Raw genomic sequence first — 56,536 nt, 5'->3', positions numbered from 1 at the left:
CCGTATTTGGCGACGAAATCGGCGGTCGCTACCGTATAGACCCGGAAGTCGGAGAGCTTTCGGGCGATCAGCCCGGAATCCTCGAGCTTGGTGATTCGGATCGCGAGGTCGAAATTTTCCTCGATCAGGTCGACGAACCGGTCCTCGGCGACGATTTCCAGCGAGACTTCCGTGTGGCTCTTGGCGAAATCGATCAGCGACTGCCCGACCTCGGCATCGATGAAGGTCCGCGGCACGGAAACGCGCAGGCGTCCCTTCAGGTCGGCATTGTTCTCGCGCACCAGGTCGGCGAGATTGTCGATCTCTTTCAGGATGTCGGCGGCGGTCCGGTAATAGGTGTGGCCGGCCTCGGTCATTGAGAACTGGCGGGTGGTGCGATTGAGCAGCAGCGCGCCGAGATCGTCTTCCAGTTCGCGCACGTATTTGGAAAGCAGAGCCTTCGACCGACCGGTCCGCCGGGCTGCGGCTGAAAAGCCTTCTGCTTCAACCACATCGATGAAGGCCCGCATGCGCGTTAGAGTGTCCAAATGTCGCCCCTTTTAGTCTGGTCGATCCTAGTTGGGATTTAGCATGGAATTGTGCAATGCGAAATTTCGGTGACGGGCAAAAAAACTCTTGATTATGACCGCGAATATTCTTATCTCCCGGTCAGCCCAAAGTCGCACGTGCCCGTGGGTGTCCGCCGACCCTCTATTTGGTGAGGTCATCGGTAAGGTACCTGGAACTAACCCCTCCAGTCGCTATTCCGGCCATCCGGGAAATGCGAGGACATCTGAAGCAACGACGGTGCGGGCCTTTTTGTTCTCTCCCTGCTTTCCATCAGCGGGGGTTACTGAAGAGGCACACCATCATTGCCGGAAGTGCGGTAGGGACCTCCCTCCAATCCATGGCAGACAAAGCCGGATCATTGTTCGTGGCAGAGCGTTGATCCACTTATCGCGCGTTTGAGCGTGTTCACGGTACCGGTGTCTCCACCAACCGGGCTGAACGCATTCTCATCCGTCCTTTGTCCTCCGGTTCACAGCCGGAGCTTTGAGATTTTGAAGGGACTGATCGATGACCACTGCTCGCATCCTTGACTTCATCAAGACCCAGCGTCCCGAAGGACCGTTTCTTGTTGTCGATCTCGACGTCGTGCGCGACAATTTCACCGCCTTCCGTCATGCACTGCCGGACAGCGCGATCTATTACGCGGTCAAGGCCAACCCGGAACCGGCAATCCTGAAGCTGCTTGCTTCGATGGGTTCCAACTTCGACTGCGCCTCGGTCGCCGAAATCCAGATGGCGCTCGACGCCGGCGCGTCCGCCGACCGCATCTCCTTCGGCAACACAATCAAGAAGGAACGCGACATCGCTCGCGCCTTCGCGCTCGGCGTCGGCCTCTATGCCGTCGACAGCCATGAGGAAGTCGAGAAGATCTCCCGCGCGGCTCCCGGCGCAAAGGTATTCTGCCGCGTGCTGACCGATGGCGAAGGCGCCGAATGGCCGCTGTCGCGCAAGTTCGGCTGCGTGCCGCAGATGGCCGTCGACGTGCTCGTCTACGCGCACCAGATGGGCCTCGAGTCCTACGGCGTGTCCTTTCATGTCGGCTCGCAGATGACCAAGGTCGATGCCTGGGATGCGGCTCTTGCCGATGCCAAGCGCGTCTTCGGTTCGCTTGCAAAGCAGGGCATCGTGCTGCAGATGGTCAACATGGGCGGCGGTTTCCCGACCAAGTACCTGCGCGACGTGCCGAAGGCCGAGGAATACGGCAAGGCGATCTTCGCTTCGCTGCGCAAGTATTTCGGCAACAACCTGCCGAAGACGATCATCGAGCCGGGTCGCGGCATGGTCGGCAATGCGGGCGTCATCAAGGCTGAAGTCGTCCTCGTGTCGAAGAAGTCGGACAACGACAATCACCGATGGGTCTTCCTCGACATCGGCAAGTTCGGCGGTCTCGCCGAAACCATGGACGAGGCCATCCGTTACCCGATCCGCACCGAGCGGGACGGCGACGAGATGGAACCCTGCGTTCTCGCCGGCCCGACCTGCGACAGCGCCGACGTGATGTACGAGAAGAACATGTATCCGCTGCCGGTGACGCTCACCATCGGCGACGAGGTTCTGATCGAAGGCACCGGCGCCTATACGACGACCTACTCGGCCGTCGCCTTCAACGGTTTCGACCCCCTGAAGGCCTACGTCATCTAAGGGGCGGCTTGCCGCTCTCTATGGCGTCATCTAATACCGCCGGCCCCGTAACCAGTCGGGGCGGCAAATTCACAATTCCTCTTCATCGCCGCTCATAACGGTATTGGGTACGGGAGGCCACGATGGCCGCTGTTCTTGATTCTGTACGCGCATTCTTTGCGCCTAACTCCACTTTCACCATCGGCGCCGAAACGCCGGCCGACGTGGTCGCCCGCGAGACCCTGCTCGACCGTGCCATGGGCCCGGATCGTCGCCGGAAGTCGTCGGAAAAGATCCGCCGCAACCGCGTGCCGGCCGAAGGGCTCGCCATCGTTGCCCGCGACGGCGCCGGCCACGTGATCGGCACTGTGCGTCTTTGGAACGTAGAGGCCGGCATTTCGTCCGAAGGCCAGGCCATCGATGCGCTGCTGCTCGGCCCGCTCGCGGTCGACTCGGCTCATGAAGGCAAGGGTATCGGAGCGGCGCTGATGCGTGCAGCGATCACCGAGGCCCACAAGCGCGGCCACGGTGCTGTCCTGCTGGTCGGCGATGCGGCCTATTACGAACGGTTCGGCTTTTTCGCCGACAAGACCCGGCATCTCGTCATGCCCGGCCCCTTCGAGCGCTCTCGTTTCCTGGCGCTCGAACTCAAGGCCGGATGGCTGGAAGGTGCCGCTGGCATGATCGTCGCCAACGGGCGCAAGCTGGCCTGACAAAGGTCGAGTTTTCGGCTCAAGGCATTCAGCACTCAAGGCCTCGCGCCCCGACGATCTGCCCAGACCCCGCCTCTCCGGTGGAGCGTTCCTGCTGGAGCGCCCGCGGCGAGGCGGGGTTTTTCGTGCGACAAATTCTCCGTTTCGGGCCGCCGCCGCGCATCCGCCGGCAGCGGTTGATCCGGATCAATCCGACTCTCGCCGCCCGCGCCTAAGCCTTTCCCTGCAAGATCAAAACGCAAGCAGGAGAGCTTACATGGACACGAGCGGGGCACGGCATCTGAGATGGATCGCGGGCGCGGGTGCGGCTTTTTTCGCATTCGGGGCAGCGGCGGCGGATCTGACGCCCGTTTCCGTTGCCCCTCCGGCGGAGGAACCCGTGGCGGCATCGAGCCCCTGGCAGATCCGCGTGCGCGGCTTGGGCGTCATCACTGAGAACCGCGGTTCGGTCAACGGCGTGCCGGGGTCGGATTTGTCTTTCTCCGACTCGGTCATCCCCGAACTCGATATCAGCTACTTCTTCACCGACAATATCGCCGCCGAACTGGTCCTCGGGACGACCTATGCGAATATCAAGGAGGACGGTGCCGTCGGCGTGCCGGTCGGCCGCGCCTGGCTGTTGCCGCCGACGCTGACGCTGCAATACCACTTCACCGATTTCGGCGCCTTCAAGCCCTATGTCGGTGCCGGCGTCAATTATTCGCTCTTCTACAACCAGTCCGAAAAGCCGGGCTTCCACAATCTGGACGTCGAGAACAATGTCGGCGCGGCCCTGCAGGTCGGTTTCGATTACATGATCGACCAGCACTGGGGCGTGAACTTCGACGTGAAGAAAATCTTCCTCGAAACCAAATGGAAGGCCGACCACGACGTGCTCGGGCCGCTGAGCGGCAAGGCGAAAATCAATCCCTGGCTGATCGGGGCAGGCGTCACCTACCGCTTCTAAAAAAACAAAAAGACCGGTGGGGGACGGGGCCGGCGCCAGACAGGTGGCGCCGGCCTTTGTTCTTTTAGTTTCGCGGTGAATTGCGTTTCTCAGTCGCCGTCCTTGGCGCGATAGGCGTCCGGGGTGACGAAAATCTCGTCGGCGCGGCCGTATCCGCCGTCCTTGACCTCTTCGATCAGCACCATGGTGTGAGGCCGGGCGGCCTCACTCAGGTATTCGACCAGCATCTCGGTCGTGCGGTGGACGATCTCTTGCTTCTGGGCCTTGCTGAGCGCGGCTTCGGGCGTCTTGATGTTTACGAATGGCATTGTTCTATCCTTTGGTTTTGGTGTTTCAGATCATGCCGCCGTTGGCGCGTAGCACCTGGCCGTTGACCCAGCCGCCGTCCGGGCCGGCGAGGAAGGAGACGACGGTGGCAATCTCCTGCGGCTGGCCGAGACGGCTGAGCGGGATTGTCTTGACGATGTTCCGGACCAGTTCGTCGGACTTGCCGATCATGAACATCTCGGTTTCGACAGGGCCCGGCGCGACTGCGTTGACGGTGATCCCGCGCCGGCCGAGTTCCTTGGAGGCAACGTGGGTCATGGCTTCGACGGCCGCCTTGGTGGCGGCATAACCGCCATAGGCCGGGCCGTAGACGCCGACGACGCTCGACGAGAAGTTGATGATGCGGCCGCCGTCGCGCAGCCGCTTGCCTGCTTCGCGGATGCCGCGGAAGGTTCCCATCAGGTTTGTGGCAAGCTGGGATTCGAAAGTCTCGTCGTCCATTTCGGCGAGCGGCGCAAGCCGCATCACGCCGGCATTGTTGACGAGGATGTCGGCACCGCCGAAGCTTTGCTCGGCGGCGTCGAACAGGGTTGCGGCAGCGGTCGGGCTGCCGACATCCGCCTGCACCGCGACCGCCTTGCCGCCGCCGGCTTCGATCTGTGCAACGACCTCGGCGGCGGCCTGCCGGCTGGTCGCATAGTTGACGACGACGGCGATGCCGTCCTCAGAAAGGCGGAGCGCAATGGCTCTGCCGATGCCCTTCGAAGCGCCGGTGACGATCGCGACGCGTTGTCCGTTGGTGGTCATGGGATCTCTCCTTGGTTGGTGGACAGGAGATATTGCTGACACGGCTCAAGAACAATTGGCGGCGAATTGACATCAGAATTCGCCTGTGGTGAACAAGGTCATGGATCGCCTCGACCGCATGCAACTCTTTGTCCGGATTGTCGAACGGCGCAGTTTTTCCGCTGCGGCCGCGGATCTCGGCCTTGCCCGTTCGACCGTCACCGAAGCGGTCAAGCAGCTCGAGGAGGGGATTGGCACACGACTTCTGGAGCGGACGACGCGTTACGTCACCCCGACGCTCGACGGCCGGGCCTTCTACGAGCGCTGCCTCGCGATCCTCGCGGAGGTGGACGAGGCGGAGAACATCTTTCGGGACGCGCAGCCGCGCGGCCTGCTGCGGGTCGACGCGCACGGGTTTCTGACCCGCACCTTCCTCTTGCCGCGCCTTCATGAATTCCTCGACCGCTATCCGCTTCTCGAACTGCAGATCGGCCAGGGCGACCGGCTGGTGGATCTCGTTCGCGAAGGCGTGGACTGCGTCATCCGGGCAGGCGAGATCGACGACAGCGGGCTGATCATGCGCAGGCTCGGAACCATCACCGAGATCACCTGCGCCAGCCGCACCTATGTCGAAAAACACGGGTTTCCGAAATCACCCGATGCGCTGGAAGGGCATCTCGCCATCGGCTTCATTTCGTCGCGCACCGGCCAGATCATGCCGCTCGAATTCGTCGTCAGTGACGAGGTGCGCTACGTCACCCTTCCAAGCCGGCTGACGGTCAACAATTCCGATACGATGGTTGATCTCGCCCGCCGCGGCTTCGGGCTCATACAGGCGCCCCGTTATCGCCTGCAGCGGGATATCGACGAGGGCGTGCTCGTCGAAGTGCTTGCCGATTTCCCGCCGCCGCCGACACTGCTTTCGGCGCTTTATCCGCAGAACCGCCAGCTTTCGCCGCGGGTGCGCGTCTTCCTCGACTGGATCGTCAAGGTGTTCGCCGAAGCCGGGCTTTGAGGTGTCTTACGGCCGATAGATCGCCTGCAGCTTGGCAAGGTCGGCGATCTTCAGTTCGACGGGATCCAGGTCGTCACGGGAAGGCTTGAACCACGCGGCCGCTTCCTGGATGTGCCGGCCATAGGGTTCCGGATACATGCTCAGACCCAACACCCACTGGCGAACGATTTCCCGGTCCATGCGGCCCGAGGCATAGCGGTCGTGCATGGTCTTGGCGGATGTGGTGAGGTCTTCGACATTCTTCATCAATGCACCGCTGGATTGGGTTCGGGTTCGCCGAAGAAGGAGCGGATGCCGTCGCGCTCGACGGTCGCCAGGAACTCGTCGAAGGCTTCGCGGTCGGTCGGAAACGGCTCTTCCCAGGTGGTGACGTCATCCTCTTCGGTGATGACTTCGAGCGTCCAGTCGCCCTGGGTGCCGGCAGGGCGGTAGATATCGACCAGCACAGTAATGCCGTCGTCGGTGAATTCGCCGGCGAGTTCGGAATGTTCAGTCTTGGGTGCCTTGGCCATATCGTATCCGATCGTATAAACGGCTGTCCCGGCGCTGCGGGTCCGGTCCAGTGAGGGAATCGGGTACGCAACGATCAAGACGGTCGGGATGGTCCAATACACTGCTTTCCGTTTTTGCTCCACCGTGGATGAGAATGGCTTTTCGGGAATGGAGTGTCGCGGCTGTCGCTTTGCCCCTCATCCGCCTGCCGGCACCTTCTCCCCGCACGCGGGGAGAAGGACATATGCCGCGACGTCGCGGTTTCCCTCGCCCCGCTTGCGGGGAGAGGGTGCGCCGAGCGAAGCGGAGGCGGGGTGAGGGGCAAGCCGCGTATTCGGTTGTCCATGCGCGGAGAAGCGGCTTCACACTCCATCATCTCTGCGTGAAACGAGCCTTTCCGCCATAGTCTCGGCCGCCTGGCCGTCCTAGCTTCGCTGCATGATCACACGCCGCGCAACCCTCCTGTCCCTCCCTTTCGCCTTGACTGCGGCCCGCAGCCTTGCCCAGGGCGCGCCCCAGGCATCTGTGCCGCAGCCGCCGGTGACGCTCGATACCGTGCTCGGCGGTGCGGCGGAGTTGGAGCCCTTGAAGGTCGTTCTGGTCGCCCGTGGTGGCGGGATGCTTGCCGAGCGGGCGTTCAACGGTCATTCGCTGGACGCCTCCACCAACATCAAGTCGGCCTCGAAGTCGATCATCTCGGCGCTGACCGGCATCGCCATCGAACGCCGGCTGCTCGAAGGTCCCGACCAGAAGATCGCGCCGATCCTGAAGGCCGACCTGCCGGCCAATCCGGACCCGCGCATCCACACGATCACCATCGGCAATCTGCTTTCGATGCAGGCGGGGCTCGGAAGGTTGTCCGGGCCGAACTATGGCCGCTGGATCGCGAGCCGCAATTGGGTGCGGTTCGCACTCGCCCAGCCGTTCGACGACGATCCCGGCGGTTCGATGCTCTATTCGACCGCCTCCAGTCACCTGCTTTCGGCGGTCCTCACCAAGGTGGGCGGGAAGTCGACGCTGGCGCTGGCACGGGAATGGCTGGATCCGATCGACGGGTTCCGGATCGGCTCCTGGGAACGCGATCGCCAGGGCATCTATCTCGGGGGCAACCAGATGGCGATGACGGCCCGCTCGCTTCTGGCCTTCGGGGAACTCTACCGCAACGGCGGCAAGATGAAGGACGGCCGCCAGGTCGTCTCGAAGGATTGGATCGACCAGTCCTGGACACCGCGCACCAATTCGCGCTTTTCCGGCGACGGTTACGGATACGGCTGGTTCCTGCGCAATATCGGCGGCGAGGAGGTCAAGTTCGGCTGGGGTTATGGCGGGCAGATGCTCTATATCGTGCCGTCGCTCGGCCTCACCGTGGTGATGACGTCAGACGAAAGCGGCCCCTCAGCCCGCAGCGGTTATCGCGACGACCTGCACCACCTGCTCGCCGAAATCATCGGAGCTGTCCGCATCGTTTGAAGCCAGTTTGTATAAACTTGAATGACCGGGCACACTGAATCGTAACCGACTGACGCTAGCATGCCCCGCGTCGCCATTGGGGGTGTTTCATGCTGGATCTGCGGACGATCTATATCGTCTCGGCTATGACCTGCTCTGTCCTGGGCATCGTCCAGATGATCGCCTATTCCAGCGGCCGGTTTGAACGCTGGCTGTTCTGGTGGAGCGCCAGCGGCATCGTCATCGGAGCCGGCCTGTTCAGCGTCGGCTTGCGAAACGTGTTGCCGGATGTCGTCTCGATCCTGATCGGCAACAACCTGATCCTGGTCGGCTATCTGTTGTTGATCGTCTCCGTTCGGCTTTTCGGCGGCCGTCCGGCCCGTTGGGGCCTGAGTTGGCTGATCCTCGCCGTTCTTTCGGCGCCGCTGATCCTCTTGTGGCGGGACGATGCCAGTACTGCGCCGCGCATCGCCATCTTCTCGCTCGTCTGCGCCCTCGGCGACCTCCTGGTGATGCTGGAGGGTATTCGCCTCGCACGGCAGGAGAAGCTGCGGTCGGCATGGCTGGTCGCTGCGATCTACCTGCCGACCGCGGCCATCTTTGCGGCTCGCACCGTCCTTGCGGTGACGGGCTGGATCGGCGAAGGCGGCTTGTTTGCCGCCGGCAACGGCGCGGATGCCTGGCTGGGGCTCTGGGCCGCACCCTTCCTGGCATTGCGAAGCATCGTCATCAATCTGATGGCGGCCGAACGGGCGGGAAACAAGCTCACCTACCTGGCGGATCGCGACGCCCTGACCGGCGTGCTCAACCGCGGCGGTTTGATGCGTTCCTATGCTGGTCTCGAGCCAGGGCCGGTCGCCCTGATGCTCATCGATGTCGACCGTTTCAAGCAGCTCAACGATACGCATGGCCATGGGGTTGGCGACGAGGTGTTGCGGCGGTTCGCCTCCTCTGCATCCCTGCACCTGCGCAGCCACGATCTCTTCGCTCGGCAGGGCGGCGACGAGTTTGTGATCGTGCTCAAAGGGTGCCCGATCGAAAAGGCCGTCGAGACGGCCCAGAAGATCCGCGCCGCCTTTGCCGCTTCCCTCGCCGAGATGGAGGGCCTTGTCGTGCAACCGACACTCAGCATCGGCGTGGCGACCGAGATATGCGGTCCTGGCGACCTCGAAACCCTGCTGCAGCGGGCCGACCTGGCGCTCTATGCCCGCAAGCGCAACGGCCGCGACGGTATCGATACGTTCGCGGAAGACCGCCACGCGGCGTGAAGGCGGGGACGCTTTCGCCGGGGCGAACGGAAATTCCCTTTTCGTTTGAAGCAATTTTCCGTCGAAACAGTTCCGCGGCATCCCCGCCTGCGCCGGCGCGGTTATAGTGGTCGCGTCACAGGGCAGGGCCGGGTCGCGAACCGGGTCGCATCTCACGGAGAGCATCCGGCGTCCGGTGATGGTCGCAAAGGTGAGGAAGGCGCCGTCAGGGCGTCGACCGTCGAAAGGTTCAAGTTTCGGATCCAGACCATCCGTTACCCGCCTTTCGGGAAAAACCGGAGCGATCGGGCAGGCAGCACGGCCTGACACCCATACCACTTCATATACGCTGCCTGCCCATCCCACATGGACCAGGCCCCGGCGGAGATTTCTCCGCCGCGGTTATTTGTGTTGCGAGATTTCAGGCTGCAATATCGATGACGCCGCAATCGCCGGCATCGGACGCGAAGGCGACGAGCTTGCCGTTGGCGCTCCAGCTCAATCCGGTAATGCCGCCCTTGCCGGGCCGGCGCAGAAGCGCTTCTTTTGCGTCGGCGAGCCTGACGCCAAGGATCATGCCGTCGATGAAACCGATGGCGAGCACTTCCTCGGCGGGATGGAAGGCCACGGACGTGACCATGATATTGGCGCGGGTGCCAAGTTCCTGCGGCGCCTTGCCCATCGGCCCGTCCTTTGCCGAAAACGGCCAGACGATCGCCGCCGGCGCGCCCGACGAGGCGAGCCACTTGCCCTTCGGCGACCAGGAGAGAGACTTTACCTTGGCCGGATAACCGGTCATCCGCATATGGCGGTTTTCGCCCGGCTTGCCGTCGAGCTTCCAGCCGTGCAGGGCGTTTTCCTGCATGGTCGTCACCAGGAAACGCCCATCGGGCGAGAAGGTGACGGCGTTATGGGCGCCCTTCCATTCGAGATCGACCGGCGGCGCATTGGTGCCGACCCAGTGCAACGAGACGCCGTTGTAACGGGCAGCCGCGATCCTGAGACCCTTGCCGGCGAAGGCGAGGCCTTCGACGCTGCGCTCTTCGGGAAATTCCTTCAGCGTGCCGTCGCTCTGCTTCACGAAGCTGGACTTGCCATGCGCATAGGCGACCGCATTCTGCGGGCCGCCGGCGACGACGCTGATCCACTTGCGGGGAGCTTCGGCGATCAGGATCGCCTCGCCATTGCTGCCGATGCGCATCACTTTGCCGTCCTCGCCGCCGGTCAGCAGCGTGGCGCTGAAGGGATCGCGGATGCAGGTCAGAAGGCCCTGATGGGCCTCGGTGACTTTCTCGCCGCCATCCAGGCGGTGGATGGTGCCGGCGGCGGTGGCGAAGAATGGGACGTCGCCGAGGAAATGCGCGGCGACGACATGGCCTTCGAGATCAAGCGGTGCGACTGTCGGCATCAGGCAGCATTTCTCCAGGGCATGACGTGGTCCGAAAACCGCTTCACACTTTTCGGCGTCATGCCGCTACCTCACATGCCCTGAAGCTCTTCTCGATCTTGTCGACATCGAGATCGCGGCCGATGAAGACGAGGCGCGATTCGCGCTTTTCGCCATCCTTCCACGGACGCTGGTGGTCGCCCTCGACGATCATGTGGACGCCCTGCACGACATAACGTTCCTCGTCGCCCTTGAAGGCGATGATGCCCTTCAGGCGCAGGATGCTAGGGCCGTCCGTCTGGGTGATCTTCTGGATCCAGGGGAAGAACCGTTCCGGGTTCATCTCGCCGCCGCGCAGCGAGATCGACTTCACCGTCACGTCATGGATAGGCGACATCTCGCCGTGGTGATGATGGTGGTGATCATGGCCGTGATGATCGTGATCGTGGTCATGTGCATGATGGTCGTGGTCATGATGATGGTGGTCGTGCCCATGGTCATGGTCGCAGTCCGGGCCACAGACATGGTCGTCATGGCCCTGATCGAGGAAATGCGGATCGTTTTCGAGCGCGCGCTCCAGGTTGAAGGCGCCCTGGTCGAGCACGCGGGCGAGATCGACGCCGGAACGGGTGGTCTTGTAGACGCGAGCAGTCGGGTTGATGGCGCGCACGACATCCTCGATGATCGCCAGTTCTTCCGGCGAAACGAGGTCGGTCTTGTTGATGACGACGACGTCGGCAAAGGCGATCTGGTCTTCGGCCTCGCGACTGTCCTTCAGGCGCAGCGGCAGGTGCTTGGCATCGACAAGGGCGACGACCGCATCGAGCTCGGTCTTGGCGCGCACGTCGTCATCCATGAAAAAGGTCTGGGCGACCGGCACCGGATCGGCAAGGCCGGTGGTCTCCACGATGATGCCGTCGAAGCGGCCCGGGCGGCGCATCAGGCCCTCGACGACGCGGATCAGGTCGCCGCGTACCGTGCAGCAGACGCAGCCGTTGTTCATTTCGTAGATTTCTTCGTCCGACTCGACGATCAGGTCGTTGTCGATGCCGATCTCGCCGAACTCGTTGACGATGACCGCGTATTTCTTGCCATGGCTTTCGGAGAGAATGCGGTTGAGGAGCGTCGTCTTGCCGGCGCCGAGATAACCGGTGAGCACGGTGACGGGAACGGGCTTGACGGTGGCTGTTTCGGTCATGAAAACCTCGAGGACTTGAGAGCGCCCGATCGGCGCGGAAGCTTTGTTCGTCTCATATAAGGGCAAGCCGGGACGAGTTCAAAGGGTTTGTATGTTATAAGATCACATCGGAATTGCAGCTGACGCCGGGTGATCCTGCTGCTCACGCTGACGGCGACGCGATTGCGGAAACCACGTCCGTTCTCGCGAAATCCTCTCCGACATAGAGAAGCGGACAGTTGAATTCCTTCGCTGTCGCATAAGCGAAGCAATCGCCGAAATTGAGCGACGCCTTGTGAAAGCCTTTGCCGAACAGAGCGTAAGCGGCCGCAGCCCGTTCTGCTCTTACAGCATCCAGTTCGATGATGGTGATGGGAAGCCGGTCAATCAGGTTGGTAAGACCAGCCAGACATTTCTTTCCACGAGCCACAATCAGTGCTTCGGTGAGAGTAGCGGCGTTGAGGAGGACCTTCGATTCCCTTGTGAGCACCTCTTGGCAGTCAAGGGCACCAATTTCATTCTTGACGATGGCGATCAACGCTGACGTGTCGACCACAATCATGCCGGCAGGCCATCGTCACCATAGAGAAAATCCTGGCTTCGTTCCGCAGGTACGTCATTGCCATCAGGTGCAGGCGCCATTGCTCTGATCTCTTCGATCAGCGCTCTGCGTTGATCGCGGGTCAGCTCCGGCTCAATGGGTACAAGCCTTGCGATCTTATGACCTCTTCGCGTGAGAACAACATCTTCTCCAGCCTCCGCGCGATGAAGGAGTTCAGTCAGACTTGCTTTGGCCTCGCTCACTGAAATTTCCATTAGGTGCTCCATTGGTCCAATTAGATGGTCCAAATATACGCTTATCATGCCGTCGATTCAACTATGCTCCAATGTTCCGACATCAAACCGCGCCACATCCTCCAGCAGCTCGATGATGCCCGTCACAGCATGCGCAACCAGCATCTCACCGCGTTCCGCCGTTGCAGCAGCCGCGTTGCCGGCGACGCCTTTGGGGTTGAGGTCGGACATCTTCCAGCCGAAGGCGTGCGGGCCGTAGGCGCGCAGATGTCTGAAATCACGGGAAAAGTCCGATTGGCGGGACGGGAAGTTTTCGGCCCTCGCCATATTGACCCGGTCCGGATGGAGCGCCAGCATGACCGAAGTCTCGATGTCTCCGCCGTGGATGTCGACTGCCTTGTCCTCCGGGGCGATCCAGCCGGCGGGCTGGCCGAAGCGGGTCCAGCTCGTGGCGACCACCAGCATGCCGAACCGCACCCGCGCCTCGGTCGCGACGATGGTCATGAGCGGAGAATTGCCGCCATGGGCGTTGAGCAGCACCAGCTTCTTGATGCCCTTGGCGTGAAGATCGCCGGCAATGCCGAGCCAGCGGTAAACGGCTTCATCGAAGGCAAGTGTCTTCGTACCGGCGACATCCATATGTTCTATCGAATAACCGACGGGTTCCGTGGGCAGGAACGTGACCGGCAGGCCGGCAGGCAGGGCAGGGATCAGGCGCGAGACGAGACCCTCGGCGATCAGCGTGTCGGTCTCGAACGGCAGGTGCGGTCCGTGCTGCTCATGGGCGCCGAGCGGCAGGACGGCGACCCAGTTTCGCCTTTCTGTGGACGCAAGTGTCGTATCATTGTCATGATAGCGTGGCGAAGGGTGCGACATCTGGCGGTGGTTTCCCGGTTTCGATATGGATAGCGCGCCACAGATATAACGGCTACTTCTTTAGGGCAAAACGGGCGGAGCGAATGAGCAAGAAGAAGGGCGACAAAAAAGCCAAGTCCGGCAAGAAGAAGGAACTGGAAGGCCTTTCGGCCACCGACCTTGCGCCGGCGATCACCCAGGCCGCCCGCTCCATGCGCACAGCGCTCAGCCGCAGCCTCGGCGAAAGCGGGCTTTATGCCGGCCAGGACGGTGTCATCCTGATTCTTGCCGAAGAAGACGGCATGACCCCCGGCCAGCTCGCCATACGGCTCGGCGTCAAGGCCCCGACCATGACCCGCACGATCGGCCGCATGGAAGCCCAGGGGTTTCTGGAACGTCGCGCTGACGGCACAGACGGGCGCCTCACCAAGGTGCATCTGACGGAAGCCGGATTGCAGACCGTCGAACAGATCGGCCGCTCGGTCTCCGAGTGCGGCTCGATCGCTGCAAAAGGTCTCTCCGACAAGGAGATCCGCACGCTCCTCAAGCTCCTCAAGACCATCGAGCAGAATCTCCAGTCCGAGCCCTCGGACGACTGAGGCTGATTTCCCTCCAGATTTTCGCGGCCACAGGATTGTCGCACGGAATTAAATTGTTTATTTAAAGTTTAATTCGAGCATCGGATAGCGATGCCGGCCATTGCGGGTGGGGGAAATGGCGCAAAAGATCAAGTTGTCGACGATTGGCGAGAGCCTTGGTCTTTCAACTGCCACGATATCGCTTGCGCTGCGCGACAGCCCGCTCGTGGCGGCCGATACCCGGGAAAAAATCAAGGAACAGGCAAGAGCGCTCGGTTATATCTACAACCGCCGGGCCGCCAGCCTGCGCACCTCGCGTTCTGGCATTATCGGCGTCGTGGTGCACGACATCATGAACCCGTTCTACGGGGAAATCCTGAAAGCGATCGAAAGCGAGCTCGACCGCAGCCGTCATACCTTCATCCTTTCCAACCATTACGATTCGGTCGAAAAACAGCGTACCTTCATCGAAACGCTGCTGCAGCTCGGTGGTGACGGGGTGATCATGTCGCCGGCGATCGGCACGCCGATCGAGGATATGAGGCTTGCCGAGGAGAACGGCATGCCGGCCATCCTCGTCGCCCGTTCGATGGAAGGCGTCGAACTGCCGACCTATCGCGGCGACGACAGCTACGGCATTTCGCTTGCCACGAACCATCTGATCGGCCTCGGACATCGGGTGATCGCCATGATCGGCGGCACGGACCAGACATCGACCGGCCGCGACCGTTACCAGGGTTATGTCAACGCGCTGCGCAAGGCGGGCATCGAGGTCGATCCGAACCTTCGCCTCCCCGGTCCGCGTTCGAAGCAGGGCGGGTTCGAGGCGGCGGTGCATTTCCTCTCCCTGCCGCAGAAGCCGACAGCAGCTGTCTGCTGGAACGATCTGGTGGCGATCGGCCTGATGAACGGCATTGCCCGCGCCGGGCTGATGCCCGGCCATGACATCTCCGTCACCGGTTACGACGATCTCGAGGAAGCCTCGATCGCGACGCCAGCGCTGACGACCGTGTGGAACGGCCAGACGGAAGTCGGCCGGCTTGCGGCGCGCGCCCTGCTCGACCGGCTTGCCGGCAGCCACGAGCCGGACGGCATCCATCTGATCAAGCCGGAAATGCGCATCCGCCAATCGACCGGCGTGCACCGGCCAAGGGCCTGAGGTTCAACACAGCAGCCGCGTCAAGCCGCCACATTGGTCAGCGTCTTGCGGGCAGCATAAGCGCGGACAGCCTCGCCGAAGGCCTGGAACAGCGCCCGTGACGGCGCATCGGTTTCCGCCCAGTATTCCGGGTGCCATTGCACGCCGACGGCGAAGTTTTTCGCGTCGATGACCGAAACCGCCTCGATCGTGCCGTCTTCGGCTGTCGCTTCGACCTTCAGCCTGGGAGCGGTTTCGGCGATCGCCTGGCGGTGCAGCGAGTTCACCTGGACTTCGCCTGTCAGCCCGAGATGGTTGGCGATGCAGGAGCCTTCCTCGATGAAGACCGGCTGGCGGATCGCATACATGCTGTCGCGCTCCTTCACATCGGGTTTGCGGTGGTCCCAGATGCCCGGCTGGTCCTGGATTTCGCTCGCCAGCGTGCCGCCCAGTGCCACGTTCAGTTCCTGGATGCCGCGGCAGATGGCGAGCAGCGGAATGCCGCGGTCGATCGCCCGGCGGATGAGGGGCAGGGAGGTCGCGTCGCGGGCCGGGTCGAAGGGACCGTCGCTGGCCGTTGCCTCTCTGCCATAGAGCGACGGGTGAACATTGGTCGCCGAACCGGAAACCAGCACGCCATCGACCCGGTCGAGGATGGCGTCAGTCTCGTTGCCTTCTTCGAAAGCCGGAATGATGAAGGTCATCACATCAGCCACCTTCAATGCCGCCTGGACATACTGGTTCGGCGAGGCATGCCAGATCGCTCCATCCAGTTGGCGGATATCGGCAGGCAGGGCGATGATCGGTTTCGGCATCAGGCTCTCCAACGAGGCTCGCTATCGCGTCTCTTTTCGTTGTGCCGCGGCACCGCGCTTCAAGTCAAGATCGAGGGCTGCTTCGGGGGACGGTGCTGCCCAAAGAATAAGCATTGGCGCTTTGAAATAACTTGTGAATCCAGTTTGGGCAGGACGCTACGAAAGTCTAAGAACAAAAGACGTTCCCGCATTAAGGAATATTAGCTCCGGCGCTTGCAACCCATAGGCCAAAATGGTTACCTCGCCGCAGGATCGGGGGAGTGGGAACAAATAATCCCTCCGGTTTGTCTTACTGGGAGGTATTTCATGGATCGTCGTTCATTCTTTAAAAAGGCCGCCGTCACCGGCGCCGGCGCAGCTGCCGCTACGGTGCTCGCCGCACCGGCCATCGCGCAGTCGAGCCCGAAAATCACCTGGCGTCTGACGTCTTCATTTCCGAAGTCGCTGGACACCATCTATGGCGGCGCGGAAGACATCGCCAAGCATGTCGCCGCAGCAACCGACGGCAATTTCACCATTCAGCCGTTTGCGGCCGGTGAAGTCGTGCCGGCCGGTCAGGCTTTGGATGCCGTCAGTAACGCGACGGTCGAAATGTGTCATACTTGCTCCTACTATTTCGTAGGCAAGGATCCAACGTTTGCCATCGGCACTGCAATTCCTTTCGGCCTCAACGCGCGACTGAGCAATGCATGGTTCTACGAAGGCAACGGCAGCAAGTTCCTGAACGAATTCTACGCCAAGTACAATGTCTACGGGCTTCCCGCGGGTAATACGGGCGCTCAGATGGGTGGTTGGTTCCGGAAGGAAATCAACACCGTAGACGATTTCAAGGGCGTCAAGATGCGCATCGCCGGGCTTGCCGGCCGGGTGGTCGAGAAGCTCGGTGTCGTGCCGCAGCAGATACCTGGCGGCGATATCTATCCGGCGCTCGAAAAAGGCACGATCGATGCGGCGGAATGGGTCGGCCCCTATGACGACCACAAGCTCGGCTTCTACAAGGTGACCAAATACTACTACTATCCGGCCTTCTGGGAAGGTGGCCCGGTCATCCACGCCTTTATGAATTTGGACAAGTGGAACGCCCTGCCGAAGAGTTACCAGGCGGCGCTGACCGACGCCTGCGCGTTTGCCAATACCAGCATGATGGCGAAATACGACACGAAGAACCCGACGGCGATCAAGCAGATCGTCTCGCAGGGCACCACCCTTCGCCCGTTCAGCCAGGAAATCCTCGAAGCCTGCTACAAGGCCTCTCTTGAGGTCTACAAGGAAATTTCGGCTTCGAACGAGACGTTCAAGAAGATCTACGAAGATCAGGTCGCCTTCAAGAAGGAAGCCTATCTCTGGATGCAGCTGTCGGAATATACCTACGACACCTTCATGATGATCCAGCAGCGCAGCGGCAAGCTCTGATCCCAGATCAGGCAAGTTTCATTTCAGGAACCCCGGATCGAAAGGTCCGGGGTTTTTGTCTGGGCTGATACCATCAGGCCGAGAAGCGGGAGGCCGAAGGGCGGTTCGTGAAGCGGCTGAAGACTTCCGGGGAAGGAAAGGCCAGTATGTTTTCGTAGGTCCGCGCCTCGGGGCGATCGAACCGTTTGAGAACCGGCGCGCCGCCATGGCGGAAATTCCATTTCAGCTTTTCCAGCGTTGAAGCCGACGCGGGCGCATATTCCAGGTCGTAGAGTTGATAATCCGGCAGGCAGGCGGTGAGCTTGCCGAAGTCGTCGGGCCCTGCGAGATGGCCGTGGAACTCGAAGGACACGATAGGCCGGTTGAAGGTGATGGTTTCGCGCAGTCCTTTCAGAACCCGCTGCTCGAACCCCTCGACATCGATCTTGATGAAATCGACCCTGGTTATTCCGAGTTGCCTGACGAGTTTGTCGGCTTGGAAAACCGGCAGGCGCAGGATGCGGCTATGCCCCGATGGCCGGTCATCGTCCACAAAGCCGCTGGCGCCCAGGTTGCCTTCGAGATTTTCGCGGAACATCAGCGTGTCGTCGCAATCGCCGAGAGCTGCCTGATGCAGCCGGATGTTGGCGAGCCGGTTCGAGCGAATGTTGTCGGTCAACCGCCTGAAGACTTCGGGGTTCGGCTCGAAGCAATGGATCTCGGCGAAGTCTCGATTGAGGTGAATGGCGTGGTTGCCGATATTGGCGCCGACATCGAGTGCCACGGCGCCGGGCTCGAATCGGCCCTGCAGGAATTCCAGAAACCGTCCTTCAAAGCAGCCTTCGACGAAGATGGCCTCATCGATGCTTTGAGCGGGGTCGAGTTTGAAGATGTATCCCCGGTTGGTGCAGTGAATGAAGACGTCGCTCTCTTTTGCAAACCGCCTGCGCCGCAACGGCTCGACTATGGTGCGACCGATCGACCTTCGCACAACGTACATCGCATTCGGCAATACGTGGCTTATCTGCATGTCAGGCCCCGAGCGCTTCAGCCAAACTGATTTGGGGACGACCGACTTCAGCATCGTGCCGTCTGCCAAACTCTATAGGCTCGATGGGCCGGTTAGTATGGCTACCTAAGTGTTAGCTGCACCGGGATCTGGCGCCGGACCTCGATCCGCATACGACTATTGCGGTAGAGGAACGGCCAAAAGACGAATTTGACGTAGGGGCTCCGAGCTGGCCGGACTTCGCTGGGCCGCCATGCGGGCAGGAGCAGCGATGGAGGACAGAGCGTCAACTCTGTCCTCCTTAAGATATGTCCCTATCAAGGGTGGTCGGAAGCCGTCGGTCCTACGGGTTGATCTTCGGTGGCTGGCTGAGATCAGGTGTCTGGGCAGGCGGGGCTGTCTGCGGCGCCGGTGTCGAGGGGGGCTGGCCGGGAAGCCCGTCCGTGGGAGGCAAGCCCATCGAGGGCGCAGGCGCGGATTGTCCGGGAGCACCGAAGTTGAGAGGTGGGAGCCCCCCAAGGCCTCCGGGCTGGCTCAAGCCGCCGCTTCCCGGTCCCAAAGGCGGCAGGCCGAACGCTGGCTGGTTGCCGCTCCCCTGGTCGCCGATACCAGGCAATTGGATCTGTACATCGTTCGGACTCATAGTGGGATTGTCCGTTTTATAGTGCATCACCAGTCCGGGGAAGAAAATCACGACCAAAATCATCGCGAACTGGATGACGATGTAGGGGAAGACGCCCTTGTATATCTCAAGGGTTTTAATGCCCGGCATCGTCCTGCCCGTGACCTTGTCCAGCCAAGGGGCGGCGGGCGCGATGGAGCGCAGGAAGAACAGCGAAAAGCCGAAGGGAGGTGTCAGAAACGATGTCTGGAGATTGACGCCCAGGATAATGCCAAACCAGACGAGATCGATCCCGAGCTTGTCTGCGACCGGTGCCAGCAACGGCACCATGATAAAGGCGATTTCGAAGAAATCCAGGAAGCAGCCGAGGATGAATACGATAATCGTGACGACGATCAGGAAGCCGTATTCACCGCCTGGAAGCGCAAGGAGCAGTTCCTCAATCCAAACGTTGCCGTTGATCCCGTAGAAGGTGAGGCCGAAGACTCGGGCCCCGATCAGGATCATCATGACGAAGGCCGAAAGCTTGGTCGTGGCATCCAGAGCGTTCTTGACCGTCGAAAAGTTCAGGCGGCCTTTGGCAAGAGAAAGGAGCAGGGCACCGGTGGCACCCATGGCGCCGCCCTCGGTTGGTGTCGCTATCCCCAGGAAAATCGTGCCGAGGACCAGGAAGATCAGCGCGAGCGGCGGAATGAGAACGATGATCACCTGTTCGGCGAGCCGTGAGATAATCTTGTTCTGTAGGCGGCTGTTTATTATGGCGACCAGGTATGCGGCCAGCACCGCGAATGCCAGAGCCGCAACGAGCCGCCATTCAGGGCTGGCAATGCCGCCGAACAGGACATTCAGGCCGAGATAATAGAGGCCTATCGAGATCGCCATCATGACGATCAGGGAGGTGACGCCGTTCCCCAGCGTGCGCGCCTCTGTGGGCAGGGCAGGCGCCCATTCCGGCTTGATGATGGAGACTGCAAATACGTAGATGCAGTAGGTCGCGACGATCAACAGCGCGGGATAAAGCGCACCGACATACATGTCGCCGACAGACCGGCCCAACTGGTCGGCCATGACGATCAGGACAAGGGAAGGCGGCACGATCTGTGCGAGCGTTCCGGACGCGGCGATCGTGCCCGAGACGAAGGGCCGGTTATATCCATACCGCATCATGATCGGCATGGATATAAGTCCCATAGCCATCACTGACGCGGCCACAACGCCGGTCGTCGCACCGAGCAGGGCGCCGACGAGGATGACGGCGTAGGCAAGCCCGCCGCGGATCGGGCCGAAGAGCTGCCCGATCGTATCCAGCAGGTCTTCCGCCATGCGGGACCGTTCCAGAATGATGCCCATGAAGGTGAAGAACGGGATCGCCAACAGGGTGTCGTTGTACATGATCCCATAGATCCGGTCCGGATGGGATTGCAGCAAAGGCCAGAAAAGGTTGATTTGCGGTGAGATCGCGGACAGTTCCACGCCGATCACGAAGTACAGCAATCCGCCCGCGGCAAGCGTGAAGGCGACCGGATAGCCGAGCAGCAGCATCAGCATGACGCTGGAAAACATCACCAGCGGGAGATTATGGGCGATGAAGTCGATCATTCTCAGACCTCCGTCGCAGCCGGCGGCATAGCGCCGGCGGTGTCTTCACGTGGATCGTCAATCCTCCCGGTCACCACCGCGTACCGCTTTATGATCTCTGAGAAAGCCTGCAGGAGAAGAAGCCCAAAACCAAGGAGGACAACGAGTTTGGCTGGCCAGATGATCAAGCCTCCGGCGTTCGAGGAAATCTCTCCCGAGCGAAACGAGAGCCAGAACCAGGGCCAGGCGAGGTAGGTCATCAGGCTTGCAAACGGCACCAGGAAGATGATGTGCAGCACAAGATCAAGTATATCGCGCGTGCGCTTTGACCAATTCGAAGACAGGATGTCGATGCGGACATGTTCGTTCTTCAAGAGCGCATACGCTGCGGCAAGCATGAAAACCGTGCCGAAAAGGTACCATTGCACCTCCAGCCATGCATTGGATGATATGTCCAATGCCTTGCGGATTACAGCGTTTCCGGCGCTGATCAACACTGCGGCAAGCAGGAGCCACGACACTGATTTACCAATCGCCGTCGTGACAATGTCAACGACGCGACTAAATGCAAGCAACAAAACCATTTCCCCTCCTTGGACCTTTTTGATTGGTGCCCCGGCCCCGGGATCGTCATAGGATAGCGTAGCTCCGGAAGAACAACGTCCATCGCTTTCCGCAGTGGTGCCGAGCTTTATTGGCTACTGCCACAAAAATCAATCTGGCGAGCCGAATGCCTGCGCCCCAGCGTACCTTTGTACTCGGAATTCAAACGTTTAGTGCTGGCATCGAGCGCTTTAAGGGGCGACGATGGACGAAAGTCTTATAAGCCGACGATGAAAGTGCAGCGGAGACCTGCCGGAGCGTTATAGTGTGGCTAGGCTTGACCGAAGGGCCGCCTCGAAATTTTAGCTATCCTGTTGTCAATTTATTCAGCAAACTCTCAAGAACCCCCCAATGAAAGGGGGGCTGCGGCCCGCGGACAAGCAATTTTTAAAAGGTTTCCCGCAGTGTCGACCGGAAGACAAGGGATGAACCCGATGAAAGAGACAGAAGCGAAGACGCTGTCGACGGATGTGTATCTGTCGTTCGTCACGTCGCTATTTGGAAATCGCGGCACACTATGGACCGGCGTGGTTGTTCACGTCCTGTGGTGCCTGCTCGTTTTCCATTACAGCGGTGCGCAATTCTATCTCCTGTTCGCCTGCGGCTTCGCGGCGGTCTTTGCCTATCGCATGTACTGGTTCCAGCGGTTCGACAAGGTGGACAAGGGGGCGCTCACCTATGACGGCATCGCCGCCTGGGAGCAGCAATATGTGATCGGCGCGTTCCTTGCGGCCTTCCTGCTCGGCATCGCCAGCGGCTATGCCCTGCTGGTGCTGGAAAACCCGTTCGTCGGCTTCACCTGCATCGCCATGACGCTCGGCTCGATGATGTCGATCGTCGGCCGCAACTATGGTTCGCGCATCGCCGTCGATCTCCAGACGCTCGGCTGTTGCGGCCCGATCCTGATTGCCTGCCTGTTCACCGAGGATCTGCATCTGGCGCTGATGTCGCTGCTGCTCATCCCCTTCGGCCTGACCACGAGGTCGATGGCCAACGGTGTGCGCGAATTCCTTTATGAAAACGTCATCGCGTCCCGGAAGATGGCGATCATCGCCGGCCGCTTCGATATCGCCTTGAAGACGATTTCCCACGGCCTGGTGATGCTCGACGGCGAAGGCAAGATCCAGGTGATCAACCGCCGCGCCCGCGATCTGCTCGGCCTCGACAAGAAGAGCGATCTCAAGGACCGCGATTTCGCCGCCGTGCTCTGCGAGGATGCGGAGAATGCGCCCGAGACCATCCTGCGCCAGCTTTCCAAACTTGCCGACGGCTCGCTCGAGCGCGCTCTCTTCAAGTTCAAGGACGACCGCCATCTCGAATTCTCGGTCAGCCCGCGCACCGACGGCGGTGTCGTGCTGATCTTCGAAGACGTCACCGCCCGTCTCGCAGCCGAGGAAAAGGTGCTGCACATGGTACGGTTCGACGCCTTGACCGGCCTGCCGAACCGAGGCCACTTCGCGGATCTTGCGACCAAGAAGCTGAAACGGCGGGGCGAAGCCCTGGCGGCGCTCGCGATGTTCGACGTGGACGGGTTCAAGCATGTCAACGACCTGCGCGGCCACGTGGTCGGCGACCGATTGCTTGCGGCGATCGCGGCAAGACTTACAGCACTGAAGAGCGACGGCCTGCTGGCGGGCCGCCTGGTCGGCGACGAGTTCGTCGTGTTGCTGACCGGCGGCGACGACGATTGCGAGCTGGAGCGTCAGATCCGCCGCATCCACGCCGAGATCCAGGGCGACTATTACGTCGACGGGCTTCGCCTTCCTGTTTCGATGAACAGCGGCTGCGTCATCCTGCCGTCGCAGGACTTCGACATGGAAAACTGGCAGATCAAGGCGGACCTTGCACTCAACCACGCGAAATCCACCGGCAACGGTACGCTGACAGTGTTCCTTTCGGAAATGGACGCCCAGTATATCGACGAGCAGAAGCTCCGCGTCGACCTTCGCCAGGCGATCGAAAACCATGGCCTGCATGTCGTCTACCAGCCGATGTATCGTCCCGACGGTTCCGGCATCGAATGCAGCGAGGCGCTGGTGCGCTGGCGCCATCCGGAGCGCGGCATGGTGGGCCCGAATGTCTTCATCCCGATGGCCGAGGACATGGGGCTGGTCTCGCATATCACCCATCTGGTGCTCGACCAGGCCTGCCGCGACTGCGCGACCTGGCCGGAGCCGATGGCCGTTTCCGTCAACCTCTCGATCCAGGACCTGCGCAACGACGACATCGTCGGTTATGTGGCGGACGTTCTGAAGCGCTATTCGCTCGATCCGTCGCGGCTGCATCTCGAAGTCACCGAAAGCTGCTTCATGGACGAGCCGGTGGCGGTCAGCGCCATTCTCAACCAGTTCCGCGTGACCGGGGTGACGATCGCGATCGACGATTTCGGCACCGGCTTCTCGAGCCTGAGCTATCTCGACTCCCTGCCGCTCGACGTGGTCAAGATCGACCGGGCGTTCATCCGCAATATCGCCGAGGACCAGCGCAAGCTGAAGCTCCTGCGCGGCATCGTGCATCTGTCCCGCGAACTGGGTCTCAAGATCGTCGTCGAAGGCGTGGAGACCAAGGAACAGCTCGCGCTGATCAACCGCCATCGGTTCTCCGATCTGGTACAGGGTTATGTCTTCTCCGTGCCGGTTGCTTCCGAAAAGATCATCGAACTGGCGGCCGAGGCTGCTCCCGCCGCCAAGCTTTCGTCCATCCGGCGTGGTGCCAAAAATGCACAGGCCTCGCCTCTCCGGGCCGCCGCGCGCTAAATCCCGCCTGAAATTAGAACAGTGTTAACGGTTTTGGGACGCTGGCGAGGGGCCGTTAACCGTTTGTTAACCATAACATTTAGAATTTTATTCAAATCGGGGTCCATTCATTGCGGGCTATGGGTCTTTTAGGGTTAATCCATGGTTAAAGCTCATGGAACAAAACCCAATGCCCCTAGGCCAAACATTTTCTGACGGAAACTTTTCAGCAAAACTTCTCTCCACACTCGACCATGTCGAATACCGGCGGATCGAAAGCAACGAGGATTTCGAAGATATCGCCAGGCTGCGATACAGGGCCTACAAGACTCACAACGTGCTGCCGGTCGCGGCGACCAAGCTCATCGACGAGATCGACTTCGACAAGAATGCGCATGTCTTCGGCGTCTATTACGACGAGGAACTGGTCAGCACGATCCGCCTCCACCACGTCACGCCGGAGCACAGGGTCTGCCAGTCGATCAGCATTTTCCCCGAAGCCGTGAACGGCCTGCTGGATGCCGGGATGACGCTGATCGATTCAGCGCGTTTCGCCATTGCTCCGGAATATGCCAGCGAACTTTCGGCCATGCCTTACCTGACGGTGCGGCTGACGCCGGTCGCGGCGATCTATTTCGACGCGGACCGCGTGCTGCAGCCGATCCGTCCGGCGCATGCGGCATTTTATCGCCGGTTCTTCTATGCCCAGCCGGTGGTGCCGCCGCGGCGGATCCCGCAATACGATTTCGATCTGATGCTGCTCGCATCGCAGACCCGCGAATTGCGCTCCAAGATGATGAAGCGCTTCCCGGCGTTTCAGTCGGAGGCCTATGAGCGCCGCCTGCTGTTTGCGCGCTCCTCGAATTTCGACACCGCGCCGCTCACCATCCTGCCGACGGCCCGCATCGCCGGCCGGCCGAACTCCCCCGAAATGTCCTACCTGACCTGAAGCTCTGAAGCTTGGGCGTACCGGAAGCCATTGTGGCGGCATTGCGCTTTCCCATGGCTTTGTGTAAGGCCTGAAGTGACCTCCATCGTGCCAAACGAGGCATGATTCCGGATGTCGACAAGGGTTTTCCCCGCAGGCGCCGACGCTTCGATCGAGCGGGCGCGTGCGGCTGATGAAGGAGACGGGACTGATGGACAATCACCATAGCGGGCCGGTGGAAACGGGTGCTTCGATGGATTATGCGGAACACGACAGGACCTACAACGCCTTCATCGCGGGTGCGAAATGGGGCACGATGGTCATCGTCGTTCTGATGATCGCCATGGCTGCCGGTTTCTTCGGCGGAGCGGGCTTCATCGGCAGCCTTCTCGTCTTCATCATTCTCAATATAGCCGGCGTTTTCCTGCTGCGTTGATCCGGTTCGGCCAGCACGGCCACCGGCTTTGAGGAAGGGCGAAGCTTTCGCCCGCCTTGCGATATCGACTGGGAGGAGACAGTCTTTGCCGAAGATCGTATTTGTATGCCGTGAAGGTTCCGACGAACCGCGCGTCGCCGCTTCGCCCGAGAGCGTCAAGCGGCTGACAGGGCTTGGGCTCTCGGTCGTGATCGAGAGCGGCGCAGGCCTTGCCTCCGGTGTTCGCGATGCGGATTTCGAAGCCACCGGTGCCCGCATTGCCGGTGCCGGGGAGGTCGGCTCGGCCGATATCATCCTGAGGGTCAACCGGCCGACGGCCGCGGAGATGGCGTCCTACAAGCCGGGCGCCGTGGTGTTCGCGGTCATGGACCCCTATGGCAACGAGGCCGCCCTTGCGGACATGGCGAAAGCCGGGCTCACCACGTTTGCCATGGAACTGATGCCGCGCATCACCCGCGCCCAGTCGATGGACGTGCTGTCCTCCCAGGCGAACCTTGCCGGATATCGCGCCGTCATCGACGCATCCCATGAATACGGCCGCGCCATGCCGATGATGATGACTGCCGCCGGCACCGTGCCCGCCGCAAAGGTCTTCGTCATGGGCGCCGGTGTTGCCGGCCTACAGGCGATCGCCACGGCCCGCCGTCTCGGCGCCGTGGTATCGGCAACCGATGTACGCCCCGCCGCCAAGGAACAGGTCGCCTCGCTCGGCGCGAAATTCATCGCGGTCGAGGACGAGGAATTCAAGGCGGCCGAAACCGCCGCCGGTTACGCCAAGCCGATGTCGGAAGCCTATCAGGCAAAGCAGGCGGCCCTCGTCGCCGAGCATATCGCCAAGCAGGACATCGTCATCACTACGGCTCTCATTCCGGGCCGACCGGCCCCGAAGCTGGTGACGCGGGCGATGCTAGCGTCGATGAAACCCGGTTCGGTGGCGGTCGACCTCGCGGTGGAGCGTGGCGGCAATATCGAAGGCTCGGAAAAGGGCAAGGTCGCCGATGTCGAGGGTGTCACCGTGATCGGTTACGCCAATGTCGCGGGCCGCATCGCCGCCTCCGCTTCGGCGCTTTATGCCCGCAACCTGTTCGCCTTCATCGAGACCATGGTCGACAAGGGCACCAAGGAATTTGCCGTCAATCTTGAGGACGAGCTCGTCAAGGCAACCATGCTGACCCATGGCGGCCAGGTCGTGCACCCGAATTTCGCGGCGGCCGCGATCGCCGACGAGACGCCGGTTGCTGCGCCTGCTCCAGCCGTAATCGCCATAGAGGAGCCGGCGGCTGCCAAACCGGTGCGCGCCCGCAAAAAGCCGGTCGCAGATGAAGCCGCAAGCAATGGAGATCTGTGATGGCCGGTGAAGCAATGGACAAGGCGCTGGAGCAGCTCGACCAGGCTGTGACCGCCGTGATGAGTGCCGCCGCCCAGGCACCGGAAGCGGCGAGCGCCGCAACCGGCGGGGCGATCGACCCCTTCGTGTTTCGGCTGGCGATCTTCGTGCTGTCGATCTTCGTCGGCTATTACGTCGTCTGGTCGGTGACGCCGGCGCTGCACACGCCGTTGATGGCGGTTACCAACGCGATCTCCTCGGTCATCGTCGTCGGCGCGCTGCTAGCGGTCGGCGTATCGGCGAGCGGTTTTGCGACCGGCTTCGGTTTTATCGCGCTGGTGCTCGTTTCGGTGAACATCTTCGGCGGCTTCCTGGTGACCAGCCGGATGCTCGCCATGTACAAGAAAAAAGATCGCTGAGGGTTCGGATACCATGTCGCAGAGCCTCGCAGCTTTCCTCTATCTCGTGTCCGGCGTGCTGTTCATCATGGCGCTCCGCGGTCTTTCCCACCCGACGACCAGCCGCAAGGGCAATGTCTACGGCATGGTCGGCATGGGTATCGCCATCGTCACCACCCTGCTGCTCGCCACGCCCACCTTCGGCGGCTTTATCCTGATCGTGCTGGCGCTCAGCCTCGGCGGCGGGGCGGGGGCTTATATCGCCCGCACCATTCCAATGACGGCGATGCCGCAGCTCGTCGCCGGCTTCCATTCGCTGGTCGGCTTTGCCGCGGTGATGGTGGCGGCAGCGGCACTTTACGCACCGGATTCCTTCGGCATCGGCGCGATCGGTCATATCCACGGCCAGGCGCTGATCGAACTGGCGCTCGGCGCGGCGATCGGCGCGATCACCTTTACCGGTTCGGTCATCGCCTTCCTGAAGCTCGACGGGCGGATGTCCGGCAAGCCGATCATGCTGCCCTACCGGCACTTCATCAATATCGGCCTGCTGGTGCTGGTCGTCGTCTTCGTCTTCGGGCTGGTGCAGACCGAAAGCCATTTCGACTTCTGGCTCGTCGTGGTGCTGGCCTTGGCACTCGGCGTGCTCCTGATCGTGCCGATCGGCGGCGCCGACATGCCGGTTGTCGTGTCGATGCTGAACTCCTATTCCGGCTGGGCGGCCGCCGGCATCGGGTTCACGCTCGGCAATCTGGCGCTGATCATCACCGGCGCGCTGGTCGGTTCCTCGGGCGCAATCCTCTCCTACATCATGTGCAAGGGGATGAACCGGTCCTTCATCTCGGTCATCCTCGGCGGCTTCGGCGGCGAGACAGCATCTGCTGCCGGCGACGACGGCGTGCAGCGGACGGTGAAACAGGGCTCGGCCGACGACGCGGCCTTCCTGATGCAGAACGCCGAGAAGGTGATCATTGTGCCGGGTTACGGCATGGCCGTCGCCCAGGCCCAGCATGCGCTGCGGGAACTTGCCGATACGCTGAAAAGCCACGGGGTCGAGGTCAAGTACGCGATCCATCCGGTCGCCGGTCGGATGCCTGGCCATATGAACGTGCTGCTCGCCGAAGCCAATGTCCCCTATGACGAGGTCTTCGAACTGGAAGACATCAATGCGGAGTTCGCCCAGGCCGATGTCGCCTACGTCATCGGTGCCAACGACGTCACCAACCCGGCGGCCCGCGACGACAAGACCTCGCCAATCTACGGCATGCCGATCCTCGACGTCGACAAGGCGAAGACCTGCCTGTTCGTCAAGCGCTCGCTCGGTTCTGGCTATGCCGGCATCGACAACACGCTGTTCTACAAGGACGGCACGATGATGCTGCTCGGCGACGCCAAGAAGATGACCGAGGACATCGTCAAGGCGATGAAGCACTGAGGCCAGTTGAATGGTGAACATGAAGCCCGGCATCGCCGGGCTTTTTTGTTGAGGTAACAGGTGCTAGATATACAGTCGTCATAATGTTTATCCGGAGGGCCTATGCAGGTTTCCAAATGGGGTAACAGTCTAGCCGTGCGGCTGCCTGCCGCCGTCGTCGAAGCGCTCGAACTCAAGGAAGGCGACGAGATCCAGATCCGCGCCGTCGATGCGCGCGAATTCGAGGTGACCCGCAAGCCGAGTGCCGGTGAGCTTCTGCAGCGTTTGCGGAAGTTCCGCGGCCGTCTTCCTGAAGACTTCGTCTTCGACCGAGACGAGGCGAATGCCCGGTAATTTCTACGACACTAATATCCTGCTCTATATTGCTTCCGGAAAGGGGGCAAAGGCGGATGCGGCCGAGACGGTGCTTGCGCTTGGCGGAACGGTCAGTGTTCAGGTTCTGAACGAGTTCGTCCATGTCGCTCGGCGCAAAATGGGCTTCTCCTGGGACGAGGTCCATTCCTTCCTGACGGTCATCCGGGCACTGTTGGCGGTGGTGCCGGTGACTTTTGCGGTGCATGAAAAAGGCTTGGAATTGGCGGAGCGCTACAATTTCTCGACATATGACGCGATGATCGTCGCCGCCGCGCTACTGAACGGCTGCGATACCCTTTTTTCCGAAGACCTCCAGGACGGTATGCGGATCGAAAGCCTTTCGATCGTCAATCCCTTGCGAAAATCCCCATGACCATCCCCACCTGGCACCCTTACGATTTCGACCCCACCTATGGCATGGGGCTGAAGCAGCTTCAGGCCGTCGTGCCGCCGCAGGCGCCGGAGGGTTTCGATACGTTCTGGAGGGATCGGTATCGGCGGGCGATGACCGTCGATCCGGAGCCGGGCCTGCGCAAGAGCGGGCTTGACCATCCGAAATGGCATGTCTTCGACATCGCCTATATGTCGACCGGCCGGTTTCCGATCGGCGGCTGGCTTCTTTTGCCGCGGCAGGGAGAGATCAGGCGCGGGCTCGTCGTCGGCCATGGATATGGTGGGCGCGACGCGCCGGATCTCGATATTCCTGTCGAGGAGACCGCCGTCCTGTTTCCCTGCTTCCGCGGCATGTCGCGCAGCACCCGGCCGCCGATCTCGCCGGACTCCCACTGGCATGTGCTGCACGATATCGACAAGCCGGACCGCTACGTCATCGGAGGCTGTGTCGACGACCTTTGGGTCGCGGTGAGCATGCTGATCGCCCTTTACCCCTGGCTTTCCGGCCATATCGGCTATAGCGGCATCAGTTTCGGCGGCGGCATCGGCGGGCTTGCCATCCCCTTCGACAACCGGATCGATCGAGGACATCTGTCGCTGCCGACCTTCGGGCATCAGGAGCTGCGGCTGAAGCTGAAAAGCATCGGCAGTGCTGCCTCCGTCCAGGCTTATCAGGCGAAATACGGCAATGCGTTGAAGACGCTGCGCCTGCATGATTCGGCGGTGGCGGCGAGCCGCATCACGGTGCCGATGCTGACGAGCGTCGCGCTGTTCGATCCGGCGGTTGCGCCGCCCTGCCAGTTCGCCGTCGCCAACGCAGTTCCGAAATCAAAATTTAATGAAATCTTCATCCTGGACGCCGGACATTTCGACTATCCTGCCAGCGTGTTGCAAGAGGCGGCCCTTCGCGAGAGGGTCGGACAGTTCTTCAAGGTGTCATGAACCGCGAATATCTGCGCTGGTACAGCCAGCGGCTCCATCGAGACATGGAACTCCTGGTGTTCGGTCATGCCGGCGCCAAGGTGCTGATGTTCCCGACCCGCGAGGGGCGTTTCTGGGAATATGAAGAGCTTGGCATCGTCGGAAGCCTCGCCGACAAGGTCCGCGCCGGCCAGCTGCAGCTCTATTGCGTCGACGGGCTGGCGGCCGAGACGTTTTACGACGCGCACCAGCATCCCTCAGTGCGGATCAGCAGGCATGCGGCATTCGAGGATTATATCCTCAACGAGGTCCTGCCGCTGATGGCTACCCGAAACGGACATGACTGTACGATCGTGCAGGGCTGCAGCCTTGGCGCCTTCCAGGCGGCCAGCATCGCCTTTCGCCATCCGCATCTGTTCCGCAAGCTCGTCGCATTTTCGGGACGGTACGACCTGACGCTGAAGGTCGAAGCGTTCGGCGACCTGCTGGACGGCTATTACGACGATACCGTCTATTTCCACACCCCGTCGCATTTCCTGCCCGGCATCAGCAGCGGGTGGCAGCTCGAGAGGCTACGGCAGGTGGAGATCGTGCTGACGATCGGCGATGCCGATCCTTTCCTCGACAACAACCAGCATCTCAGCCAGGTTCTGTCAGAAAAGGGTGTCGGGCATCGCATGCATGTCTGGGACGGTCGCGCGCACCGGGCCGGTGCCTGGCGCAAGATGGCGGCGCTTTATATCTGAGGCAGGACGGAAATCAGCTCGGCCGACAGGCGGGGATATCAGGTGCTGGCGCGGGTGCGGGTCGCGCCGTCCTGGGCCGGCTTGTAGTTCGGGTCGAGACGCATGGCGTGCGAATAGGACTTGTAGGCGCGCGCCTTGTCGCCGCGGCGCTCATAGACCAGTGCCTGGTTCGCCCAGGATTCGGCGAGCTTGTCGTTGAGCTCGATCGCGCGGTTGAAGTCGGCAAACGCGTTGTCGTCGTCGTTCAAGGCGACATAGGAAATGCCGCGGCCGTTATAGGGCTCCGGCGAATTCGCCGACAGGGAGATGGCTTTGGAGAAATCGTCGATCGCCTGGGCGTGCTGGCCGCGCCCCTGGTAGATCAGGCCGCGATTGTGCCAGGCGCGGCCATCGGTGGTTTCCAGCTGGATCGCCTTGTTGAAGTCGTTGAAGGCTTCGTTGGTACGGCCGGCCTGGCGATAGATATTGCCGCGGCCGATATAGGCGACGTCGTAGTTCGGGTTGATCTGCAGCGAGCGGTTGTAATCATTGGCCGCTTCGACGGGCTTGCCCATGTTGCGATAGACCAGGGCCCGGTTGGCATAGGCCTGATAGAACTGCGGATTGAGCTGGATGGCGCGGTTGAAGTCCTCCAGCGCCTTCGAAAACTCGCCGGCGCGTCCATAGGCCGTACCACGGACATTGTAGGCTTCCGGATCCTGCGGGCTGGAACTGATGACGGAAGAGAGCGAGGCGATGTTCTCTTGGGACCCCTGGGCGCGATCGACGGTGATCATGTCGGTCGAGGTCGTGGTCGAGCAGCCGGCGAGCGCCAGAAGGGCGATCAGCGCGGCAGGCAGTGCTGTTTTGCGACGGACGGGAGAAGCGTGGTTCAAGAGGCCGGAAATTTCGGTTCCACGAGAGAGAACGGGATTTTTGGCGGCCATCAGGCGCATTTCCTCATGTCGGGGCAAAGGCATTGGAAGTCTCGGACCAAATCAAAAGAGCGGCGGCGCCCATGTCGCCACCGCCCTGAAAGCACATGAAAACGTCCAAAAAACGGCCGATCAACGAGCCGGGCGTGCTGGAACCGTACGAGCCGGAGCTGCAATCAGGCCTTCGCGCTGCATGCGCTTGCGGGCCAGCTTGCGAACGCGACGAACAGCCTCTGCCTTTTCACGGGCGCGCTTCTGCGACGGCTTCTCGTAATAATCGCGCATCTTCATTTCACGGAAAATGCCTTCGCGCTGCATCTTCTTCTTGAGAGCGCGGAGCGCCTGGTCGACGTTGTTGTCGCGGACTAGTACCTGCACGTGAATCCCGTTCCTTTGGTTTGTTGCTCGCCTGGATCGGTACGATTCGAGGCGAAAGAATAACGTCCGCTCGGCCTGGAGCCGTGCGATTGATGACGGCAGATAGCAGAAGAGATGTGCGAAGTCCAGACGCATTAAGGTTGATTGCGCCAATTCTGCGGCCTTTTGCGGGGCGGCACGAATGGGAAGAGCCTGTCGCGACCGATGATCCGAATGCGGCCCCGGCCGGAAGCGATCGATCCGATGGTTATCGGGGCCGGTTTGGCAAGATCTCGGCCGGGCGCCGCAGCGTCCGGCAGTCGGTCCGATGTCGTCCAATCGGCGGACGATCTTGCCCGTGTCGATGGGGAAGGCGAATGCGTCGCAATAGAGCCATTGCGACGCATATTGATTTGCGATGGGTATGGCACTACCCAAATGCCTGCCCTGCGATGAGGGCTGACGATCCGAGGAGTTCGAGGCGAGATGCGCAGATATTCGGTTTTCGCCGTGGCCCGCGAGGCGATGCGTGCCCACAAGGGCTGGGAAGCACAGTGGGCCTCGCCGGAGCCGCGCAGCGCATACGACGTGATCATCGTCGGCGCCGGCGGGCATGGCCTGGGTGCTGCCTATTACCTGGCCAAGGAACACGGCATCACCAATGTCGCGGTGATCGAAAAGGGCTGGCTCGGCGGCGGCAATACCGGCCGCAACACGACGATCATCCGCTCCAACTATCTCTATGAAGAGAGCATGGACATCTACGAGCATTCGCTGAAGCTCTGGGAGGGGCTGAGCCAGGATCTCAACTACAATGTCATGTATTCGCCGCGCGGCGTGATGATGCTGTCGCACAACACCCATGACATGCAGAGCTTCAAGCGGCATATCAACGCCAACCGGCTCTACGGCATCGACAACGAATGGCTGACGCCGGAGCAGGCCAAGGCCTTCGTGCCGCCGCTCGATATTTCCAAGACAGCGCGTTACCCGATCAACGGCGCCGCCCTGCAGCGGCGCGGCGGCACGGCCCGCCACGATGCGGTCGCCTGGGGTTATGCGCGTGCAGCGTCCGACCGCGGCGTGCACATCATCCAGAATTGCGAAGTGACCGGCATCCGTCGCGGCCCGAACGGCGAGGTCCTGGGCGTCGAGACAAGCAAGGGCTTCATCGGGGCGAGGAAGATCGGCGTTTCGGCCGCCGGGCATTCGTCCGTCGTGATGGAGATGGCGGGTGTGCGCGTGCCGCTCCATTCAACTCCGCTGCAGGCGCTGGTCTCCGAGCCGCTGAAGCCGATCTTCCCCTGCGTCGTCATGTCGAACACGGTGCATGCCTACATCTCGCAGTCGGACAAGGGCGAACTCGTCATCGGCGCCGGCACCGACCAGTACAATTCCTATTCCCAGACCGGCGGGTTGCAGATCATCACCCACACGCTCGATGCCATCTGCGAACTCTTCCCGATGTTCCGGCGTGTGAAGATGATGCGCCAGTGGGGTGGCATTACCGACAATACGCCGGACCGTTCGCCGATCCAGGGCGTCACCCCGGTGCCGGGCCTGTTCGTCAATTGCGGCTGGGGAACCGGCGGCTTCAAGGCGACGCCGGGTTCGGCCAATCTCTTCGCGCATCTGATCGCCAAGGGCGAGCCACACCGGCTGGCAGCGGGGCTGAACCTCGACAGGTTCCGCACCGGCCGGCTGATCGACGAGGCGGCCGCCGCCGCGGTGGCGCATTGATGTCGGCGGTTTTGGACATGTTTGCGAGCGGTGGATGGGCTCCTTCTTCTCCCCAGCGGGGAGAAGGTGGCGGCAGCCGGATGAGGGGGGCTTCAAGGCAGGCTCGTCCTTCGCTTGTCGCTCGGACGCTCGCGCCTTTCGTCGCTCGCCCCCTCATCCGCCCTTCGGGCACCTTCTCCCCGCTGGGGAGAAGAAGGAGTGCGAGGCTGGGCTTTACACCGACCCTATGTGCCGGGAGACTTTCATGCTGCTGATCCATTGCCCCTATTGCGAGGAAGACCGCTCGGAATTGGAATTCCGCTGGGCCGGCGAGGCGCATATTGCGCGGCCGGAAAATATCTCGGCGATTTCCGACGAGGAATTTGCGGAATATTTCTTCCTGCGCAACAACGAAAAAGGCCTCACCTATGAACGCTGGCGGCATATCCACGGCTGCGGCCGGTTCTTCAACGCGGCGCGCGACACGGTGAGCGACAGGTTCCTGATGACCTACAAGGCGGGAATGCCGAAGCAGCCGCTTCCGGAAACCGGAGCCTCCGAAAAGACCGTCGAGACCTATGAAGCGACCGAAGGAGACGCACGATGAGCGCCTCCTCCAATTCCGGCAGTTTCCGCGTCAAGGGCGCGGGCCGGTTGACGCCCGCCCGCACGGCGCGCTTCACCTTCGACGGCAAGAGCTATACGGCTCTGGAAGGCGATACCGTCGCCTCGGCGCTCTTGGCGCATGGCGTGCATCTGCTTGGCCGCTCGTTCAAATACCACCGGCCGCGCGGCATCCTGTCTGCCGGTCCGGAAGAGCCGAACGCACTGATCGACGTGTCACGCGACGCGGCGCGGCGTCAGCCGAACGTCCGGGCGACCGTGCAGGAAGTCTTCGACGGCGCCAAGATTGCCTCGCAGAACCGCTGGCCGTCGCTGAAGTTCGATGTCGGAGCGGTCAACAATCTGTTCTCGCCGTTCTTTGCGGCCGGTTTCTACTACAAGACCTTCATGTGGCCGCGCGAGGCCTGGGTGAAGATCTACGAACCCTTCATCCGCCGTGCGGCCGGCCTCGGCGTTGCGCCGACCGAAGAAGATCCGGATCATTATGCCAACCGCTACGCCCATTGCGACGTGCTGGTTGCCGGTGCCGGCATTGCCGGCCTGACGGCGGCGCTTTCGGCGGCTGCGACGGGGCAAAGCGTTTTCCTGGTCGACGAACAGCCGGAAGTCGGCGGTGCCCTGCATTACGACACGGCGACCGTGATCGATGGGCAGAACGGTTACGACTGGGCGCAGGCGACGGCGGCAAAGCTGAAGGCCATGCCGAACGTGACGGTGCTGACCCGCACGACGGTGTTCGGTTATTACAATCATGGTTTCCTCGGCCTCGTGGAGCGGGTGACCGACCATGTCGCGAAGCCCGGCAAGGACAGCCCGCGCGAGCGGCTGTGGCAGGTGCGGGCGAAAAAGGTGGTGCTGGCGACCGGTTCGATCGAGCGGCACATGGTGTTTGCCAATAACGACCGGCCGGGCATCATGCTGGCGTCTGCGGCTCGCACCTTCCTCAACCATCACGGCGTTGCGGTCGGAAGACAGGTCGGCGTCTACACGGCGCATGATTCGGCTTACGAAACCGCTTTCGACCTGAAGCGGGCGGGCGTCTCGATCGCCGCGATCGTCGATTGCCGCGCCGATCCCGGCGAGGCGCTGCTGGCGGAAGCCCGCGCGCTCGGCATCTCCGTGCTGAGCGGCCATTCGGTGACCGATACCGGCGGCCGGCTGCGGATTTCCTCGATGACCGTGGCCCGCAACGGCGGCAGCGATGCCCGCAAGATTGCCGTCGACGCGCTGATCGTTTCGGCCGGCTGGACACCTTCGGTGCATCTGTTTTCGCAGTCGCGCGGAAAACTCCGGTTCGACGACGTCAACCAGCGCTTCCTGCCGAATATCTATGCGCAGGATTGCGTTTCCGTCGGCTCCTGCAACGGCACGGACGACTTGGCCGAACTGTTCGACGAGGCGATTGCGGCCGGCGGCGGTTCGGTGGCGCTTGCGGGCGAGAACCGGTTCGAATGGACCGGAGGCATGATCGGGGCTGCAGAAGGTGCGGGGCCGGATACGACGGTGAAGGCCTTCGTCGATTTCCAGCACGACGTGACCGCCAAGGACATCCGTCTTGCGGTGCGCGAGGGTATGCATTCGATCGAGCATATCAAGCGCTTCACCACCAACGGCATGGCTTCCGACCAGGGCAAGCTTTCCAACATGCACGGCCTCGCCATCGCCGCCGAAATGCTCGACCGGCCGATCCCCCAGGTGGGGCTGACGACATTCCGCGCGCCCTATACGCCGGTCACCTACGGCACGCTGGTCGGCCATTCGCGCGGAGAACTCTTCGATCCGGCGCGCAAGACGCCGATGCACGCGCTCGAAACGGCCGAGGGCGCCGAATTCGAGGATGTCGGCAACTGGAAACGCGCCTGGTATTACCCGAAGCGCGGCGAGGACATGCTGGCCGCCGTCAACCGCGAATGCCAGGCGGTGCGCGAAGTGGCGGGCGTGTTCAACGGTTCGACGCTCGGCAAGATCGAGGTGGTCGGACCCGATGCGGCGCAGTTCCTCGACCTCCTCTATACGAATGCCTGGGGCAGCCTGAAGCCGGGCAAGAGCCGCTACGGGATCATGACCCGCGAGGACGGTTTCGTTTATGACGACGGCGTCGTCGGCCGGCTTGCCGAGGATCGTTTCCATGTGACGACCACGACCGGCGGGGCGCCGCGCGTGCTGCATCATATGGAAGACTATCTGCAGACGGAGTTCCCGCATCTCAGGGTCTGGCTCACCTCGACCACCGAGCAATGGGCGGTCATCGCCGTGCAGGGGCCGAAGGCGCGCGAGATCATCCAGCCGTTCGTCGAGGGCGTCGATATTTCCAACGAGGCCTTTCCGCATATGAGCGTGGCGGAATGCAGCGTGATGGGCGTGCCGGCGCGGCTCTTCCGCGTCTCGTTCACCGGCGAACTCGGCTATGAAATCAACGTGCCGGCCGACTACGGTCCGGCGGTCTGGAAGGCGATCTGGGAGCGGGCGGAGCCGATGGGCGCCTGCCTCTACGGCACCGAAACCATGCACGTGCTGCGCGCCGAAAAAGGCTATATCATCGTCGGCCAGGATACGGACGGCACGGTGACGCCGCACGATGCGGGGCTCGGCTGGGCGGTGTCTTCCAAGAAGCCGGATTTCGTCGGCATTCGCGGGCTGAAGCGCCCGGACCTGGTGCGCGAAAACCGCAAGCAGCTTGTCGGACTGCTCACCAAGGACCCGGCGGTGGTGCTGGAGGAGGGCGGCCAGATCGTCGCCGATTCCAACCAGGCCAAGCCGATGACCATGCTCGGCCACGTGACCTCGGCCTACTGGTCGGAGAATTGCGGCCGCTCGATCGCGCTGGCACTGGTTGCCGGCGGAAGGGCGCGGATCGGCGAGACGCTCCATGTGCCGCTCAAAGACAGGACGATCGAGGTGGAAGTGACCGACATGGTGTTCTTCGACAAGGATGGAGGCCGCATCCATGGCTGATTCTGGGGCTGATCTGGCAAACCGCACTTTGCCTCTTTCCGGTTTCCACGGCGGTTCGTCGACCGTCCGCCTCGAAGCTGCGCCGCCCGCCGAGCGCATTTCGCTGCGCGCCAGGGCCGAGGATGTCGCAGCACTCTCCTCGGCGCTCGGCGTCGATCTGCCCGTCAGGCCGAAAACCTCGGCTTCCGCCAATGGCCGTTCGGCGCTCTGGCTCGGGCCGGACGAATGGCTGGTGATCGCGGACGGGAACGGCGGGCTGATGCAGGCCGCGAAGAATTCCGGCGCGCTGCATTCGGCGACGGATGTTTCCCACCGCAATACGGCGATCCTGGTGTCGGGGCCGGGGGCCGCGGCGGCGATCAATGCCGGCTGCCCGCAGGACCTTTCACCGAAGGTCTTTCCGGTCGGCGCCTGCTCGCGGACCGTTTTCGGCAAGGTGGAAATCGTGCTTCTGCGAACCGGCGACGACGCCTTCCGGATGGAGGTCTGGCGGTCGTTCTCGAACTACGCTTTCGGCCTACTGGCGGAAGGTGCACAGGACGCGGCCGTCTAAGACAATCGCCTGGCTTGACTTCATCTTACAGAACCTCACTCTCCTCATGAGAACGGGGAGGATGTCATGGGACAATTCACACTGATGGCAATTGCCGTCGTTGCGGCGGTGATCGGCGGGGCGATTGCCGCAAAGCTTGCCGGAATCGAGATCTGGAAGGGTGCGCTGATCGGCGCCTGCGCGTCGGTCGCCGGAGCGATCGCCTTCTTCGTGCCGGGAATCGACCGGAGCCTCTCGATCCCGATCGCCGGATTGATCGGGGCCGGCATTTCCGGCGCGGCCGTCGGCCTGACGCCGACCCGCACCGCCCACCTCGCGATCGGCGCGGCGCTGCTGCCGCTCATCGGTTTCGTACTGATGGAAATGGGGGCTTAGAGGGCTGCGGGGTCACAGCGACAGATCGAGGGCGGCTTCCCGCTCGATATAGGCGCGCTGCTGGTCGGTGATGTAGTCGCGAATGATCGGCGCTGCATCGCGCGAGCGCGAGAGCTGCATGTGGAAGACCAGCTGACTGCCGGTGCGGAACATCATCTCGGCGCTGATCAGGTAGAATTCCCACATGCGGGCGAATCGCTCGTCGTAAAGGGCGATGACGGCATCGCGGTTTTTCTCGAACCGCTCGCTCCAGTGGGCGAGCGTGGTGGCGTAATGCACGCGCAGGAATTCGAGATCGGTCACCCACAGGCTGTTGCGCTCGACCACCTCGAAGACCTCCGACAGGGCCGGCGAATAGGCGCCCGGGAAAATGTATTTGCGCAGCCACGGGCTTGCCATGCCGGGCGGACTCATATGGCCGATCGAGTGCAGCACCGCCAGGCCATCGTCCGGCATCAGGCTGTTCAGCTTGGCGAAGAACTCGTCGTAATGATACACGCCGACGTGCTCGAACATGCCGACCGAAACGATGCGGTCGAATTTTTCCGTGACATCGCGATAGTCCTTGAGTTCGAAACGCACACGGTTGTCGAGCCCGGCCGCCTGCGCCCGTGAGGAGGCGAGCGCCTGCTGTTCCTTCGACAGGGTGACGCCGAGGACTTCGACATCTTCGAGCCTCGCGAGGTAGAGTGCGAGGTCGCCCCAGCCGCAGCCGATATCGAGCACTTTCGTGCCAGGCTTGAGGCCGAGCTTGGCAGCCAGCAGCCGCAGCTTGTTACGCTGCGCCTGTTCCAGCGTCTCGGTCTGCTCGCGGAAATAGGCGCAGGAATAGAGCATGTTGGCGTCGAGGAAGAGTTTGTAGAAGTCGTTGCCGAGATCGTAATGGTGCGCGACGTTCTGCTGCGCCTGGCCCTTGCGGTTGGATTGCTGCCGCTTGCGGAAGCGCATCTTGATGCTGCGCAGAACCTTCTGGAGTGGATAGGAGCCGAGCGACAGCCGGTTGACCGAAAACAGCGTCAGGAAATCGCGCAGCGTCGAGCCGTCCTCGAACCGCATCGTGCCGTCCATATAGGCTTCGCCCGCCGCCAGTTCAGGGTTGAAGACCAAGGTCCGGTAGAGCCGTTTGTCGGTGAGGCGCATGGTGACCGCCGGGCCGGGCGTTCCGGCAAATACGTGGTGGGTTCCCTCCTCATCGATGACCGTCAGGCGGCCACGGCGGATGAAGGATTTCATCATGTGCGACAGCGGAAACATCAGAATCTCCCCGGGGATCAAGCCTGGGACACGCTAACATCTAGTTTTGAGATTCGCGATCAACACTTCGCGTGCAGGGCCCTACCGTTCCCAGCCTTTCCACTTGATCCAGCGGCCGTGGGGATCGATGCGGGCGAGCTCCCGGGTCTCGCCGGTCGGCCAGATCTGCAGGCTGAGTGCTGCGCTGTTCGGATCCTCGTCCATTTCCATCTGCAACCGGGCGAGCGGTGCGTCTTCGGTGGCGCGGCTGCCGGCCTCGGTGATGATCGCCTCGCCTGCCGAGCGGGCTTCCGGCGGCAGGTATTGCCAGGCGATCGAATGGTAGACGACGTGGATCGTGCCAGGCACCAGGTCGTTCAGGCGCTTTTCCTTGAGCCAGGCGAGCGCATCGCCTTTTTCGACGAGCACCGGATGTTCTCTGGCGATCTGCAGCGCCGCGCGGGTACGTTCCACCCGGTCCGCCTGGTCGGCCCATATGTAGGACAGGAGCCGCAGGCTGTCTTCCGGCGAGTTGGGGTCGAGAGGGTTGAGGTCGCAGCCGGCGCGGTCCGTAACTGTGATCTCGACATCAGGCGGGGGCGGACCCTGCCAATCGGGCTTCAGCCGAACCAGCGAGCACGGATCGCCCCAGAGGAAACCGCCGAGATCGTAATGGTAGCGGTCCCAATTGAGATTGAGGCCCATGCTGGCGCCGAATTCCGACAGGATCAACGGCCTGCGGAACAGATCGGCAATGGCGAGGAAACCCGAGAGCAGACCGCTCGACCGACGCACCTCGTTGGTTTGCGGGGCGAAATTCAGCCGTTCGAGAATGAAGGCTTCATGGGTTTCGAAGGCGCTGGCGATCGCGGTCCAAAGCGCATCGTCGCTCACGTTATTCGGCGGATAGGCAGCCTTCAGGCGATCGTCCTTGCCGTCGATGATCAGCGCATGCAGGGCGCCGGCGAGGCGGGTGGGCACCAGGTCACCCCTTGTGCCGGGATCGCCTTCCCAGCTCAAAATCCGCCTGCCCACTTCGGTCGAACGGTCGAGATGTTCGAGCATCAACTTGCCGAGGCGCGCGGTAAAAGGCGATCCGAGAATCTGGCCGGCGACGATCTGTTCACGGAATGCCTGCCTGATTTCCTCTTCGGACGCCATGGCGGTTACACTCCTTCGGGCCGGTCCTTCGGGTCGAACTGGATGATGGTGATCCAGATGGCCGTGAGCGCCGGTTTCTTCTCGTTCTCGATCTCGATCGAGATGTCGTAGGTGGTCATCAGCATGCCGGCGCCGCGGAAGCGGATTTCGGCCAACGTGAAATGGCCGCGGATGCGGCTGCCGCTTTTGACCGGCGACATGAAGCGGATGCGGTCAAAACCGTAGTTGATGCCCATCGTCTGTTCGCGGATCCTCGGCACGCAGTCGAAGTTCATGGCAGACAGCAGCGACAGCGTCAGGAAACCGTGGGCGATGGTGCCGCCGAAGGGGCTTTCCGCCAGCGCCCGTTCCGGATCGACATGGATGAACTGGTGGTCGTGGGTGGCCTTGGCGAAGAGGTCGATCATCGGCTGATCCACCGTGAGCCAATCCGATACGCCGACTTCCGTGCCAACCAGACCCTCGACCTCGGTTAGCGAAATTTCACGCATGCGACCTCACTGATTTCTTCCAGAAAGCTGACGCAATTCCGGACGGAATGCCGCTTGATACTTTCCCGGAACTGCTCTGATGGCTGGCGGACTTTACAGGGTTTGCCCTGGTTGGCGAGTGATTTTTGCGGCGCATCATTCCTCGATGCAGAAACGGACCGAACGGGCGGGAAGCACCTGATTCCACAGCTCGCGGGAGGCGAAATGTTTCCATCCCCAGCCGGGAAGCGCGAAGCTTGCCTGCTCGTGGCCGCGGTTGAAGAGGATGGCGATGCGGGTGTCTTTGTCGGTCTGCCGGTCGAGCGTCTTCAGCACCATGCCGAGCACCGGGTTGCCGGGATTTTCCCAGTCGCCGACCTCCATGGGCTTGCCCGAGGCGGACAGCCATTCGACATCGCCGTCGCCGGCGAAGAAGGAGGTTTGCGAAAAGACCGCGAAGCGTTTTCGAAGCGCGGCGAGCATGGCGGTATGTTCGACGAGCACCCTGTCGATCTTGCTCCAGTCGAACCAGGTGATCGCATTGTCCTGGCAATAGGCGTTGTTGTTGCCGCGCTGACTGCGTCCGGCTTCGTCGCCCATCGTCAGCATGACGGTGCCGCGGCTGGCAAACAGGGTGGAGATGAGTGCCGCGGCATCGCGGCGGCGGTTCTCGTTGATCGCCGCATCATCGGTCTCGCCTTCGACGCCGTTGTTCCAGGAAAAGTTCTCGCCATGGCCGTCGCGGTTCTGTTCGCCGTTCGCCTCGTTGTGCTTATGTTCGTTGGAGACGAGGTCCATCAGGGTGAAGCCGTCATGGGCGGCGAGGAAGTTGACGGTGCGGCTGCGGCCGGACTTTTCGAAGATATCCGATGATCCCGAAAGCCTTGTTGCAAGAGCACCGGTCGTCCACTGGTCGCCGCGCCAGTAGCGACGCATGTCGTCGCGGGCGCGGTCGTTCCATTCGAGGAAGGGTTCCGGGAAATTGCCGAGCTGGTAACCGCCACGGCCGATATCCCAGGGCTCGGCGATCAGGATGCGGTCCTTCAGCGCCTCGTCGGAGATCATCGCTTTCAGCGTCTCGCCCTTGGCGTCGAAACCGCTTTCCGTGCGGCCGATGATCGGGGCGAGGTCGAAGCGGAAACCGTCTATCCCGGCATGCACGACGAAATGGCGAAGCGTGTCGATGATCAGCCGGCGGACATAGGGGTGGTCGCAGGCGACCGTGTTGCCGGTGCCGGTATCGTTGACCAGATGGCCGGGCTCGCCGTGGACATGGCGGTAATAGGAGCGGTTGTCGAGGCCGCGCATGGAGAGCGTCGCGCCAAACCGGTCGCTTTCGCCGGTATGGTTGAAGACGAGGTCGAGGATGGTGCCGATGCCCGCCTGGTGCAGCGTTGCGACCGTCTCGCGCAGTTCCCTGATGCCGCCGGGGCAGAGGCGCGGATCGAGCGCCATGAAGGCGACCGGATTGTAGCCCCAGCCGTTGGTAAGGCCGAGCGGCGGCAGGTGGCGTTCGTCGATCCAGGCGGTGATCGGCATCAGCTCGATCGCATCGACGCCGATCTTCTTCAGGTGGGCGACGATCGAGGGATGGGCAAGTGCGGCGACCGTGCCGCGCTGTTTTTCCGGGATCGCCGGGTGAAGCATGGTGAAGGGTTTGACCGCTACCTCGTAGACGAAGCCGCCGGGCGGCAGGATCGGCCGGCCGATCTTGGCGAGCGGATCGCGGGTGACGATCGCCCTCGGAACCAGATCGGCGGTGTCGACGCCGAACATCGAGAGCCGGGCATCGTGCCGGAAGGGACGATCGAGTTCGCGGGCATAGGGATCGACCAGCAGTTTCGACGAATCGAACCAGGAGCCGTTGTCAGGATCGTAGGCACCCCAGGCGCGGTAGCCGTAACGGGTGCCTGCACCGAGTGCCGGAACCGAGATGCGATGAATGTCGTCGCGGCCGCGCACCAGCCGGTGGCGTGCGGTTTCCTTCTTTCCCTCGGCGTCGAAGAGGCAGAGCTCGATCCGCTCGGCATGGTGCGACCAGACGGCGAAATCTGCGCCGTCTGCCGTTAAAGTCACGCCGCCCTGGATCGCCGTTTTTGCCATAGGCTCAGGTAATCACAGTGGGCTTGTCGCGGCCTGTCCTCTTGCGGAGATCGGAAATCAGGTCGGCCACAGTGATGAGGTCGGCGAGCGCCTCCTGAGTATCGATCGCGTGGCGGGATGCGTCCGGCTCGTAGCGCTCGACATAGACGCGGATCGTGGCGCCCGACGTGCCGGTGCCGGAGAGGCGGAAGACGACGCGGGAGCCGCCTTCGAAGAGGATGCGGATGCCCTGGTTCTTGGAGATGGAACCGTCGATCGGGTCGTGATAGGCGAAGTCGTCGGCGGTTGCGACCTTCAGCGCACCGAACGACTGGCCGGGGAGGGTCGCCAGCTTGTCGCGGAGCGCGGTGATCAGCAGGTTGGCGGCGTCCGAATCGACTTCTTCGTAGTCGTGGCGCGAATAGTAGTTGCGGCCGTATTCGGCCCAGTGCTTCCTGACGATCTCTTCGACGCTTTCGTTGCGGGCGGCCATGATGTTCAGCCAGAAGAGCACCGCCCAGAGGCCGTCCTTTTCGCGCACATGGTCGGAGCCGGTGCCGAAGCTTTCTTCGCCGCAGACGGTTGCCTTGCCGGCGTCGAGCAGGTTGCCGAAGAACTTCCAACCGGTCGGGGTCTCGTACATGCCGAGCCCGAGCTTTTCGGCAACGCGGTCGGCGGCAGCGCTGGTCGGCATGGAGCGGGCGATGCCGGCGATGCCGCGGGCGTAACCCGGAGCGACGGTGGCGTTGGCGGCGATGATCGCCAGGCTGTCGGACGGGGTAACGAACATGCCCTTGCCGACGACCATGTTGCGGTCGCCGTCGCCGTCGGAAGCCGCGCCGAAATGCGGGCCGTCGGGGCTCATCACGTCGTCATAGAGTTCCTTGGCGTGGACGAGGTTGGGGTCCGGATGGTGACCGCCGAAATCCGGCAGGGGAACCGCGTTGCGCACCGAACCCTCCGGAGCGCCGAGCCGGTTTTCGAGGATATATCGCGCATAGGGGCCGGTGACGGCGCCCATCGAATCGATGACGACATTGACGCCGCTGGCGATCAGCGCCCGGATCGACGGGAAGTCGAAGAGCTGTTCCATCAGCTCGGCATAGTCGGCGACCGGGTCGATCACCTCGACCGCCATGCCGGCGACGTCGAAGGAGCCGATCGCATCGAGGTCGAGATCGGCGACATCGGCGATCTTGTAGGTGTCGATGACCTTGGAGCGGGCGAAGATCGCGTCGGTGATCTTTTCCGGGGCAGGGCCGCCATTGCCGATATTGTACTTGATGCCGAAATCCTCGGTCGGACCGCCGGGATTATGGCTGGCCGAGAGGATGATGCCGCCGAAGGCCTTGTATTTGCGGATGATGTTGGAGGCGGCGGGCGTCGAGAGGATGCCGCCCTGGCCGACCATGACCTTGCCGAAGCCGCTGGCTGCGGCCATCTTGATCGCCTTCTGGATGACCTCGCGGTTGTAATAGCGGCCGTCGCCGCCGATCACCAGCGTCTGGCCCTCGAAGCCTTCGAGGCTGTCGAAGATCGACTGGATGAAGTTCTCCGCATAGTTCACTTGCGCGAAAACGGGGACCTTCTTGCGCAGGCCGGACGTGCCCGGCTTCTGATCCTGATAGGGGGCGGTGGTGACGGTCTTGATCATGGTCAGGAACCTTTTTTGGCAATAAGGCTGGCATAGAGGCCGGCATAAAGTCCGGCGCTCCTTTCCCAGGATACATCGGATTTCATGCCCTGCTTCTGCATCCCCGTCCAGACCTTCGGCTGGTGGTAGAGGCGAACGGTGCGGCGAAGTGCCCGACGCAGGTTGTCGGTAGTGACTGGGCTGAAGGACACGCCGGTGGCTGCCTTGGCGGCGATCGCGGCGTGGCTGGCATCGATGACGGTGTCGTTCAAACCGCCGGTTCGGGCGACGACCGGAATGCAGCCGTATCTGAGGCCGTAGAGCTGGGTGAGGCCGCAGGGCTCGAAGCGGGACGGGATGACGATCGCATCGCAGCCCGCCTGCATCAGATGAGAGAGCGGCTCGTCATAGATCGAGAGGACGCTAACCTTGCCGGGATGGCGCTTGGCCGCGGCATGGAAGGCGTTTTCGAGCGCCCGGTCGCCGGAGCCGAGCACGGCGAGCCGACCGCCCATCGCGACGAGGTCGTCGAGCGTTTCGGCCAGCAGGTCCATGCCCTTCTGCCAGGTGAGACGCGAGATGACGCAGAACAGCGGCCCGGCCTCCTGGTCGAGGCCAAAACGCTCGGTGACGGCCCGTTTGTTCTCGGCCCGGGTCTTCAGCGTCGTGGCGTCGTAGTGGGTTTTCACGGCGGGGTCGGTCGCCGGGTCCCAGATCTCGGCGTCGATGCCGTTGACGATGCCATGCAGGTCGCCCTGGCGGATCGTCAGCAGGCCTTCCAGCCCCATGCCGAATTCGGGGGTAAGGATTTCCTCGGCATAGGAGGGGCTGACGGTCGAGATCGCCCAGCTCGTCTGCAGGCCTGCCTTCAGGTAACCGACGCCGCCGAAATATTCGACGCCCTCGATGCCGAAGGCATGCGCCGGGAGCTCGAGATAGGGGAAGATGTCGGCGCCGTACTGGCCCTGGAAGGCGATATTGTGGATGGTGATGAGCGTCGGCACTTCCGGCTTATCGGAATAGCGCATGTAGGCCGGCACCATCGCCGCCTGCCAGTCGTGCACGTGGACGATGTCAGGCCGCCAGCCCTCAATGCCGTCCGCCATGGCCCCTTGCGCGATCATCGCGCCGGCCTTGGAGAGGGCCGCGAAGCGACGCCAGTTGTCGAAATGGTCCTTGCCGGTGGCATCGACATAAGGGCCGCCGGGGCGGTCGAAGAAGGTCGGGGAGTCGAGGATCAATAGATCGAGCCCCTGGTGCTCGACTTCGAGCACGTCGGCTCTGGCGCCGAGCAGGTTTTCGAAGCTGACAACGATCTTCGCGTCCTTGACGGCCCGCATCACCGCCGGATAACCGGGCATCAGCGTCTTGACCGAGACGCCATGGCCCTTCAGCGCCAGCGGCAGCGCCCCGGCCACATCGGCAAGTCCACCGGTCTTGACCAGCGGATAGACTTCGGACGCAACCGAAAGCACTTCCATAACGCGTTACAGGTCCAGTTTGTCGATCATCGTCTGGGTGATCAGGCAGATGCCGTTTTCGGTGCGCCGGAAACGTTTCGCATCGACTTCGGGATCCTCGCCAACCACCAGGCCTTCCGGAATGGTTACACCGTGATCGATGACGACATTGCGAAGCTGCGCGCGTCTTCCGATCCGGACATTCGGCAGCACGACCGCGCCCTCCAGGCGGGAATAGGAATTGGCGCGCACCCCCGTGAAGAGCAGGCTTCGATTGAGCGACGAACCGGAGATGATGCAGTCGCCCGACACGACGGACGAGGTTGCCGAGCCGCGGCGGTTTTCGTCGTCATGGACGAATTTCGCCGGCGGGGTGATTTCCGCATAGGTCCAGATCGGCCAGGACTTGTCGTAGATATCAAGCCCCGGAACGATTTCCGTCAGGTCGATATTGGCCTGCCAATAGGCGTCGACCGTGCCGGCGTCGCGCCAGTAGGGTTCGCGCTCGAAATCGGACCGGACGCAGCTATCGGCGAAACGGTGGGCGACGGCTTTGCCGTGCTCGACGATATAGGGGATGATGTCCTTGCCGAAATCGCGGCTGGAGCCGGGCGTCTCGGCGTCGCGCTTCAGCACGTCCATCAGGAACTTCGTGTGGAAAACGTAGATGCCCATAGAGGCGAGCGCAAAACCGGGATTGCCGGGAATGCCGGGCGGATCGGCGGGCTTCTCGACGAAGGCGATGATCTCGTCCTTCTCGTTGACATGCATGACGCCGAAGCCGGTGGCTTCCATGCGCGGCACTTCCAGGCAGCCGACGGTGACCTGCGCGCCGGAATCCACATGCTGCTGGAGCATGTATTCGTAGTCCATCTTGTAGACGTGGTCGCCCGCGAGGATGACCATGTATTCAGGCGCGTAGGCCTCGATGATGTCGATGTTCTGGAAGACGGCGTCGGCAGTGCCCTCATACCATTGCGTCTCGGAGACGCGCTGGGAGGCGGGCAGGATGTCGAAGCTCTCGTTGCGCTCGGGGCGGAAGAAGTTCCAGCCGCGCTGCATGTGGCGGATCAGCGAATGGGCCTTGTACTGCGTCGCCACGCCGATGCGGCGGATGCCGGAATTCAGGGCGTTTGAGAGCGCGAAATCGATGATGCGCGCCTTGCCGCCGAAATAGACCGCCGGCTTGGCGCGGCGGTCGGTGAGTTCCTTCAATCGGCTGCCGCGGCCGCCGGCAAGCACATAGGCCATGGCATCGCGCGACAGAGGCTGAATTCTTTTCTCGTTCATCGTTCCCTCCCAAGGTCCCTTATGCTTGTTCCAGTTCGAGCATGATCGTCGCCAGCGGCGGCAGCGTGACTTCGGCCTGAACGGTTCCTCCCGCGTTCACAGCCTGAACGCGACCGCCATTGCCTTTGCCGCTACCGCCGTAGATCTCGGCGTCGGTATTCAAGATTTCCCGCCATCTGCCTTCGATTGGCAAGGGGATGCGGAAATTTTCACGGTAGACGGGCGTAAAATTGCTGATCACCGCCACCGGCTTTTCTCCCGGCGACATGCGCAGCCAGGCGTAGACGGAGTTTTCCGCGTCGTCGGCGATCAGCCACTGGAAACCATCGCCCTCGCAGTCGCGCGCATGTAGCGCGGGTTTGGAGCGGTAACAGAAGTTGAGATCGCGGACCAAGCGGCGCATGCCCTCGTGCGGATGGTACTGGAGCAGGTTCCAATCGAGCGAGCGGGTTTCGCTCCATTCGCTCCACTGGGCAAATTCCTGGCCCATGAACAGCAGCTTCTTGCCGGGATAACCCCACATGAAACCGTAATAGGCCCGCAGGTTCGCGAATTTCTGCCAGTCGTCGCCGGCCATCTTGGCAATCAGCGAGCCTTTGCCGTGCACCACTTCGTCGTGGGACAGAGGCAGGACGAAGTTTTCGGAATAGGCGTAGATGAGACCGAAGGTGAGTTCGTTGTGGTGGTGTTTGCGGTGGATCGGTTCGCGCTGCATGTAGCTCAGCGTGTCGTGCATCCAGCCCATGTTCCACTTGAAGCCGAAGCCGAGGCCCCCTTCGTGGACAGGATGCGAGACCTTTGGCCAGGAGGTCGATTCCTCGGCGATCGTCATCACGCCCGGATGGGCGTTATAGGAAAGCGAGTTCATCTTCTGCAGGAAGCGCACCGCCTCGAGGTTCTCGCGCCCGCCATATTCGTTCGGCACCCATTCGCCCTCTTTGCGCGAATAGTCGAGATAGAGCATGGAGGCGACGGCATCGACCCGCAGGCCGTCGAGATGGAATTTTTCCGACCAGTAAAGGGCATTGTTGACGAGGTAGGAAAGCACTTCCAGCCGGCCGAAATTGTAGATCGCGGTGTTCCAGTCCGGGTGGAAACCCTGGCGCGGATCGGCATGTTCGTAGAGTGCCGTACCGTCGAAGAAACGCAGGCCGTGGGCATCGGTCGGGAAATGCGCCGGCACCCAATCGAGGATGACGCCGATGCCGACCTTGTGGCAGCCGTTGACGAAACGGGCAAACCCTTCCGGCTCGCCGAAGCGGGCGGTTGGGGCGAAAAGCCCGGTCGTCTGGTAGCCCCAGGACGGATCGAAGGGATGTTCGGTGATCGGCAGGAATTCGATATGGGTGAAGCCCATGTCGGTGCAATAGGGGATCAGTTCCGAGGCGAGCTCGTCCCAGGAGAGGAAGGAGCCGTCCGGCTTTTTGCGCCAGGAGCCGGCGTGTACCTCGTAGATCGAGATCGGCTGGCGGCGGTGGTCCGCCTTTTCCCAGAATTCCCGGTGGGCGGCATCGTCCCATGCCTGGGAGAGTTCCGGTGCGGTAACCGAGGCGGTGTCGGGGCGGAGCTCCGCCCGCCGGGCGTAAGGATCGGCCTTCAGCGGCAGGAGCTTGCCGTTCTTGCCGACGATCTCGAACTTGTAGGCGGCGCCCGGCCTGATGTCGGGGGCGAAGATTTCCCAGATGCCGGTATCCACCCGCAGCCGCATGACGTGCCGCCGGCCGTCCCAGCCGTTGAAATCGCCGACGACGGAAACGCGCTTGGCGTTCGGCGCCCAGACGGCGAAGTGGAAACCTTCGACGCCCTCGTGTTTCAGGGCATGAGCGCCCATCTTGTCGAACAGGCGCAGATGGGAGCCCTCGCGGACGAAATAGTCGTCCATCGGGCCGAGCACCGGGCCGAACGTATAGGGGTCGGTGACCGCCCATTCGTCATCGCCGCGGCGGGCGCGGTAGCGAATGGGCTGCAGGTGGGTGGCGTTAACGAGGCCTTCGAAATATCCGGCATCGTGGCGGCGTGTCAGCTCGCCGAGTTCGGCGCCGCCGAGCGACAGTGCGGTGACGGCCTCGGCACCCGGAATGAAGCAACGGACCCTGAAACCATCCCCGAGCTTGTGAAGCCCGAGGACGGCAAAGGGATTGGTATGCCTGCCTTCCAAAATCGCCTCGATCTCGGATAACGGAATCTCCCCAGGGACTCTTCCGTCATCGACGCGCGGCGATTTTTTCATCAGGCTCTCCAGATTTCAGACGCATACTGACGAATAGTTCTGTCCGAGGAGAACCATCCCATCCGGGCGGTATTGCGAATTGTCTTCGAATACCAGGATTTAGGGTCGGACCAGATTTGGTCAACGTTACGCTGGGCTTCCGCGTAGGCGTCGAAATCGGCGGCGACCATGAACCAGTCATGATTGTAGATGCCGTCGATCAGGGCGGTGAAGCGCGAGCGGTCGTCGGGTGAAAAGACGCCGGTCGCGATCGCGTTGAGCGCCTGGGCGAGTTCGCGCGACTTCTCGATGATGGCGCGCGGCTGATGGCCGCCTTCGCGGACCTTGGCGACCTCGTCGGCGGTCATGCCGAAGATGACGATATTCTCCTCGCCGACATGGTCGCGCATCTCGACGTTCGCACCGTCGAGCGTGCCGATGGTCAGCGCGCCATTCAGCGCGAACTTCATGTTGCCGGTGCCGGAGGCTTCCATGCCGGCGGTCGAAATCTGCTCGGAGAGATCGGCGGCCGGAACGATGATCTCGGCGAGCGAGACGTTGTAGTTCGGCACGAAGACGACCTTGAGCAGGCCGCGGACGGCCGGGTCGTTGTTGATGACGCGCGCCACGTCATTGGCGAGCTTGATGATCAGCTTGGCGTTGTGATAGCTCGGCGCCGCCTTGCCGGCGAACAGTTTTACGCGCGGCACCCAGTCCATTTCGGGATGCGAGCGGATCTGGTCGTAGAGGGCGACTGCCTCGATGATGTTGAGCAGCTGGCGCTTGTATTCGTGGATGCGCTTGATCTGGATGTCGAACATCGCCGACGGATCGATGCGGATGCCCATGCGGCTGCCGACGAGGTTGGCGAGCTGCACCTTGTTGGCCCGCTTCACGGCGGCGAACTTCTCCTGGAAGGAGCTGTCGTCGGCATGGGCGTTAAGCCCCTGCAAGGCGTCCGTATTGTCGAGGAACTCGTCGCCGATCGCTTCCTGGATCAGCGAGGTGAGGCCCTGGTTGCACTGCATCAGCCAGCGGCGCGGGGTGATGCCGTTGGTCTTGTTGTTGATGCGGGCCGGATACATCGTGTGCAGGTCGGCGAACACCGTGACCTTCATCAGGTCCGTATGCAGGGCCGAGACGCCGTTGACCGAATGCGAGCCGACAAAGGCGAGGTTGCCCATGCGGACGCGACGGTCGCCGCTTTCGTCGATCAGCGAGATCGAGCGGATTTGGGTGTCGGAGAAGCTCTTCTGCTTGCGTGCCTCGATCAGGATCAGGGCGTTGATCGCATAGACGATCTGCATGTGACGCGGCAGAAGGCGCTCGAACAGCGGTACGGGCCAGGTTTCCAGCGCTTCCGGCAGCAGCGTGTGGTTGGTGTAGGAGAAGGTCTGGCGGGTGACCGACCAGGCCTGCTCGAAATCCATGCCGTGGATGTCGGTCAGGAGGCGCATCAGCTCGGCGATCGACACGGCCGGGTGGGTGTCGTTGAGCTGGATCGCGACCTTCTCGTGCAGGTTCGTGAAATCCGGATATTGCTGCAGGTGGCGGCGCAGGATGTCCTGAAGCGAGGCCGACGAGAAGAAGAATTCCTGGCGCAGGCGCAGTTCCTGGCCGGCCGGGTTGGCGTCGGCCGGATAAAGGACGCGGGTCAGGCTTTCGGCCTTGTTGCTTTCGCGCAGGGCGCCGATGTGGTCGCCGGCGTTGAAGGCATCCAGCAGGATCGGGTCGATCGGCTGGGCCGACCAGAGGCGCAGCGTGTTGACGCGCTTTCCGCGCCAGCCGACGGCCGGCGTGTCGTAGGCCATGGCGATGACGCGTTCGGCCGGCTTCCAGACGTAGCGTGGCGTCTCGTCGTAACCGCCGACGGTTTCGACCGTGCCGCCGTAACCGATTTCGTAGGAGCTTTCGCGACGTTCGAATTCCCAGGGGTTGCCGTGGGCAAGCCAGCTTTCCGGAAGCTCGACCTGCCAGCCGTCGGCCATCTGCTGGCGGAACAGGCCGTGGACGTAGCGGATGCCGTAACCGTAGGCCGGAATGTCGACGGTCGCCATGCTCTCCATGAAACAGGCAGCAAGTCGGCCGAGACCGCCATTGCCGAGTGCGGCATCCGGTTCCAGAACCGCAATCACGTCAATATCGACACCGAGCGAAGACAGCGCGTCGCGGATTTCCTGCATCAGCCCCATGTTGCTGACGGCATCGCGCATCAGGCGGCCGATCAGGAATTCGAGCGACAGGTAATAGACGCGCTTGCCGCCGGTCCGATAGACTTTGCGGGTCGATTCCATCCATGTGTCGATGATGCGGTCGCGCACCACCAGGATGGTGGCGGTCAGCCAGTCGTGGGGCTTCGCCACCTTGGCGTCCTTGCCGATACGGTAGGTCAGGCGCTCGATGATCTCTTCCGCCATGATTTCGGGACGGGAGCTGCGGGGGGCCGGCTGAGGAATTTCGACCGGAGAAGACGTGTTGTTCATATGTCGCCAACTTTCTGGGGGAGCGGGAGGAAGGGCGTCCGATTCAGTCCATCTGGCAAGATGTATAAGGACAGTTTATGCACCGTTATGACACTGCGCAATGACCGATTTATCTTTGCGTGTATCGCTCGGACAAGGGCAACGAAAAACGCCCCGCCGGTGAGGGCGGGGCGTTTTTGCAGCCTTTCTGAAAGGCAAGTTCAGTTGGTCAGGCGAGTGCCGGTCTGGGCAGCCTTGCGGGCGATTTCGCCGAAGGTTTGCACCAGCGTCGTCATGTTGGTCGGCTCGTAATAATAGCCGGGGCCGCTGGAGCAGTAGTTCAGCAGCTTCTTGCCCCTGTCCGGTGCCATGAAGGCGATCGTGTAGATCTTGATGCCCTTTGACATTTCCTCTTCCGTGAGCTGCTGCCCGTTCTTCAGCTTCAGCTTTGCGGCATCCGTCAGGCCGTCGCTTTTCGCGTTCAGGCAGATGTCGCGGACTCTGGCGTCGATCGTCGAATTCCAGGTCCCGCTGTAGCCGGTCATCTCGCCATCCGTCATGAAGACGATGTAGCGATCGAAATTGGTGTTGCCCTTGCCGTCATGGGCGGTCTTTTCGGTGGCGTTGGCATTTTTCAGCGCATTGAACGCATTGGTCAGCGCGCCGCTGGCGTCGGTGCCGCCATCCGGCACGGCAGGCAGCTTCTTGACATAGCTATCCACCGGGGTAGTGCCCCACTGGATGCTCTGCTGGGCCTTCGTCTGGTCGTCGTAGGAATCGGCGCCGACACGGATCAGTTCGTGGTTCGGATCGGCCTTTTCAAGTTCGGCGAACATGACGCCGCCAGCGGCCTTGAGTGACTCCATCTTCGTTATGTAGTTCGGCACAGTTCCCATATGCCAGCCGTAGCAAGTCTTCGAACTATTCTTGTTACCGCATTCGTATGGTCCATCGACCCAATCGGTCTTCGTCGGCGTGACGGAGTTCACGGTAGTCGTGTCCCAGGCCATCGAGCCGGATTCGTCGAGCGCCAGGTACATGGAAAGGGCGTTGCCTTCGCGGCCGCTCGCGGCGACGCTTTCGACGCTGACGCGCACGGTCGGGAAACCGAGGAACGAGGTCAGGCCGCTGAGCGGCACGTCGTAGCTCGACTTCATGCGGACCTCGTAGCTGGCAGCCGTCGTGGAGCTGCCCGAGGAGGTTGCCAATGTCTGGGTGTTCGCTCTGAGCTTGGCCTCTTCCGCAGCCAGCGCCTCGGCGGAAAGGCCGGAATTCTTGAGCTCCTCCATCTTCTGGGCGATGTACATATCGGCGCCAAGCTTCTGGGCTTCCGCGGTCGTCATGGTGCCCTTGGCGGCCATGGCGGACGCCGCAGCGAGAGTGGCGCTGTCTGCCAGCGCCTGGAGCTGGTTCTTTTGATCCATCGCCTCTGTCAGATCGACCGCGACGCCGCCAACCGCCAGCAGGACGGGAAGCAGCGCAGCCGTCATGATACCGAAATTACCGGAGCGGTCCTTTGCCAGCCGCGCAAAAAATGTGTGCTTCATCATAGCCCCCAGATCCGTTCAATTCATTTGAACATCCCTGGTGTATTCCCGGCGGGTATAGGAAGGCCTAAACCATTCGTTGCAATTTTACGGAATGTTAAGAATCAGCGCCAAAACGGGGCGGGATTTCAGGATTTCAGCGGAATGACGTCCACCGCCTGCACGGCGTTCTGATTTCCATAACCCTTGAGCATGCCGATGACCGGGGCGACGTCGGAATAGTCGCGGCCGTATCCGACGACGATATGGTCGCTGCCGGCGGGAATGTTGTTGGTCGGATCGAGTTCGACATACCCCATGGTCTCGCCGCACCAGACCCGCACCCAGGCATGCATGGCGTCGGCGCCTTCGAGGCGCTCCTTGCCCGGCGGCGGAATGGTGCGCAGAAAGCCGCTGACATAACCGGCCGGAATGCCGAGGCTGCGGAGCGCCACGATCATGATATGGGTGAAATCCTGGCAGACGCCACGCTTCAGCCGGAAAGCCTCCTTCGGCGTCGTATCGACCTCGGTCGCCTTGGCGTCGTAGGTGAAGTCCTTGTGAATGCGGGCGCAGATGCCAAGCGCGATTTCCAGCACCGTCTGGCCCGGCTTGACCATCTCGCGGGCATAGGCGGCGATCAGCGGCTCTTCGGCAAGGCGCGGGCTTGCGCCGGTCAGGTGATGCGGGGAGGCGGCATCGACCGACCAGAAATCCGCCAGTTCATCGGCGAGCGTCGCCAGTTCCGGCGATAGGTCCGCCGTCATCGAATTAGTTTCCACCAGGACGCGGGCCTGCATGCGGATGTCGAGCTTTTCGTGCGGCGCACGCAGCAGCACGGATGTCGCCTGCTGGCCGAAGAAATCGATGAAGGTGGTGCGCTCATCGGCATGCGGACCGACGGTGATCGAGCCGGCGATCAGCCGCTGCCGGTCGGGCAGGGACAGCGGCAGCAGGCGGATCACATGGCGGGCGCCGGAGGCCGGCACGTCGTAGGTATAACCCATATGGAGGGAGAGGTCGTAAAGCATCAGCTGAAATAAGTCTGGCCGAGGATATCGGACAGCTTCTCCATCTCCAGTTCGATCTTCTCATAGGTATCGTCGTTCATGCCCTCCGGGGTCATCACCGCAAGTCCGGAATGCAGCCGCATCGCCTCGCGGTAGAAGGGCGACATCTGACCGTTGACGAAGGCGTTCGGCAATTGCTCCACCTCGGTGCGGATTTCGTTCAGCTGGAACAGGATCGAGCGCGGGTTCAGGGGATCGAGCGCCAGGAGGTCGGCGACCGTCAGCCTTGCAGTGGCGACGTTGTAGCGGCGTCGGTGGGTCATGACGCTGTCGCCGATCTCGAGCAGCATGTCGAGCGAGCCATCCGGCGCGTCGGGGCCAGACATGTGGCCGAGCAGCCGGGTCATGTGCATGCCGCGCTCCAGGTGGCGACCGATCGACAGGAAACGCCAGCCGGTGAAACGGTACATGTTTTCATGCACCAGACCGGCAAACCCCGCGAGCTTGCGCAGGAGCACGGTCATCGCATGCGAGGCGTCGTCGCCCGCATGCACGGTGTCGTGGAAGCGGCGGGCGGTCTTGGCAAGGTCGGTCAGCGCCAGCCAGCCGTCCGGCGAGAAACGGTCGCGAATGTTGCTCGCCGAATAGATGGCGCTGTCGATGTTGCGCAGAAGCGATGCCGGCACCGCCTTGGTCATCTCGACATCGATGCCCTTCAGGTAGCGGGTGACGTCGGCCAGAAGCGGTGCCTTCGGATCGGCAGACTCCGCATAGCGCAGGTGCCAGGCGCGCAGGATGCGCAGCGCGCCTTCGGCCCGCTCGATATACCGGCCGAGCCAGTAGAGATTGTCGGCCGCGCGGCTCGGCAGGCTGCCGGGCATGTTGCGGGTAAAACTTTCCTCGGGCGGCAGGAGCGTCGCCTTCGCGACCGGCTTGTCGCTGACGATCCAGACGTCGGCAGCCGCCCCGCCCGACTGCATGGCGATCGCCGCCACGTCGTCGCCGGCGCCTATGCGGGCAAAGCCGCCCGGCATGATCTGCCAGCCGTGTTCGGTGCGGGCGGCAAAGACGCGCAGCGACATCGGCCGCGGAGTGAGCTTGCCGTTGACGTAGGCGGGGGTGGTCGAAAGCGTCACGACCTCCTGGCCGACCAGCTTGGCGCCTTCGGTCGCAAGCCAGTCGCCGACCGTGTCCCTCGCCGTCTTGCGCAGCGACGAGCCGAGCACCGATTGACCGTTGTCGTCGAAGAAAGGCAGCCGCGAATAGGCCGGCCCGATGACCATGCGCTCGATGTTCTTTGCGACGTGCTCGCGTTCCTTTTTCTGCCCGCACCACCAGGTGGCGATCGAGGGCATGATCAGGTCCTCGCCGATCAGCCGCCGACAGACGGTCGGGGCGAATGCCAGCAGCGCGCGGGTCTCGAGAATGCCGGAGCCGAGCGCGTTGACGAAGGTGAGTGCGCCGGAGCGCAGCGCCTGCACCATGCCGGGGGTGCCGATATGGGAGTGCTGGTTGAGCTCGAGCGGATCGGCATAAGCCGCGTCGAGGCGGCGCCAGAGTACGCCCACGGGCTTGAGGCCAGCCACGGTGCGGACCATGACGCGGTCGTTGACGACGGTAAGGTCTTCGCCTTCGAGAAGCATGAAGCCGAGATAGCGGGCGATATAGGCGTGCTCGAAATAGGTCTCGTTGGCAGGCCCCGGCGACAGGACCGCGATGCGGTCCTCCGGGTTCTGCTTGTGGGATTGCAGCGCATCGCGGAAGGCGCCGAAGAAGGAGGCGAGGCGGTGGACATGC

General features: G+C 62.2%; 52 protein-coding genes (2 of these 52 cut by a window edge). 24 read left to right on the top strand and 28 right to left on the bottom strand.

The features are described 5' to 3' along the window. Positions 1-527, bottom strand: the 5' portion of a protein-coding gene (locus C5J22_RS10040; RefSeq protein WP_105400119.1) for a LysR family transcriptional regulator. It extends 367 nt beyond the left edge of the window; 527 of the gene's 894 nt are visible here — the first part of the coding sequence; its start codon is at positions 525-527; the stop codon falls past the left edge of the window. 529 nt (positions 528-1,056) lie between these two features. Between C5J22_RS10040 and odc2 the strand changes: the two genes are divergently transcribed. The 3 genes from odc2 (at position 1,057) to C5J22_RS10025 (ending at position 3,828) form a co-directional block, all read left to right on the top strand. Further along, complete coding sequence (gene odc2, locus C5J22_RS10035) at positions 1,057-2,190, top strand: ornithine/lysine decarboxylase (RefSeq protein ID WP_046668290.1); 1,134 nt, start codon at positions 1,057-1,059, stop codon at positions 2,188-2,190. Between the two features lie 122 nt (positions 2,191-2,312). Continuing rightward, complete coding sequence (locus tag C5J22_RS10030; RefSeq protein WP_105438083.1) at positions 2,313-2,882, top strand: GNAT family N-acetyltransferase; 570 nt, start codon at positions 2,313-2,315, stop codon at positions 2,880-2,882. A gap of 256 nt (positions 2,883-3,138) precedes the next feature. Beyond that, entirely contained in the window at positions 3,139-3,828 is a 690-nt protein-coding gene (locus tag C5J22_RS10025) for an OmpW family protein (RefSeq protein ID WP_105438082.1), read from the top strand. An 89-nt stretch (positions 3,829-3,917) separates the two neighbouring features. On the opposite strand, the gene C5J22_RS10020 is transcribed toward C5J22_RS10025, so the two are convergent. Beyond that, positions 3,918-4,136 carry a 4-oxalocrotonate tautomerase family protein gene (locus tag C5J22_RS10020; protein ID WP_105438081.1) on the bottom strand — a complete coding sequence of 73 codons (219 nt, stop codon included), beginning with the start codon at positions 4,134-4,136 and terminating at the stop codon, positions 3,918-3,920. A 25-nt stretch (positions 4,137-4,161) separates the two neighbouring features. Further along, positions 4,162-4,902, bottom strand: coding sequence for an SDR family oxidoreductase (locus tag C5J22_RS10015; protein ID WP_105438080.1), 741 nt, complete (start codon positions 4,900-4,902; stop codon positions 4,162-4,164). Positions 4,903-5,002: 100 nt separating this feature from the next. On the opposite strand from C5J22_RS10015, the gene C5J22_RS10010 reads away from it, so the two are divergent. After that, a complete protein-coding gene (locus C5J22_RS10010) occupies positions 5,003-5,896 on the top strand; it encodes a LysR family transcriptional regulator (RefSeq protein ID WP_105438143.1) in 894 nt (297 codons plus the stop codon). Between the two features lie 6 nt (positions 5,897-5,902). Here the strand turns inward: C5J22_RS10010 and C5J22_RS10005 are convergent, their stop codons facing one another. Then, positions 5,903-6,142, bottom strand: coding sequence for a hypothetical protein (locus tag C5J22_RS10005; RefSeq protein ID WP_038545302.1), 240 nt, complete (start codon positions 6,140-6,142; stop codon positions 5,903-5,905). Then, positions 6,142-6,408, bottom strand: a complete 267-nt coding sequence (locus C5J22_RS10000) for a hypothetical protein (RefSeq protein WP_037077316.1) — start codon at positions 6,406-6,408, stop codon at positions 6,142-6,144. Before C5J22_RS10000 ends, C5J22_RS10005 begins: the two co-directional genes overlap by 1 nt. Positions 6,409-6,826: 418 nt before the next feature. Between C5J22_RS10000 and C5J22_RS09995 the strand changes: the two genes are divergently transcribed. Together C5J22_RS09995 and C5J22_RS09990 are read left to right on the top strand one after the other, a co-directional pair. Next, complete coding sequence (locus C5J22_RS09995) at positions 6,827-7,858, top strand: serine hydrolase (protein WP_105438079.1); 1,032 nt, start codon at positions 6,827-6,829, stop codon at positions 7,856-7,858. Between the two features lie 89 nt (positions 7,859-7,947). Beyond that, positions 7,948-9,105: a GGDEF domain-containing protein gene (locus C5J22_RS09990; protein WP_105438078.1), complete on the top strand. Its 1,158-nt coding sequence runs from the start codon at positions 7,948-7,950 to the stop codon at positions 9,103-9,105. A 400-nt stretch (positions 9,106-9,505) separates the two neighbouring features. Here the strand turns inward: C5J22_RS09990 and C5J22_RS09985 are convergent, their stop codons facing one another. The 5 genes from C5J22_RS09985 to C5J22_RS09965 all read right to left on the bottom strand — a co-directional run bounded on the left by C5J22_RS09985 (position 9,506) and on the right by C5J22_RS09965 (position 13,319). Further along, complete coding sequence (locus C5J22_RS09985) at positions 9,506-10,492, bottom strand: WD40 repeat domain-containing protein (RefSeq protein WP_105438077.1); 987 nt, start codon at positions 10,490-10,492, stop codon at positions 9,506-9,508. 58 nt (positions 10,493-10,550) lie between these two features. After that, positions 10,551-11,669 (bottom strand): GTP-binding protein, encoded by a 1,119-nt coding sequence (locus C5J22_RS09980; protein ID WP_105438076.1) that lies wholly within the window; start codon positions 11,667-11,669, stop codon positions 10,551-10,553. A 142-nt stretch (positions 11,670-11,811) separates the two neighbouring features. After that, the gene (locus C5J22_RS09975) at positions 11,812-12,210 is read right to left on the bottom strand and encodes a type II toxin-antitoxin system VapC family toxin (RefSeq protein ID WP_105438075.1); all 399 of its coding nucleotides are present in this window, start codon (positions 12,208-12,210) and stop codon (positions 11,812-11,814) included. Further along, positions 12,207-12,464 (bottom strand): type II toxin-antitoxin system Phd/YefM family antitoxin, encoded by a 258-nt coding sequence (locus tag C5J22_RS09970; RefSeq protein ID WP_038589646.1) that lies wholly within the window; start codon positions 12,462-12,464, stop codon positions 12,207-12,209. The genes C5J22_RS09975 and C5J22_RS09970 overlap by 4 nt, the downstream gene beginning before the upstream one ends. Before the next feature lie 57 nt (positions 12,465-12,521). Next, a complete protein-coding gene (locus tag C5J22_RS09965) occupies positions 12,522-13,319 on the bottom strand; it encodes a creatininase family protein (RefSeq protein WP_105438074.1) in 798 nt (265 codons plus the stop codon). 83 nt (positions 13,320-13,402) lie between these two features. On the opposite strand from C5J22_RS09965, the gene C5J22_RS09960 reads away from it, so the two are divergent. Further along, entirely contained in the window at positions 13,403-13,897 is a 495-nt protein-coding gene (locus tag C5J22_RS09960) for a MarR family winged helix-turn-helix transcriptional regulator (protein ID WP_105438073.1), read from the top strand. Between the two features lie 115 nt (positions 13,898-14,012). Continuing rightward, positions 14,013-15,035: a LacI family DNA-binding transcriptional regulator gene (locus tag C5J22_RS09955; protein ID WP_046668275.1), complete on the top strand. Its 1,023-nt coding sequence runs from the start codon at positions 14,013-14,015 to the stop codon at positions 15,033-15,035. 20 nt (positions 15,036-15,055) lie between these two features. On the opposite strand, the gene C5J22_RS09950 is transcribed toward C5J22_RS09955, so the two are convergent. Beyond that, on the bottom strand, positions 15,056-15,829 hold the full coding sequence (locus C5J22_RS09950; protein ID WP_105438072.1) for a gamma-glutamyl-gamma-aminobutyrate hydrolase family protein: 774 nt from the start codon (positions 15,827-15,829) through the stop codon (positions 15,056-15,058). 306 nt (positions 15,830-16,135) lie between these two features. On the opposite strand from C5J22_RS09950, the gene C5J22_RS09945 reads away from it, so the two are divergent. Next, positions 16,136-17,242 carry a TRAP transporter substrate-binding protein gene (locus C5J22_RS09945; RefSeq protein ID WP_105438071.1) on the top strand — a complete coding sequence of 369 codons (1,107 nt, stop codon included), beginning with the start codon at positions 16,136-16,138 and terminating at the stop codon, positions 17,240-17,242. A 73-nt stretch (positions 17,243-17,315) separates the two neighbouring features. Here the strand turns inward: C5J22_RS09945 and C5J22_RS09940 are convergent, their stop codons facing one another. The 3 genes from C5J22_RS09940 to C5J22_RS09930 form a co-directional block, all read right to left on the bottom strand. Next, positions 17,316-18,251, bottom strand: a complete 936-nt coding sequence (locus C5J22_RS09940) for an FkbM family methyltransferase (protein WP_172746580.1) — start codon at positions 18,249-18,251, stop codon at positions 17,316-17,318. A gap of 322 nt (positions 18,252-18,573) precedes the next feature. Further along, complete coding sequence (locus tag C5J22_RS09935; protein WP_105438069.1) at positions 18,574-20,451, bottom strand: TRAP transporter large permease subunit; 1,878 nt, start codon at positions 20,449-20,451, stop codon at positions 18,574-18,576. A gap of 2 nt (positions 20,452-20,453) precedes the next feature. Next, positions 20,454-21,014: a TRAP transporter small permease subunit gene (locus C5J22_RS09930; protein WP_105438068.1), complete on the bottom strand. Its 561-nt coding sequence runs from the start codon at positions 21,012-21,014 to the stop codon at positions 20,454-20,456. A gap of 453 nt (positions 21,015-21,467) precedes the next feature. On the opposite strand from C5J22_RS09930, the gene C5J22_RS09925 reads away from it, so the two are divergent. The 10 genes from C5J22_RS09925 (at position 21,468) to C5J22_RS09880 (ending at position 30,706) form a co-directional block, all read left to right on the top strand. Continuing rightward, the gene (locus tag C5J22_RS09925; RefSeq protein WP_245440334.1) at positions 21,468-23,789 is read left to right on the top strand and encodes a bifunctional diguanylate cyclase/phosphodiesterase; all 2,322 of its coding nucleotides are present in this window, start codon (positions 21,468-21,470) and stop codon (positions 23,787-23,789) included. 169 nt (positions 23,790-23,958) lie between these two features. Then, the gene (locus C5J22_RS09920) at positions 23,959-24,717 is read left to right on the top strand and encodes a hypothetical protein (protein WP_037077291.1); all 759 of its coding nucleotides are present in this window, start codon (positions 23,959-23,961) and stop codon (positions 24,715-24,717) included. 190 nt (positions 24,718-24,907) lie between these two features. Beyond that, positions 24,908-25,132, top strand: coding sequence for an aa3-type cytochrome c oxidase subunit IV (locus C5J22_RS09915; RefSeq protein ID WP_046668269.1), 225 nt, complete (start codon positions 24,908-24,910; stop codon positions 25,130-25,132). A gap of 85 nt (positions 25,133-25,217) precedes the next feature. Next, on the top strand, positions 25,218-26,480 hold the full coding sequence (locus C5J22_RS09910; protein ID WP_105438067.1) for a Re/Si-specific NAD(P)(+) transhydrogenase subunit alpha: 1,263 nt from the start codon (positions 25,218-25,220) through the stop codon (positions 26,478-26,480). Further along, on the top strand, positions 26,480-26,878 hold the full coding sequence (locus tag C5J22_RS09905) for a proton-translocating transhydrogenase family protein (protein ID WP_046634620.1): 399 nt from the start codon (positions 26,480-26,482) through the stop codon (positions 26,876-26,878). The genes C5J22_RS09910 and C5J22_RS09905 overlap by 1 nt, the downstream gene beginning before the upstream one ends. 13 nt (positions 26,879-26,891) lie before the next feature. After that, the gene (locus tag C5J22_RS09900) at positions 26,892-28,292 is read left to right on the top strand and encodes an NAD(P)(+) transhydrogenase (Re/Si-specific) subunit beta (RefSeq protein WP_105421773.1); all 1,401 of its coding nucleotides are present in this window, start codon (positions 26,892-26,894) and stop codon (positions 28,290-28,292) included. Positions 28,293-28,394: 102 nt separating this feature from the next. Continuing rightward, complete coding sequence (locus tag C5J22_RS09895; protein WP_046634624.1) at positions 28,395-28,625, top strand: AbrB/MazE/SpoVT family DNA-binding domain-containing protein; 231 nt, start codon at positions 28,395-28,397, stop codon at positions 28,623-28,625. Then, complete coding sequence (locus tag C5J22_RS09890) at positions 28,615-29,019, top strand: PIN domain-containing protein (protein WP_105438066.1); 405 nt, start codon at positions 28,615-28,617, stop codon at positions 29,017-29,019. The genes C5J22_RS09895 and C5J22_RS09890 overlap by 11 nt, the downstream gene beginning before the upstream one ends. Further along, entirely contained in the window at positions 29,016-29,981 is a 966-nt protein-coding gene (locus C5J22_RS09885; RefSeq protein ID WP_105438065.1) for an acetylxylan esterase, read from the top strand. The genes C5J22_RS09890 and C5J22_RS09885 overlap by 4 nt, the downstream gene beginning before the upstream one ends. Beyond that, positions 29,978-30,706 (top strand): esterase family protein, encoded by a 729-nt coding sequence (locus C5J22_RS09880; protein WP_105438064.1) that lies wholly within the window; start codon positions 29,978-29,980, stop codon positions 30,704-30,706. Before C5J22_RS09885 ends, C5J22_RS09880 begins: the two co-directional genes overlap by 4 nt. A gap of 38 nt (positions 30,707-30,744) precedes the next feature. Here C5J22_RS09880 and C5J22_RS09875 read toward each other — a convergent pair whose 3' ends face one another. Together C5J22_RS09875 and rpsU are read right to left on the bottom strand one after the other, a co-directional pair. Further along, positions 30,745-31,632, bottom strand: coding sequence for a tetratricopeptide repeat protein (locus C5J22_RS09875; protein ID WP_245440333.1), 888 nt, complete (start codon positions 31,630-31,632; stop codon positions 30,745-30,747). 120 nt (positions 31,633-31,752) lie between these two features. Then, complete coding sequence (gene rpsU / locus C5J22_RS09870) at positions 31,753-31,998, bottom strand: 30S ribosomal protein S21 (protein WP_037077280.1); 246 nt, start codon at positions 31,996-31,998, stop codon at positions 31,753-31,755. A 465-nt stretch (positions 31,999-32,463) separates the two neighbouring features. On the opposite strand from rpsU, the gene C5J22_RS09865 reads away from it, so the two are divergent. From C5J22_RS09865 to C5J22_RS09845, 5 genes are all read left to right on the top strand, one after another. Then, positions 32,464-33,717, top strand: a complete 1,254-nt coding sequence (locus C5J22_RS09865; RefSeq protein ID WP_046634633.1) for a sarcosine oxidase subunit beta family protein — start codon at positions 32,464-32,466, stop codon at positions 33,715-33,717. A gap of 244 nt (positions 33,718-33,961) precedes the next feature. Then, the gene (locus tag C5J22_RS09860) at positions 33,962-34,303 is read left to right on the top strand and encodes a sarcosine oxidase subunit delta (protein WP_105400878.1); all 342 of its coding nucleotides are present in this window, start codon (positions 33,962-33,964) and stop codon (positions 34,301-34,303) included. Further along, positions 34,300-37,275, top strand: coding sequence for a sarcosine oxidase subunit alpha (locus C5J22_RS09855; RefSeq protein ID WP_105438062.1), 2,976 nt, complete (start codon positions 34,300-34,302; stop codon positions 37,273-37,275). Before C5J22_RS09860 ends, C5J22_RS09855 begins: the two co-directional genes overlap by 4 nt. Beyond that, the gene (locus C5J22_RS09850; RefSeq protein WP_105438142.1) at positions 37,268-37,828 is read left to right on the top strand and encodes a sarcosine oxidase subunit gamma; all 561 of its coding nucleotides are present in this window, start codon (positions 37,268-37,270) and stop codon (positions 37,826-37,828) included. Before C5J22_RS09855 ends, C5J22_RS09850 begins: the two co-directional genes overlap by 8 nt. 66 nt (positions 37,829-37,894) lie before the next feature. Then, entirely contained in the window at positions 37,895-38,203 is a 309-nt protein-coding gene (locus tag C5J22_RS09845; protein ID WP_105438061.1) for a hypothetical protein, read from the top strand. Positions 38,204-38,215: 12 nt separating this feature from the next. Here the strand turns inward: C5J22_RS09845 and C5J22_RS09840 are convergent, their stop codons facing one another. The 12 genes from C5J22_RS09840 to C5J22_RS09785 form a co-directional block, all read right to left on the bottom strand. Next, positions 38,216-39,457 (bottom strand): cyclopropane-fatty-acyl-phospholipid synthase family protein, encoded by a 1,242-nt coding sequence (locus C5J22_RS09840; RefSeq protein WP_105438060.1) that lies wholly within the window; start codon positions 39,455-39,457, stop codon positions 38,216-38,218. 81 nt (positions 39,458-39,538) lie between these two features. After that, the gene (locus C5J22_RS09835) at positions 39,539-40,597 is read right to left on the bottom strand and encodes a DUF2332 domain-containing protein (RefSeq protein ID WP_105438059.1); all 1,059 of its coding nucleotides are present in this window, start codon (positions 40,595-40,597) and stop codon (positions 39,539-39,541) included. A 5-nt stretch (positions 40,598-40,602) separates the two neighbouring features. Beyond that, positions 40,603-41,088 carry a MaoC family dehydratase gene (locus C5J22_RS09830; RefSeq protein WP_105438058.1) on the bottom strand — a complete coding sequence of 162 codons (486 nt, stop codon included), beginning with the start codon at positions 41,086-41,088 and terminating at the stop codon, positions 40,603-40,605. A 135-nt stretch (positions 41,089-41,223) separates the two neighbouring features. Then, on the bottom strand, positions 41,224-43,170 hold the full coding sequence (gene glgX / locus C5J22_RS09825) for a glycogen debranching protein GlgX (protein WP_105438057.1): 1,947 nt from the start codon (positions 43,168-43,170) through the stop codon (positions 41,224-41,226). Positions 43,171-43,174: 4 nt separating this feature from the next. Further along, positions 43,175-44,803, bottom strand: coding sequence for an alpha-D-glucose phosphate-specific phosphoglucomutase (locus tag C5J22_RS09820; RefSeq protein ID WP_105438056.1), 1,629 nt, complete (start codon positions 44,801-44,803; stop codon positions 43,175-43,177). Positions 44,804-44,805: 2 nt separating this feature from the next. Further along, positions 44,806-46,263, bottom strand: a complete 1,458-nt coding sequence (glgA, locus tag C5J22_RS09815) for a glycogen synthase GlgA (protein ID WP_105438055.1) — start codon at positions 46,261-46,263, stop codon at positions 44,806-44,808. A 6-nt stretch (positions 46,264-46,269) separates the two neighbouring features. After that, complete coding sequence (gene glgC / locus C5J22_RS09810; RefSeq protein WP_105400148.1) at positions 46,270-47,532, bottom strand: glucose-1-phosphate adenylyltransferase; 1,263 nt, start codon at positions 47,530-47,532, stop codon at positions 46,270-46,272. A 19-nt stretch (positions 47,533-47,551) separates the two neighbouring features. Next, positions 47,552-49,762: a 1,4-alpha-glucan branching protein GlgB gene (gene glgB, locus C5J22_RS09805; RefSeq protein ID WP_105438054.1), complete on the bottom strand. Its 2,211-nt coding sequence runs from the start codon at positions 49,760-49,762 to the stop codon at positions 47,552-47,554. Continuing rightward, positions 49,762-52,224 (bottom strand): glycogen/starch/alpha-glucan phosphorylase, encoded by a 2,463-nt coding sequence (locus C5J22_RS09800; RefSeq protein ID WP_105438053.1) that lies wholly within the window; start codon positions 52,222-52,224, stop codon positions 49,762-49,764. Before C5J22_RS09800 ends, glgB begins: the two co-directional genes overlap by 1 nt. Positions 52,225-52,424: 200 nt before the next feature. Continuing rightward, the gene (locus C5J22_RS09795; protein ID WP_172746579.1) at positions 52,425-53,750 is read right to left on the bottom strand and encodes a TadE/TadG family type IV pilus assembly protein; all 1,326 of its coding nucleotides are present in this window, start codon (positions 53,748-53,750) and stop codon (positions 52,425-52,427) included. A gap of 128 nt (positions 53,751-53,878) precedes the next feature. Next, on the bottom strand, positions 53,879-54,760 hold the full coding sequence (locus C5J22_RS09790; protein WP_105438051.1) for a transglutaminase family protein: 882 nt from the start codon (positions 54,758-54,760) through the stop codon (positions 53,879-53,881). Next, on the bottom strand, positions 54,760-56,536 hold the 3' portion of the coding sequence (locus C5J22_RS09785) for a circularly permuted type 2 ATP-grasp protein (RefSeq protein ID WP_105438050.1). 635 nt of this gene lie beyond the right edge of the window; the window shows 1,777 of its 2,412 coding nt (coding positions 636-2,412); its start codon lies beyond the right edge, outside the window — the gene reads right to left on this strand; it ends in the stop codon at positions 54,760-54,762. Before C5J22_RS09785 ends, C5J22_RS09790 begins: the two co-directional genes overlap by 1 nt.

Origin of the sequence: Neorhizobium sp. T25_13, from assembly GCF_002968675.1 — a bacterium.
Classification (GTDB): domain Bacteria; phylum Pseudomonadota; class Alphaproteobacteria; order Rhizobiales; family Rhizobiaceae; genus Neorhizobium; species Neorhizobium tomejilense.
Note: the sequence above shows the minus strand (reverse complement) of the source record. Positions and strands in the feature narration are given on the sequence as shown.

What these genes read in the sequence shown, in the direction of transcription:
- odc2 (WP_046668290.1), top strand. Translation starts at nt 1,057, where the DNA reads ATGACCACTGCTCGCATCCTTGACTTCATCAAGACCCAGCGTCCCGAA.
- C5J22_RS10030 (WP_105438083.1), top strand. Translation starts at nt 2,313, where the DNA reads ATGGCCGCTGTTCTTGATTCTGTACGCGCATTCTTTGCGCCTAACTCC.
- C5J22_RS10025 (WP_105438082.1), top strand. Translation starts at nt 3,139, where the DNA reads ATGGACACGAGCGGGGCACGGCATCTGAGATGGATCGCGGGCGCGGGT.
- C5J22_RS10020 (WP_105438081.1), bottom strand. Translation starts at nt 4,136, where the DNA reads ATGCCATTCGTAAACATCAAGACGCCCGAAGCCGCGCTCAGCAAGGCC.
- C5J22_RS10015 (WP_105438080.1), bottom strand. Translation starts at nt 4,902, where the DNA reads ATGACCACCAACGGACAACGCGTCGCGATCGTCACCGGCGCTTCGAAG.
- C5J22_RS10010 (WP_105438143.1), top strand. Translation starts at nt 5,003, where the DNA reads ATGGATCGCCTCGACCGCATGCAACTCTTTGTCCGGATTGTCGAACGG.
- C5J22_RS10005 (WP_038545302.1), bottom strand. Translation starts at nt 6,142, where the DNA reads ATGAAGAATGTCGAAGACCTCACCACATCCGCCAAGACCATGCACGAC.
- C5J22_RS10000 (WP_037077316.1), bottom strand. Translation starts at nt 6,408, where the DNA reads ATGGCCAAGGCACCCAAGACTGAACATTCCGAACTCGCCGGCGAATTC.
- C5J22_RS09995 (WP_105438079.1), top strand. Translation starts at nt 6,827, where the DNA reads ATGATCACACGCCGCGCAACCCTCCTGTCCCTCCCTTTCGCCTTGACT.
- C5J22_RS09990 (WP_105438078.1), top strand. Translation starts at nt 7,948, where the DNA reads ATGCTGGATCTGCGGACGATCTATATCGTCTCGGCTATGACCTGCTCT.
- C5J22_RS09985 (WP_105438077.1), bottom strand. Translation starts at nt 10,492, where the DNA reads ATGCCGACAGTCGCACCGCTTGATCTCGAAGGCCATGTCGTCGCCGCG.
- C5J22_RS09980 (WP_105438076.1), bottom strand. Translation starts at nt 11,669, where the DNA reads ATGACCGAAACAGCCACCGTCAAGCCCGTTCCCGTCACCGTGCTCACC.
- C5J22_RS09975 (WP_105438075.1), bottom strand. Translation starts at nt 12,210, where the DNA reads ATGATTGTGGTCGACACGTCAGCGTTGATCGCCATCGTCAAGAATGAA.
- C5J22_RS09970 (WP_038589646.1), bottom strand. Translation starts at nt 12,464, where the DNA reads ATGGAAATTTCAGTGAGCGAGGCCAAAGCAAGTCTGACTGAACTCCTT.
- C5J22_RS09965 (WP_105438074.1), bottom strand. Translation starts at nt 13,319, where the DNA reads ATGTCGCACCCTTCGCCACGCTATCATGACAATGATACGACACTTGCG.
- C5J22_RS09960 (WP_105438073.1), top strand. Translation starts at nt 13,403, where the DNA reads ATGAGCAAGAAGAAGGGCGACAAAAAAGCCAAGTCCGGCAAGAAGAAG.
- C5J22_RS09955 (WP_046668275.1), top strand. Translation starts at nt 14,013, where the DNA reads ATGGCGCAAAAGATCAAGTTGTCGACGATTGGCGAGAGCCTTGGTCTT.
- C5J22_RS09950 (WP_105438072.1), bottom strand. Translation starts at nt 15,829, where the DNA reads ATGCCGAAACCGATCATCGCCCTGCCTGCCGATATCCGCCAACTGGAT.
- C5J22_RS09945 (WP_105438071.1), top strand. Translation starts at nt 16,136, where the DNA reads ATGGATCGTCGTTCATTCTTTAAAAAGGCCGCCGTCACCGGCGCCGGC.
- C5J22_RS09940 (WP_172746580.1), bottom strand. Translation starts at nt 18,251, where the DNA reads ATGCAGATAAGCCACGTATTGCCGAATGCGATGTACGTTGTGCGAAGG.
- C5J22_RS09935 (WP_105438069.1), bottom strand. Translation starts at nt 20,451, where the DNA reads ATGATCGACTTCATCGCCCATAATCTCCCGCTGGTGATGTTTTCCAGC.
- C5J22_RS09930 (WP_105438068.1), bottom strand. Translation starts at nt 21,014, where the DNA reads ATGGTTTTGTTGCTTGCATTTAGTCGCGTCGTTGACATTGTCACGACG.
- C5J22_RS09925 (WP_245440334.1), top strand. Translation starts at nt 21,468, where the DNA reads ATGAAAGAGACAGAAGCGAAGACGCTGTCGACGGATGTGTATCTGTCG.
- C5J22_RS09920 (WP_037077291.1), top strand. Translation starts at nt 23,959, where the DNA reads ATGCCCCTAGGCCAAACATTTTCTGACGGAAACTTTTCAGCAAAACTT.
- C5J22_RS09915 (WP_046668269.1), top strand. Translation starts at nt 24,908, where the DNA reads ATGGACAATCACCATAGCGGGCCGGTGGAAACGGGTGCTTCGATGGAT.
- C5J22_RS09905 (WP_046634620.1), top strand. Translation starts at nt 26,480, where the DNA reads ATGGCCGGTGAAGCAATGGACAAGGCGCTGGAGCAGCTCGACCAGGCT.
- C5J22_RS09900 (WP_105421773.1), top strand. Translation starts at nt 26,892, where the DNA reads ATGTCGCAGAGCCTCGCAGCTTTCCTCTATCTCGTGTCCGGCGTGCTG.
- C5J22_RS09895 (WP_046634624.1), top strand. Translation starts at nt 28,395, where the DNA reads ATGCAGGTTTCCAAATGGGGTAACAGTCTAGCCGTGCGGCTGCCTGCC.
- C5J22_RS09890 (WP_105438066.1), top strand. Translation starts at nt 28,615, where the DNA reads ATGCCCGGTAATTTCTACGACACTAATATCCTGCTCTATATTGCTTCC.
- C5J22_RS09885 (WP_105438065.1), top strand. Translation starts at nt 29,016, where the DNA reads ATGACCATCCCCACCTGGCACCCTTACGATTTCGACCCCACCTATGGC.
- C5J22_RS09880 (WP_105438064.1), top strand. Translation starts at nt 29,978, where the DNA reads ATGAACCGCGAATATCTGCGCTGGTACAGCCAGCGGCTCCATCGAGAC.
- C5J22_RS09875 (WP_245440333.1), bottom strand. Translation starts at nt 31,632, where the DNA reads ATGGCCGCCAAAAATCCCGTTCTCTCTCGTGGAACCGAAATTTCCGGC.
- C5J22_RS09865 (WP_046634633.1), top strand. Translation starts at nt 32,464, where the DNA reads ATGCGCAGATATTCGGTTTTCGCCGTGGCCCGCGAGGCGATGCGTGCC.
- C5J22_RS09860 (WP_105400878.1), top strand. Translation starts at nt 33,962, where the DNA reads ATGCTGCTGATCCATTGCCCCTATTGCGAGGAAGACCGCTCGGAATTG.
- C5J22_RS09855 (WP_105438062.1), top strand. Translation starts at nt 34,300, where the DNA reads ATGAGCGCCTCCTCCAATTCCGGCAGTTTCCGCGTCAAGGGCGCGGGC.
- C5J22_RS09850 (WP_105438142.1), top strand. Translation starts at nt 37,268, where the DNA reads ATGGCTGATTCTGGGGCTGATCTGGCAAACCGCACTTTGCCTCTTTCC.
- C5J22_RS09845 (WP_105438061.1), top strand. Translation starts at nt 37,895, where the DNA reads ATGGGACAATTCACACTGATGGCAATTGCCGTCGTTGCGGCGGTGATC.
- C5J22_RS09840 (WP_105438060.1), bottom strand. Translation starts at nt 39,457, where the DNA reads ATGTTTCCGCTGTCGCACATGATGAAATCCTTCATCCGCCGTGGCCGC.
- C5J22_RS09835 (WP_105438059.1), bottom strand. Translation starts at nt 40,597, where the DNA reads ATGGCGTCCGAAGAGGAAATCAGGCAGGCATTCCGTGAACAGATCGTC.
- C5J22_RS09830 (WP_105438058.1), bottom strand. Translation starts at nt 41,088, where the DNA reads ATGCGTGAAATTTCGCTAACCGAGGTCGAGGGTCTGGTTGGCACGGAA.
- glgX (WP_105438057.1), bottom strand. Translation starts at nt 43,170, where the DNA reads ATGGCAAAAACGGCGATCCAGGGCGGCGTGACTTTAACGGCAGACGGC.
- C5J22_RS09820 (WP_105438056.1), bottom strand. Translation starts at nt 44,803, where the DNA reads ATGATCAAGACCGTCACCACCGCCCCCTATCAGGATCAGAAGCCGGGC.
- glgA (WP_105438055.1), bottom strand. Translation starts at nt 46,263, where the DNA reads ATGGAAGTGCTTTCGGTTGCGTCCGAAGTCTATCCGCTGGTCAAGACC.
- glgC (WP_105400148.1), bottom strand. Translation starts at nt 47,532, where the DNA reads ATGAACGAGAAAAGAATTCAGCCTCTGTCGCGCGATGCCATGGCCTAT.
- glgB (WP_105438054.1), bottom strand. Translation starts at nt 49,762, where the DNA reads ATGAAAAAATCGCCGCGCGTCGATGACGGAAGAGTCCCTGGGGAGATT.
- C5J22_RS09800 (WP_105438053.1), bottom strand. Translation starts at nt 52,224, where the DNA reads ATGAACAACACGTCTTCTCCGGTCGAAATTCCTCAGCCGGCCCCCCGC.
- C5J22_RS09795 (WP_172746579.1), bottom strand. Translation starts at nt 53,750, where the DNA reads ATGAAGCACACATTTTTTGCGCGGCTGGCAAAGGACCGCTCCGGTAAT.
- C5J22_RS09790 (WP_105438051.1), bottom strand. Translation starts at nt 54,760, where the DNA reads ATGCTTTACGACCTCTCCCTCCATATGGGTTATACCTACGACGTGCCG.